Source organism: Agromyces sp. NPDC057679 (assembly GCF_042799635.1).
Lineage (GTDB): Bacteria > Actinomycetota > Actinomycetes > Actinomycetales > Microbacteriaceae > Agromyces.
Genome location: NZ_JBHVIK010000003.1, coordinates 112,264 through 168,804, shown reverse-complemented (window position 1 = coordinate 168,804; position 56,541 = coordinate 112,264). Strand labels below are relative to the sequence as shown.

Annotated in this window: 52 protein-coding genes and 1 tRNA gene (2 of these 53 cut by a window edge); 17 read left to right on the top strand and 36 right to left on the bottom strand. The window is 71.3% G+C overall.

What is annotated here, in order from left to right; genetic code table 11:
- The 3 genes in view from ACFVAJ_RS13670 to ACFVAJ_RS13660 are tightly spaced (at most 29 nt apart) and all read left to right on the top strand, a layout consistent with a single transcriptional unit that may run on beyond the window.
- Positions 1 to 890, top strand: the 3' portion of a protein-coding gene (locus tag ACFVAJ_RS13670; protein WP_376944958.1) for a dicarboxylate/amino acid:cation symporter. 550 nt of this gene lie to the left of the window's left edge; only the last 890 of its 1,440 coding nucleotides appear in the window; its start codon lies beyond the left edge, outside the window; it ends in the stop codon at positions 888 to 890.
- Between the two features lie 23 nt (positions 891 to 913).
- On the top strand, positions 914 to 1,798 hold the full coding sequence (locus ACFVAJ_RS13665; protein ID WP_376944956.1) for a fibronectin type III domain-containing protein: 885 nt from the start codon (positions 914 to 916) through the stop codon (positions 1,796 to 1,798).
- A 29-nt stretch (positions 1,799 to 1,827) separates the two neighbouring features.
- Positions 1,828 to 3,705 carry a hypothetical protein gene (locus ACFVAJ_RS13660; protein ID WP_376944954.1) on the top strand — a complete coding sequence of 626 codons (1,878 nt, stop codon included), beginning with the start codon at positions 1,828 to 1,830 and terminating at the stop codon, positions 3,703 to 3,705.
- 91 nt (positions 3,706 to 3,796) lie between these two features.
- Here the strand turns inward: ACFVAJ_RS13660 and ACFVAJ_RS13655 are convergent, their stop codons facing one another.
- The 11 genes from ACFVAJ_RS13655 to dusB form a co-directional block, all read right to left on the bottom strand.
- On the bottom strand, positions 3,797 to 3,964 hold the full coding sequence (locus ACFVAJ_RS13655; protein WP_376944952.1) for a hypothetical protein: 168 nt from the start codon (positions 3,962 to 3,964) through the stop codon (positions 3,797 to 3,799).
- A gap of 57 nt (positions 3,965 to 4,021) precedes the next feature.
- Positions 4,022 to 4,094 (bottom strand) — tRNA-Asn (locus ACFVAJ_RS13650).
- 113 nt (positions 4,095 to 4,207) lie between these two features.
- Positions 4,208 to 5,170, bottom strand: coding sequence for a D-isomer specific 2-hydroxyacid dehydrogenase family protein (locus tag ACFVAJ_RS13645; RefSeq protein WP_376944950.1), 963 nt, complete (start codon positions 5,168 to 5,170; stop codon positions 4,208 to 4,210).
- Positions 5,167 to 6,021: an ABC transporter ATP-binding protein gene (locus ACFVAJ_RS13640; RefSeq protein WP_376944948.1), complete on the bottom strand. Its 855-nt coding sequence runs from the start codon at positions 6,019 to 6,021 to the stop codon at positions 5,167 to 5,169. Before ACFVAJ_RS13640 ends, ACFVAJ_RS13645 begins: the two co-directional genes overlap by 4 nt.
- Positions 6,021 to 7,709: an ABC transporter ATP-binding protein gene (locus ACFVAJ_RS13635; protein ID WP_376944946.1), complete on the bottom strand. Its 1,689-nt coding sequence runs from the start codon at positions 7,707 to 7,709 to the stop codon at positions 6,021 to 6,023. Before ACFVAJ_RS13635 ends, ACFVAJ_RS13640 begins: the two co-directional genes overlap by 1 nt.
- Entirely contained in the window at positions 7,706 to 8,791 is a 1,086-nt protein-coding gene (locus ACFVAJ_RS13630) for an ABC transporter permease (RefSeq protein ID WP_376944944.1), read from the bottom strand. Before ACFVAJ_RS13630 ends, ACFVAJ_RS13635 begins: the two co-directional genes overlap by 4 nt.
- A gap of 1 nt (position 8,792) precedes the next feature.
- Positions 8,793 to 9,881: an ABC transporter permease gene (locus ACFVAJ_RS13625; RefSeq protein WP_376944942.1), complete on the bottom strand. Its 1,089-nt coding sequence runs from the start codon at positions 9,879 to 9,881 to the stop codon at positions 8,793 to 8,795.
- A gap of 99 nt (positions 9,882 to 9,980) precedes the next feature.
- Positions 9,981 to 11,609: an ABC transporter substrate-binding protein gene (locus ACFVAJ_RS13620; RefSeq protein ID WP_376944940.1), complete on the bottom strand. Its 1,629-nt coding sequence runs from the start codon at positions 11,607 to 11,609 to the stop codon at positions 9,981 to 9,983.
- Positions 11,610 to 11,797: 188 nt separating this feature from the next.
- Entirely contained in the window at positions 11,798 to 13,678 is a 1,881-nt protein-coding gene (gene dnaG, locus ACFVAJ_RS13615; RefSeq protein WP_376944938.1) for a DNA primase, read from the bottom strand.
- Positions 13,679 to 13,742: 64 nt separating this feature from the next.
- Positions 13,743 to 14,999, bottom strand: a complete 1,257-nt coding sequence (locus ACFVAJ_RS13610; protein WP_376944936.1) for a deoxyguanosinetriphosphate triphosphohydrolase — start codon at positions 14,997 to 14,999, stop codon at positions 13,743 to 13,745.
- A gap of 4 nt (positions 15,000 to 15,003) precedes the next feature.
- Entirely contained in the window at positions 15,004 to 16,176 is a 1,173-nt protein-coding gene (dusB, locus tag ACFVAJ_RS13605; RefSeq protein ID WP_376944934.1) for a tRNA dihydrouridine synthase DusB, read from the bottom strand.
- Between the two features lie 93 nt (positions 16,177 to 16,269).
- Between dusB and ACFVAJ_RS13600 the strand changes: the two genes are divergently transcribed.
- The 6 genes from ACFVAJ_RS13600 to ACFVAJ_RS13575 are packed head-to-tail and all read left to right on the top strand — an operon-like array spanning position 16,270 to position 20,589.
- On the top strand, positions 16,270 to 16,746 hold the full coding sequence (locus ACFVAJ_RS13600; protein ID WP_376944932.1) for an aminoacyl-tRNA deacylase: 477 nt from the start codon (positions 16,270 to 16,272) through the stop codon (positions 16,744 to 16,746).
- Between the two features lie 57 nt (positions 16,747 to 16,803).
- The gene (locus ACFVAJ_RS13595; RefSeq protein WP_376944931.1) at positions 16,804 to 17,469 is read left to right on the top strand and encodes a DsbA family protein; all 666 of its coding nucleotides are present in this window, start codon (positions 16,804 to 16,806) and stop codon (positions 17,467 to 17,469) included.
- On the top strand, positions 17,466 to 17,639 hold the full coding sequence (locus tag ACFVAJ_RS13590) for a hypothetical protein (protein WP_376944929.1): 174 nt from the start codon (positions 17,466 to 17,468) through the stop codon (positions 17,637 to 17,639). The genes ACFVAJ_RS13595 and ACFVAJ_RS13590 overlap by 4 nt, the downstream gene beginning before the upstream one ends.
- A gap of 30 nt (positions 17,640 to 17,669) precedes the next feature.
- Entirely contained in the window at positions 17,670 to 18,209 is a 540-nt protein-coding gene (locus ACFVAJ_RS13585) for an AAA family ATPase (protein WP_376944927.1), read from the top strand.
- A 43-nt stretch (positions 18,210 to 18,252) separates the two neighbouring features.
- Positions 18,253 to 18,825, top strand: a complete 573-nt coding sequence (locus ACFVAJ_RS13580) for a PadR family transcriptional regulator (protein ID WP_376945832.1) — start codon at positions 18,253 to 18,255, stop codon at positions 18,823 to 18,825.
- Between the two features lie 51 nt (positions 18,826 to 18,876).
- Positions 18,877 to 20,589, top strand: a complete 1,713-nt coding sequence (locus ACFVAJ_RS13575; protein WP_376944925.1) for an ABC1 kinase family protein — start codon at positions 18,877 to 18,879, stop codon at positions 20,587 to 20,589.
- Here the strand turns inward: ACFVAJ_RS13575 and ACFVAJ_RS13570 are convergent.
- Genes ACFVAJ_RS13570 through recO form a run of 3 tightly spaced genes read right to left on the bottom strand, consistent with a single transcriptional unit; the run spans position 20,586 to position 22,980 of the window.
- Positions 20,586 to 21,356 carry a Pr6Pr family membrane protein gene (locus ACFVAJ_RS13570; RefSeq protein ID WP_376944923.1) on the bottom strand — a complete coding sequence of 257 codons (771 nt, stop codon included), beginning with the start codon at positions 21,354 to 21,356 and terminating at the stop codon, positions 20,586 to 20,588. The two genes, ACFVAJ_RS13575 and ACFVAJ_RS13570, sit on opposite strands and share 4 nt — an antisense overlap.
- Positions 21,357 to 21,412: 56 nt before the next feature.
- Positions 21,413 to 22,219, bottom strand: coding sequence for an isoprenyl transferase (locus ACFVAJ_RS13565; RefSeq protein ID WP_376944921.1), 807 nt, complete (start codon positions 22,217 to 22,219; stop codon positions 21,413 to 21,415).
- 8 nt (positions 22,220 to 22,227) lie between these two features.
- Complete coding sequence (recO, locus tag ACFVAJ_RS13560; RefSeq protein WP_376944919.1) at positions 22,228 to 22,980, bottom strand: DNA repair protein RecO; 753 nt, start codon at positions 22,978 to 22,980, stop codon at positions 22,228 to 22,230.
- Positions 22,981 to 23,032: 52 nt separating this feature from the next.
- Here recO and ACFVAJ_RS13555 point away from each other — a divergent pair, with 52 nt between their 5' ends.
- Positions 23,033 to 23,719 carry a trimeric intracellular cation channel family protein gene (locus ACFVAJ_RS13555; RefSeq protein WP_376944917.1) on the top strand — a complete coding sequence of 229 codons (687 nt, stop codon included), beginning with the start codon at positions 23,033 to 23,035 and terminating at the stop codon, positions 23,717 to 23,719.
- Positions 23,720 to 23,797: 78 nt separating this feature from the next.
- Here the strand turns inward: ACFVAJ_RS13555 and leuA are convergent, their stop codons facing one another.
- The 3 genes from leuA to ACFVAJ_RS13540 form a co-directional block, all read right to left on the bottom strand.
- Positions 23,798 to 25,570, bottom strand: coding sequence for a 2-isopropylmalate synthase (gene leuA, locus ACFVAJ_RS13550; RefSeq protein ID WP_376944915.1), 1,773 nt, complete (start codon positions 25,568 to 25,570; stop codon positions 23,798 to 23,800).
- 249 nt (positions 25,571 to 25,819) lie between these two features.
- On the bottom strand, positions 25,820 to 27,217 hold the full coding sequence (locus ACFVAJ_RS13545) for an FtsX-like permease family protein (protein WP_376944913.1): 1,398 nt from the start codon (positions 27,215 to 27,217) through the stop codon (positions 25,820 to 25,822).
- Entirely contained in the window at positions 27,217 to 27,978 is a 762-nt protein-coding gene (locus tag ACFVAJ_RS13540; RefSeq protein WP_376944911.1) for an ABC transporter ATP-binding protein, read from the bottom strand. The genes ACFVAJ_RS13545 and ACFVAJ_RS13540 overlap by 1 nt, the downstream gene beginning before the upstream one ends.
- 103 nt (positions 27,979 to 28,081) lie before the next feature.
- Between ACFVAJ_RS13540 and ACFVAJ_RS13535 the strand changes: the two genes are divergently transcribed.
- A complete protein-coding gene (locus tag ACFVAJ_RS13535; protein ID WP_376944909.1) occupies positions 28,082 to 29,104 on the top strand; it encodes a serine hydrolase domain-containing protein in 1,023 nt (340 codons plus the stop codon).
- Positions 29,105 to 29,140: 36 nt separating this feature from the next.
- Here ACFVAJ_RS13535 and ACFVAJ_RS13530 read toward each other — a convergent pair whose 3' ends face one another.
- From ACFVAJ_RS13530 to hrcA, 10 genes are all read right to left on the bottom strand, one after another.
- Entirely contained in the window at positions 29,141 to 29,809 is a 669-nt protein-coding gene (locus ACFVAJ_RS13530) for a response regulator (RefSeq protein WP_376944907.1), read from the bottom strand.
- A complete protein-coding gene (locus ACFVAJ_RS13525; protein WP_376944905.1) occupies positions 29,806 to 30,996 on the bottom strand; it encodes a histidine kinase in 1,191 nt (396 codons plus the stop codon). The genes ACFVAJ_RS13530 and ACFVAJ_RS13525 overlap by 4 nt, the downstream gene beginning before the upstream one ends.
- 139 nt (positions 30,997 to 31,135) lie before the next feature.
- The gene (gene era, locus ACFVAJ_RS13520) at positions 31,136 to 32,059 is read right to left on the bottom strand and encodes a GTPase Era (RefSeq protein ID WP_376944903.1); all 924 of its coding nucleotides are present in this window, start codon (positions 32,057 to 32,059) and stop codon (positions 31,136 to 31,138) included.
- A complete protein-coding gene (locus ACFVAJ_RS13515) occupies positions 32,022 to 33,338 on the bottom strand; it encodes a hemolysin family protein (protein WP_376944901.1) in 1,317 nt (438 codons plus the stop codon). The genes era and ACFVAJ_RS13515 overlap by 38 nt, the downstream gene beginning before the upstream one ends.
- A gap of 2 nt (positions 33,339 to 33,340) precedes the next feature.
- Positions 33,341 to 33,802: an rRNA maturation RNase YbeY gene (gene ybeY, locus ACFVAJ_RS13510; RefSeq protein WP_376944899.1), complete on the bottom strand. Its 462-nt coding sequence runs from the start codon at positions 33,800 to 33,802 to the stop codon at positions 33,341 to 33,343.
- On the bottom strand, positions 33,799 to 34,899 hold the full coding sequence (locus ACFVAJ_RS13505) for a PhoH family protein (RefSeq protein ID WP_376944897.1): 1,101 nt from the start codon (positions 34,897 to 34,899) through the stop codon (positions 33,799 to 33,801). The genes ybeY and ACFVAJ_RS13505 overlap by 4 nt, the downstream gene beginning before the upstream one ends.
- Positions 34,886 to 35,248 carry an HIT domain-containing protein gene (locus tag ACFVAJ_RS13500; RefSeq protein ID WP_376944895.1) on the bottom strand — a complete coding sequence of 121 codons (363 nt, stop codon included), beginning with the start codon at positions 35,246 to 35,248 and terminating at the stop codon, positions 34,886 to 34,888. The genes ACFVAJ_RS13505 and ACFVAJ_RS13500 overlap by 14 nt, the downstream gene beginning before the upstream one ends.
- Before the next feature lie 24 nt (positions 35,249 to 35,272).
- Positions 35,273 to 36,007, bottom strand: a complete 735-nt coding sequence (locus ACFVAJ_RS13495) for a 16S rRNA (uracil(1498)-N(3))-methyltransferase (RefSeq protein ID WP_376944893.1) — start codon at positions 36,005 to 36,007, stop codon at positions 35,273 to 35,275.
- A gap of 13 nt (positions 36,008 to 36,020) precedes the next feature.
- On the bottom strand, positions 36,021 to 37,118 hold the full coding sequence (gene dnaJ, locus ACFVAJ_RS13490; protein ID WP_376944891.1) for a molecular chaperone DnaJ: 1,098 nt from the start codon (positions 37,116 to 37,118) through the stop codon (positions 36,021 to 36,023).
- Positions 37,119 to 37,169: 51 nt separating this feature from the next.
- Positions 37,170 to 38,192: a heat-inducible transcriptional repressor HrcA gene (gene hrcA / locus ACFVAJ_RS13485; protein ID WP_376944889.1), complete on the bottom strand. Its 1,023-nt coding sequence runs from the start codon at positions 38,190 to 38,192 to the stop codon at positions 37,170 to 37,172.
- A gap of 180 nt (positions 38,193 to 38,372) precedes the next feature.
- Here hrcA and ACFVAJ_RS13480 point away from each other — a divergent pair, with 180 nt between their 5' ends.
- Entirely contained in the window at positions 38,373 to 38,789 is a 417-nt protein-coding gene (locus tag ACFVAJ_RS13480; RefSeq protein WP_376944887.1) for a DUF4870 domain-containing protein, read from the top strand.
- Between the two features lie 110 nt (positions 38,790 to 38,899).
- On the top strand, positions 38,900 to 39,280 hold the full coding sequence (locus ACFVAJ_RS13475) for a DUF4870 domain-containing protein (protein ID WP_376944885.1): 381 nt from the start codon (positions 38,900 to 38,902) through the stop codon (positions 39,278 to 39,280).
- On the opposite strand, the gene hemW is transcribed toward ACFVAJ_RS13475, so the two are convergent.
- The 3 genes from hemW to lepA are packed head-to-tail and all read right to left on the bottom strand — an operon-like array spanning position 39,277 to position 43,021.
- Complete coding sequence (gene hemW, locus ACFVAJ_RS13470) at positions 39,277 to 40,503, bottom strand: radical SAM family heme chaperone HemW (RefSeq protein ID WP_376944883.1); 1,227 nt, start codon at positions 40,501 to 40,503, stop codon at positions 39,277 to 39,279. The genes ACFVAJ_RS13475 and hemW overlap by 4 nt on opposite strands.
- A 2-nt stretch (positions 40,504 to 40,505) precedes the next feature.
- Positions 40,506 to 41,156 carry a DUF1990 family protein gene (locus ACFVAJ_RS13465; protein WP_376944881.1) on the bottom strand — a complete coding sequence of 217 codons (651 nt, stop codon included), beginning with the start codon at positions 41,154 to 41,156 and terminating at the stop codon, positions 40,506 to 40,508.
- 8 nt (positions 41,157 to 41,164) lie between these two features.
- The gene (gene lepA, locus ACFVAJ_RS13460) at positions 41,165 to 43,021 is read right to left on the bottom strand and encodes a translation elongation factor 4 (protein ID WP_022890162.1); all 1,857 of its coding nucleotides are present in this window, start codon (positions 43,019 to 43,021) and stop codon (positions 41,165 to 41,167) included.
- 80 nt (positions 43,022 to 43,101) lie between these two features.
- Here lepA and ACFVAJ_RS13455 point away from each other — a divergent pair, with 80 nt between their 5' ends.
- The 4 genes from ACFVAJ_RS13455 to rpsT all read left to right on the top strand — a co-directional run bounded on the left by ACFVAJ_RS13455 (position 43,102) and on the right by rpsT (position 46,161).
- Complete coding sequence (locus ACFVAJ_RS13455; protein WP_376944879.1) at positions 43,102 to 44,331, top strand: sensor histidine kinase; 1,230 nt, start codon at positions 43,102 to 43,104, stop codon at positions 44,329 to 44,331.
- Positions 44,328 to 44,951: a response regulator gene (locus ACFVAJ_RS13450; protein WP_376944877.1), complete on the top strand. Its 624-nt coding sequence runs from the start codon at positions 44,328 to 44,330 to the stop codon at positions 44,949 to 44,951. Before ACFVAJ_RS13455 ends, ACFVAJ_RS13450 begins: the two co-directional genes overlap by 4 nt.
- 3 nt (positions 44,952 to 44,954) lie before the next feature.
- A complete protein-coding gene (locus ACFVAJ_RS13445; RefSeq protein WP_376944875.1) occupies positions 44,955 to 45,779 on the top strand; it encodes an alpha/beta fold hydrolase in 825 nt (274 codons plus the stop codon).
- 121 nt (positions 45,780 to 45,900) lie between these two features.
- Positions 45,901 to 46,161 (top strand): 30S ribosomal protein S20, encoded by a 261-nt coding sequence (gene rpsT, locus ACFVAJ_RS13440; RefSeq protein WP_022890158.1) that lies wholly within the window; start codon positions 45,901 to 45,903, stop codon positions 46,159 to 46,161.
- Positions 46,162 to 46,395: 234 nt separating this feature from the next.
- Here the strand turns inward: rpsT and holA are convergent, their stop codons facing one another.
- The 6 genes from holA to pabB form a co-directional block, all read right to left on the bottom strand.
- Entirely contained in the window at positions 46,396 to 47,421 is a 1,026-nt protein-coding gene (gene holA / locus ACFVAJ_RS13435) for a DNA polymerase III subunit delta (protein WP_376944873.1), read from the bottom strand.
- Between the two features lie 27 nt (positions 47,422 to 47,448).
- A complete protein-coding gene (locus ACFVAJ_RS13430) occupies positions 47,449 to 49,896 on the bottom strand; it encodes a ComEC/Rec2 family competence protein (RefSeq protein WP_376944871.1) in 2,448 nt (815 codons plus the stop codon).
- On the bottom strand, positions 49,897 to 50,574 hold the full coding sequence (locus ACFVAJ_RS13425) for a helix-hairpin-helix domain-containing protein (protein ID WP_376944869.1): 678 nt from the start codon (positions 50,572 to 50,574) through the stop codon (positions 49,897 to 49,899).
- Positions 50,575 to 50,697: 123 nt separating this feature from the next.
- Entirely contained in the window at positions 50,698 to 52,305 is a 1,608-nt protein-coding gene (locus tag ACFVAJ_RS13420) for a glycosyltransferase (protein WP_376944867.1), read from the bottom strand.
- A 103-nt stretch (positions 52,306 to 52,408) separates the two neighbouring features.
- The gene (gene leuS, locus ACFVAJ_RS13415; RefSeq protein ID WP_376944865.1) at positions 52,409 to 54,982 is read right to left on the bottom strand and encodes a leucine--tRNA ligase; all 2,574 of its coding nucleotides are present in this window, start codon (positions 54,980 to 54,982) and stop codon (positions 52,409 to 52,411) included.
- Positions 54,983 to 55,072: 90 nt separating this feature from the next.
- Positions 55,073 to 56,541, bottom strand: partial view of an aminodeoxychorismate synthase component I gene (gene pabB, locus ACFVAJ_RS13410; protein ID WP_376944863.1) — the 3' portion only. The gene runs 1 nt beyond the window's last position; only the last 1,469 of its 1,470 coding nucleotides appear in the window; only part of the start codon is in view: it crosses the right edge, with 2 bases visible at positions 56,540 to 56,541; the stop codon is at positions 55,073 to 55,075.

Here is a 56,541-nt window from a genome sequence, read left to right as displayed (position 1 = left end):
TGGTCGCCGACCGCAAGCCCGAGAAGGTGCGCGCGTTCAAGGAGGTCGTCGATGCCACGAAGCGCGTGTTCTTCAAGGCCGTGGGCTTCATCATCGTGCTGACCCCCTACGCGGTGCTCGCCCTCGTCGCCTCGACGACGTCGACCGCGGTCGCGAGGCTCGAGACGGCGCTCTCGCTGCTCGGCGTGCTGATCATCGCCCTCGTCGCCTGCTTCGTCGACGCGTACCTCGTGAACGGCGTGCTCGTGAAGCTGTTCGCCGACCTGTCACCGCTGCGCTTCTTCAGGCTCATCACGCCGCCGCAGTACACCGCGTTCACGACCCAGTCGAGCATCGGCACCCTGCCGCTCACCATCTCGACGCTCGTGCGAAAGGTCGGCGTGAGCGAGGAGGTCGCCGGCTTCACCGCACCGATCGGCACCACGATCGGCATGCCGGGGTGCGCCGGAATCTGGCCCACGCTCGTCGCGGTGTTCACGGTCAACGCGCTCGGGATCGACTACACGGTGCTCGACTACGTCGTGCTCGTGGTGCTCGGCCTGCTCGTGAGCCTCGGCACGGCCGGCGTTCCGGGAACCGCCATCATCACCGCGACCGCAGTGCTTACCGCCGTCGGCCTGCCGATCGAGGTGCTCGTGCTGCTGATTCCGATCAGCGCCGTCGCGGGCACGGCGAGCACCATGGCGAACGTGACGGCCGCCGCGACGAGCGCCACGATCGTCGCCCGTCGCGCCGGGCTCCTCGACGTCGAGATCTTCGCGGGACGCCGGCAGGTGTCCGACGACGACACCGACCAGCCCGGACGCCCCTCCGCCGGTGCGGACTCGACCGCCGATCCCGCCCCGGACGCCGACACCTCCGCCACCGCCCACCTCACGCCGGTCCTGTGACCGGTCCGACCGAAGGACTGACCATGACCACCTCCGTGCGTTCCAGACTGCGCACCCTCGCCGCGACCATCGCCCTCGCGATCACGGTGCCCACCTTCCTGCTCCTCTGGAGCGAACCGGCGCACGCGTCGGGCGACGTCTGCGACCTCTGCTCGATCAACTTCGACCTCGGCGCCTGCGAGGATCTCGGCGGCTACCCGTACGACAGCACCCAGGAGGACCCGCCTGCGGCGATCAGCGGCGGCGCGCCCGCCCCCGCGCCGGTACCCGCCGCCCCGGCGCCCGCCGCTCCGGCGCCCGCCGCTCCGGCGCCCGCGGCACCCGCGCCGAGCGCGGGCACTTCGGGAGGCAGCGCCGCTTCGGGCACGTCCAGCTCCTCGAGCACGACGACGGATGCCGCGGCCACCGTCGACCAGCCCGCGGCCGCCGTCCGGACGGCGCCCCAGGCACCCACCGCGCCGAAGCTCGTCACCACGGGCGCGTCTCTGACGATCACGTGGGCGGCGCCGGCCGATGGCGGATCGCCGATCACCGGCTACAAGCTCTCGCTGAACGCGGGCACCCCGATCAAGGTCGCGGCCGGAACCACGACCTATACGTTCCCCAAGCTCGGCGCAGGCTCCTACACCGCCACGGTCGTCGCGACGAACGCGCTCGGCGACGGCGCGGCATCCGCCGTCTCCGCCGCCGTGAAAGTGGCGGGTCCGACGCCGGCCCCCACGGTCGATGCCGCCGAGCGCACGGCGGTCGCGACCGACTCGGGCGCACCGAGCTGGCTCGCCGGCGCCGGCATCCTCCTCGCCCTCGTCGCCGTCGGCGCGCTCGCACTGCTCGGCCAACGTCTGCTCCGTCGGCGCAGGACCGGCGCGGCGCCGACGGACCACGCCTCGACGGACGTCACCCCCTGACCCCCAGCACCCTCCACGAAAGGAACCCCATGACCGACCAGCGACACCCGCCGGGACGCCGCAACCGCGCGGTGGCGATCACCGCCGCGCTCGCCCTCGGGGGCGCAGCCCTCCTCGGCACCGCCGTCTCGGCCGCGCCCGCGGCCGCCGCACCGAGCGGAGCGACGATCGACACCGTCGACTACGTGGCCGACACCTACGGCATCGACGACAGCGTGATCGAGACCGTCACGTTCGAGCGATTCGAGTGGCTGCTCGGCCAGCAGGGCCGCTTCGCGTTCCTCATCGGCGGCGCCCACGACGACCGCACCGAGGCGACGATCGCCGCGATCGATGCGGAGGCGAAGAAGGCGGGCGTCGAGCAGGTGTTCACCTTCGACCCGAAGCTCGACGGCGAGAGCCTCGATCTCCGCACCACGACGAACCCAGATGTCGCACCGCTGTGGTCGCGGCTCGTGACGAATGCCCTCTCGAAGGACACCCAGACGCCGTTCGACGGCACCGACGACCCGTATTTCTTCGTCTACGACGCGTCGCACACCGAGGGCGGCGTCGAGGACCGCATCGTGAGCGCCCTGACCGCGCCGGTCACGACCGCGCAGCTCGCGGCGCCCGCTGCACTCGAGGCCTATCGGGCCGAGGTCGCGGCCCTCTTCGCCTCGGCGGGCGAGCTCACGACGAGCAGCCAGTTCGCCTTCACCTCGAGCGCGGTGAACGCCAAGCACCTCAAGGACTACAAGGGCGCCGACGCCTACGGCGGAGCGACCATCCTCTCCGACGAGGACTCCGACTGGCGCGTGGAGACGGTCACCTATCCCGAGCTGGTGCACCTGCTCGAGAGCGACGGCGACTTCGTGCTCTTCTTCGGCGGCACCTGGTGCCACAACACCCGCGCCGTGCTCAAGCACGTGAACGCTGAGGCGGTCGCGAACGACGTCGAGAAGGTGTACTTCTTCGACCTCCGCCTCGACGGCGCCTCGTCGAACGACCTGCACATCCGCGACACCGGCTCCGAGTTCGCCGACTTCTACGGCGACCTCGTCACGACCTACCTGCCGAATCTCGTCACCCAGTACGTGCCCGGCGTCTCCGGCCAGGTCGAGTTCTACCCCGGCGGCGACCGCAGCCAGCCGCTCGCGACCGCGAAGAAGCTGCAGGTTCCCTACGTGCTCGAGTACGAGCGCGGCCGCGTCGTCGACGGCAAGGCCGCACCCGTCGTGCGCCAGTGGATCCACGACAACGGCGACGGCACGTACAAGGAGTACATGACCGAGTGGTGGTACGTCATCGACAAGCCCGGCCGCTACGAGTCCCGCCCCGACCCCGCAGGCCTGGCCGCCCAGCTCGCCTTCGCCGACGAGGCGATCGCCGCACTCGACACGTTCTTCGGCGACATCGGCGAGGGCACCACGGTCGAGCCGACCACGCCCCCGACGACGCCGCCGGCGACGCCGCCGGCGACCACGCCGCCGGCCACTGGCGAGAAGCCGTCGGAGGTGTTCGGCTCCGTCGCCGTGACGGGCGACCTCCGCCCCGGCGGCAGGATCACCGTCACGGGCAGCGGCCTCGCCGAGGGCACGAGCGGCTTCACGGTCGAGATCCGCTCCACGCCGCAGACGCTCGGATCCGTGAGCACCGACGCCGACGGAGCATTCACCTTCAACGGCACCATCCCGGCGTCGATCCCGGCGGGTGCGCACACCATCGCCGTGACGATCGACGGGGTGACCGTGGCCTCCGCGTCGATCACGGTGTCGGCCGACACGACGTCGAGCGCCTCCTCGGCCGGCCTCGCCGACACGGGCGCAGGCTTCGCCGGACCGCTCACGTGGACGGCGATCGCCCTCCTCATCTCGGCGGCGGCCGTGATCACCATCGCCCGCGTACGGGCACGATCGGCCGCGTAGCGGCAGGCAGGCGTCCGAGCGCACCGGAACGGGTGCGGATGCAGGTGCATCCGCACCCGTTCCGCGTCCCACGACCCGGCGACGACGAGCATCACGGCGCGGTCGGCCAGGTGTCGGCGACCATCATGGCCGGGATCGAGACGGACACGAGGACGACGGTCAGCAGTGTCGAGCTGACGTCGAACCGCCACATGAGTCCGTTCAGGATGCCGTCGACGACGCCCGGCTTGTAGAAGTTGAGACGGCACGGAAGCGCCACACGCAGTCCGATGCAACGCAGAAGCCCCGCATTCCGATGAAATGCGGGGCTTGTTCGCTCCCCCACTTGGACTCGAACCAAGAACCTATCGGTTAACAGCCGATTGCTCTGCCAATTGAGCTATGGAGGATCACGCGCATTCGGACCTCACGGCGCCTCTTGCGTGCAGAGATACTGTAGCAAAGGGATGCCCCGACTCCCAATTCGAGGCGGCCTCGCATCTGTGCGCCGTCTGAACAGGCGTCAGTAGCCCGCGTCGAGATCGATCCGACCGACGAACTCGGCCTCGCCGAGGAAGGCTCGGACGTTGTGCTCGACCCGTGCCGCGAGCAGCGCGGGCGTCGTCGCCATCGCGTCGGCGACGTGCGGTGTGATGACGCAATCGGGCGAGCTCCACAGCGGATGCCCCGCCGGAAGCGGTTCGGGATCGGTGACGTCGAGCCCCGCACCGCCGAGCCACCCCGACTCGAGCGCGGCGACCAGGGCCGCCGTGTCGATGATCGGGCCACGACCCACGTTGACGACGACCGCACCGGGCGCAAGGGCGCCGAGCACCTCGGCTCCAACGGCCCCACGCGTCTCGTCCGTCAGCGCGGCCGCGACGATGAGCACGTCGGCGCCCTTCACGACCTCGGCGAGACGATCGAGCGTCACCGTGCGGGCGGCGCCCGGGAGCTCGCCGGCACTCCGGCGCACCACCGAGGCGCGCACCCCGAACGGCGCGAGCAGGCGCAGCAGCTCGACCGCGATGCCGCCGGCACCGACGATGACGACCTCGGCGCCGTGCAGGCTGCGGCTCGAGTGGTCGCGCCGCCACTCGCCGGCGCGCACCCGTCGCGGAATCCGGCGGAGCAGCGCGAGCGTCAACGTCAGGGCGTGCTCGGCGACCGGACCGGCGTACACGCCCTTGCCGCTCGTCCACACGCGCCCGTCGCCGCGGAACCGCGGCAGGACCTCGGCGAACGGGTCGATGCCCGCCCACGGCAGCTGCACCCACTCGACCCCGGGTGCTCGCTCCAGCGCCTCGACGAGGGCGGCACCGCCCGACGAGCCGCTCCACACGATGCCGCGCGTTCGGGCGTCGAGCGGGGCGACCGCTCCCCCGGCCCGCTCCACCGCGGCCACGAGCTCGGGCTCGGCCTCGGGCACGACCGCGATCGTGCCGCGGGCGTCGACCGTGCCGCGCGCGGCCGAGGCATCCGTCATGCCAGTGGCTCGGCCAGGTCGTCGATGACCGCGTGCCCGCCGTCGAGCGCCCCCGCGAGGGCCTGGACGTACGGGTGATGCGGGTCGTGGAAGACCTCCTCGATGGTGCCGATCGCAGCGAGCTCGCCGCGATCGAGCACCGCGATGCGGTCGGCGACGCTGCGCAGCACCGGCAGGTCGTGGGTGATCATCACCGCCGAGAACGCGTGCCGCTCGCCGAGCTCGGCGATCAACTGCGCCACCGCATCGCGCACCGTGAGGTCGATGCCCGCCGTCGGCTCATCGGCGATGAGCACCGAGGGGCCGAGCACGAGGGCACGCGCGAGCGCGACACGCTGGCGCTGCCCGCCGCTCAGCTCGTACGGGTACTTCTCGAGCATGCCGAGCGGCAGTCGCACCCCGTCGAGCATGGTGGCGACCCGGGTCGCGAGCGCCTTGGCGTTGTACCGGCGGTCGCGCTCGAGGATGGGCTCGCCGATGATCTCGGCGACGCTGTGATCGGGCGGCAGCGTCGACGCGGCATCTTGAGGCAGGTAGCCGACGTGGAACCGGTACTCGGCGACCTTGCGCTTCGGCAGACCGCGCAGCGGCTGGCCGAGCACGGTCGCCTGACCGCCGGTGATCACCGGGCGCGCCTCGTTCGAGCGCGTCTCGAAGGCCACGCCCGAGAGCACCTTCGCGAGCGTCGACTTGCCGCTGCCCGCACTGCCGAGCACGCCGAGCACCTCGCCCGGCGCGACCTGCAGCGTCAGGCCGTGCAGGGCCACGTGCGCCGGGCTGGCACCGCGCGGCGGATACTCGAGCGACAGGTCGCTCAGGACGATCGGGTACCCGTGTGCCGCGCCGCGCATCAGTTCGCCTCCCGGAGTCGGCGGAGTTCCTCTCGGCGTTCGGCCTGCGCGACCGGGTCGGGCACCGGCAGCGAAGCGAGCAGGCGCTGCGTGTACGGGTCGCGCGGCGCGCCGAGCACCTCGGCGCCCGTGCCCTCCTCGACGAGGCGCCCGTGGTACAGCACCGCGATGCGGTCGGCCAGCAGGTCGACGACGGCGAGGTCGTGGCTGATGAACAGCGACGCGAAGCCGAACTCGCGCTGCAGCTCGGCGAAGAGCTCGAGCACGCGCGCCTGCACCGAGACGTCGAGCGCGCTCGTCGGCTCGTCGGCGATGAGCAGCTCGGGCTCGAGCGCGAGCGAGCGCGCGAGGCTCGCGCGCTGGCGCTGGCCGCCCGAGAGCTCGTGCGGGTAGCGGTCGCCGTACGCCTTCGGCAGCTGCACCGCCTCGAGCAGCTCGTCGACGCGGGGGCGCGCCGCGACGGCGTCACCGGCACGGCCGTGGATGATGAGCGGCTCGGCGACGCACTCGGCGATCGTCAGCAGCGGGTTGAAGCTCGACGCCGGGTCCTGGAAGACGAACCCGATGCGGCTGCGCAACGGGCGGAACTCACGCTCCGAGAAGCCGTTCATCTCGTGCCCGAGCACCCTGAGCGAGCCGCCCGTGACCTTGGTGAGGCCGGCGATCGACCGACCGATCGTGGTCTTGCCCGAACCCGACTCGCCGACGAGCCCCAGGACCTCGCCGGGCCGGATCACGAGGTCGACGCCGTCGACCGCGCGGAAGCCGGGCCTGCCGAAGCGCCCCGGGTAGACGATCTCGAGCCCCTGCGCGGCGACGACCGGTGCCTGCTCGGCCCAGCCCGCGGGGCGGGCCGCCGCACGCTCGGCGGTCTTCGCCGAGCCGGTGCCGACGTAGGGCACTGCGGCGAGCAGGGCCTTCGTGTACTCGGCCTTCGGTGCCGAGAACAGGGTCTTCGCATCCGCCACTTCGACGACCTTGCCCTGGTACATCACCGCGACCCGGTCGGCGAGATCGGCGACGACACCCATGTTGTGGGTGATGAGCACGATGCCCATGCCGAACTCGTCGCGGCAGCGGCGCAGCAGGTCGAGGATCTCGGCCTGGACCGTGACGTCGAGCGCCGTCGTCGGCTCGTCGGCGACGATGAGCCCCGGGTCGAGCACGAGCGCCATCGCGATCACGATGCGCTGCTTCTGACCGCCCGAGAACTCGTGCGGGTAGTGGTCGATGCGCACCTCGGGCTCGGGGATGCCGACGCGACGCAGCACGTCGATCGCCTTCGCGCGGGCCTCCTTCTTCGAGAGATCGGAGTGCGCGCGCAGGCCCTCGATGATCTGCCACCCGACGGTGTAGACCGGGTTGAGCGCGGTCGACGGCTCCTGGAAGACCATGGCGACGTCAGTGCCGCGGATGGCCCGGAGCGTGCGCTTCGGGATCGAGACCACGTCGTGCTGGGCCGTTCCCGCCTTGTTCGACAGGATCACCGCCCCGCTCGCCGTCGCCGTCTCGGGGAGGAGGCCGAGGATCGTCTTCGCGGTCACGGTCTTGCCGCTGCCCGACTCGCCGACGATCGCGAGCACCTCGCCGCGTTCGACCGACAGCGAGACGCCGTCGACCGCCTTCACCGCACCGGCGTCGGTCGAGAACGAGACGCCGAGCCCTTCGATGCTCACCACCGTGCTCATGGCTTGACCTCGATCCCGTGTTCGTCGAATGTCGCTTCGTCTTCCAGTCCGGCGAGGCCCCCGGGGCCGGCCGTCAGCGTGCCGCCGGGCACGACCGAGGTCTCCGCGACGACGCCCGACGACTGGGCGACCCGGCGGCGACCGCGCAGGCGCGGGTCGGCGAGGTCGTTGAGGCTCTCGCCGACGAGCGTGATTCCGAGCACCACGAGCACGATCGCGAGACCGGGGTAGAGCGAGGTCCACCAGATCCCGCTCGTGACGTCGGAGAGCGCCTTGTTGAGGTCGTAGCCCCACTCGGCCGCGGCGGTCGGCTCGATGCCGAATCCGAGGAAGCCGAGGCCGGCGAGCGTGAGGATCGCCTCCGACGAGTTCAGCGTGAAGATGAGCGGCAGCGTGCGGGTCGCATTGCGCAGCACGTGGCGGAACATGATGCGGCTGTTCGACGCGCCGAGCACCTTGGCCGACTCGACGAAGGCCTCGGCCTTGATGCGCACCGTCTCTGCACGGATCACCCGGAAGTACTGCGGGATGAAGACGACGGTGATCGAGAGCGCCGCCGCGAGCACGCCGCCCCACAGGTTCGACTGGCCGCCCGAGATCGCGATCGCCATGACCATCGCGAGCAGCAGCGAGGGGAACGCGTAGATCGCGTCGCACACGACGACGAGCACCCGGTCGAGCCAACCGCCGAAGTACCCCGACAGGAGGCCGAGCAGCACGCCGGCGAAGATCGACAGGATCACCGCGATGATGATCACGAGGATCGCGGTCTGCGCGCCCCAGATCGTGCGGGAGAGCACGTCGTACCCGCCGACCGTGGTGCCGAACGGATGCTCCGCCGACGGCGGCTGCTGGCTGCCGAACGGGCCGTCGGCGTTGCGCAGCTGTGCGAATCCGTACGGCGCGAGGAGCGGCGCGAAGACCGCGGTCAGGATGAAGATCGCGGTGATGATCAGGCCCGCGACGAGCATGCCGCGCTGGAGGCCCACACTCTGGCGGAGCTGGTGCACGACGGGGATGCGGTCGCGGAGCCGGCGCTTCTGCGCGGGCGCCGCGACGGCGTTCGATGCGGTGGTCGACATGTCAGTACCTCACCCTCGGGTCGATGAGCGCCGCGATGATGTCGACGATGAAGTTCGTGAGGGCCACGATGACGGCGAGCAGGGCGACGATGCCCTGCACGGCGACGAAGTCGCGCGCCTGGATGTACTCGACCAGCTGGAAGCCGAGGCCCTTCCACTCGAAGGTCGTCTCGGTGAGCACGGCGCCGCCGAGGAGGACCGCGATCTGCAGGCCGATGACCGTGATGATCGGGATGAGCGCCGGGCGGTAGGCGTGCTTGCGCAGCAGCCGCGACTCGGCGACGCCGCGCGAGCGGGCCGCGTCGACGTAGTCGGTGCCGAGCGTGCCGATGACGTTCGTGCGCACGAGGCGGAGGAAGACGCCGGCGGTGAGCAGGCCGAGCGCGATCGCCGGGAGCACCGCGTGGGCGAGCACGTCGCCGAGCACTGCGGGGTCGCCGGTCATGATCGCGTCGATCGTGTAGAAGCCCGTCTTGTTCGGCAGGAACTCCATCTCGATCGTCGCCCCGGTCGAGGCGCGGCCCGCGACCGGCAGCCACTTCAGCCAGACCGCGAAGACGAGCTTCAGCAGGAGGCCGGCGAAGAACACCGGCGTCGCATAGCAGAGGATCGCGAAGACGCGGAGGAGCGCGTCCTGACCCTTGTCGCGGAAGTAGGCCGCGATGAGCCCGAAGGGGATGCCGACGGCGAACGCGACGAGGAGCGAATAGAAGGCGAGCTCGAAGGTGGCGCTGCCGTAGGTGAACAGCACCTCGGTGACCGGCCGGTTGTCGCTGATGGTCATGCCGAAGTCGCCGGTGAAGACGCCGCCCATGTACTCGAGGTACTGGACGATGAGCGGTCGGTCGAAGCCCGCGGCGTGGATGCGCTCCGCGAGCTGGTCGGGCGGCAACTGGCCGCCCAGCGCTGCGGTGATCGGGTCACCGGTCGTGCGCATGATGAGGAACACCACGCTCACCAGGATGAACACCGTGGGGATGATGAGGAGTGCGCGGATGATGATGTAGCGGCCGAGGCTGCCGCCCGAGGATCTCTTGGATCGCTTCCGGACGGGATCAGCGCCGGTGGCGGCCGTCGTCGTTGAGGTCAATGTTCGCCAATCAGGGGTGTGGCTCGAATGCGGGTGGCCCGCTCACGAAGAGCGGGCCACCCGTTCCGGTATCAAAGCGACTCTAGTCGCTCAGTTCGCTCAGCCCTTGGTGAGCGAGGCGAATCGGAACTTGAACGAACCGTCGAGGACCGCGCCGTCGATGTCGGTGCCGGTGACGGCCACCTGGGCGCCCTGGAGGTACGGCACGGTCGACAGGTCGGCCGCCACCTTCTCCTGGATCTCCTCGATGATGGCGGTGCGCGCGGCGACGTCGGTCGTCACGGCCTGCTCGAGGATGAGGTCGTTGACCTCGGGGTTGTCGTAGTGGTTGCTGAGGAAGTTCTCCTTGAGGAAGAACGGCGTCAGGTAGTTGTCGGCGTCCGAGTAGTCGGGGAACCAACCGAGCTGGTAGGCCGGGTAGACGTCGGCGACGCGGTCCTCGGAGTACTGCACCCACTCGGTGGTCTGCAGGTTCACCGTGAACAGGCCGTCGGCCTCGAGCTGGTCCTTGATGAGCGCGTACTCGTCGGCCGACGAGGGGCCGTAGTGGTCGTTCGAGTACTGGAGGTTCAGCTCGACCGGCGTGGTGACGCCGGCAGCCTCGAGCGCCGCCTTGGCCTTCTCGGCGTCGGGCGCACCGGCGCCGTCGCCGTAGAGCTCCTTCAGGGGCTCGACCGCGCCGGCCAGGCCCGCGGGGATGTAGGAGTACAGCGGCGTGTAGGTGCCCTTGTAGACCTGCTCGCCGAGCTCCTCGCGGTCGATGAGGCCGGCGACGGCCTGACGGACGGCGAGAGCCTTGGCCGGGTCGGCCTCGGGGGTCTTCGCGCCGTAGGGCTGCGTGTCGAAGTTGAAGACGATGTAGCGGATCTCGCCGCCGGGGCCGTCGACGACCTTGACCTTGTCGTTGCCCTTCAGGTCGTCGATGTCGGTCGCAGACAGGCTGCGGTACGCGACGTCGATGTTGCCCTCCTGGACGTCGAGCTTCATGTTCGACGACTCGGCGTAGTACTTCAGGTTGACCGTGTCGGTCGACGCCTCGGCGAGCAGGCCCTTGTACTCGGGGTTCTTCTTGAACGAGATCAGGTTGTTGAAGTCGTAGCTCGCGATCTGGTACGGGCCGCCGAAGGCCTTCGCCTCGACGATGTCGTCGTCGGAAGTGAGGGCGTCGGGCGAGAACACCTCGTCGTCGACGATGGCGCCCGGGAAGCTCGTGAGGATGAGCGGGAAGACCTGGTCGTTCTCGGCCTTGAGGTGGAACACGACGGTGGTGTCGTCGGGGGCGTCGACGCTCTCGAGGTTGTAGAGCAGGCTCGACGCGCCGTTCGGGTCGGCGATCTTCAGCTGACGGTCGAACGAGAACTTCACGTCGGACGAGGTGAGGTCGTTGCCGTTCGCCCACTTGAGCCCGGCGGGCAGCGTGACCGTGTACTCGGTCGGCGCGGTGAACTCGGCGGACTCGGCGAGGTCGGGCACGACGTCGGTGCTCTCGTAGTCGGTGTTCAGCAGGTACGGGAAGACCTGCGTCTGCACCGCGAGCGAACCGTTGTCGTACGAACCGGCCGGGTCGAGCGTCGTGACCTTGTCGGTCGTGCCGACCGTGATCGAACCGCCCGAAGCGTTGTCGCCGTCGCCACCGCCGGCCGAGCAGCCGGCGAGCACGAGCGCGGCCGCCGAGAGTCCGGCTGCCGCGATGAGCGCGCGGCGGCCGTTCTTGGTTGCGGATGTCATATCCGTCTACCTCTTCCTGTCAGGACTGAAGCGCACCGCGGCTTCCACGGCGCGTTCTCGTATCACTCAGAGGTAGCACAACGATCCGAAGTGATGCAGGGAGGTGCCGTCGAACGTCGGAATGTTTACCGATCTGCAACCTTGCGCGCAACGGATCGTCGCACGGCGTCGCACGGCGACGGATTCCGTCAGTCGGCGCGAAGCGCCCGGCGCTCCTGCTCGAGCTCGACGAGGGCGCGCTGCAACGCCGAGAAGGTCGCCTGGTCGCCGGTCGACAGCCGCTGCAACCGACCGAGCAGCTCGGACTTCTGGCGCAGCAGCTCGCGGTCGATGAGCGAGCTCACCACCCCGCGCGCCCACGCCTCGAGCTCGGTGTCGTTGCGCTGCGGCACGGGCAGCACCGCGAGCTGCTGCACGACCCCGGCGAACGGCGCGGGCACCTCGGCGACGACCCGATCGACGCGCAGCCTCGGATCGGTCGACCCGAGCACCGCAGCGACGCCGTCGCGCACGACGGCGAGCGTCGCGTCGCCGAATCGCGAGTCGACCGCGTGCCGGAGGAGTTCGTCGCCGACGCGGTCGGGGAACTGCAGCATGGCCTGCAGGGCATCGCGCTCGAGCCTCGTCGACGGGTCGTTCGGCAGGGTCGCGATCGAGAACGGACGCTCGGTCGCCTCCCCCGCGTTCGAGGCGGGCGGTGCGGATGCCTCGCCCCGCGGCTGCGGCGCCGTCCCCGGTGCGCGACCGCGGCTTCCCCCGCCGGCGCCGCGCACCGCGCGGGTCACCTCGGCGAGCTCCATGCCGAGCATGCGGGCGAGCTCGCGCGTGTAGCCGGGCCGCAGCGAGGCATCGCGGATCTCGGCGACGATGGGCGCCGCGGCGCGGAGCGCGCCGACCCGGCCTTCGACGGTCTCGAGGTCGTAGCGGTTCAGCGTGTGCCGGATCACGAACTCGAACATCGGCACCTTCGTCTCGACGAGGGTGCGCACCGCGCCGTCGCCGCGAGCCAGCCGGAGGTCGCAGGGGTCGAGGCCGTCGGGCGCCACCGCGACGAAGGTCTGGGCCGCGAAGCGCTGCTCTTCGGCGAAGGCTCGCATCGCGGCCTGCTGGCCGGCGGCGTCGCCGTCGAAGGTGAACACGACCTCGCCAACCCCTGAGGAGTCGCCGAGCACGCGCCGCAGCACCTTGATGTGGTCGACGCCGAACGCCGTGCCGCAGGTCGCGATCGCCGTCGTCACGCCGGCGAGGTGGCAGGCCATGACATCGGTGTACCCCTCGACCACGACCACGCGATGCGTCTTCGAGATGTCGCGCTTGGCGAGGTCGAGCCCGTAGAGCACCTGCGACTTGTGGTAGACCGCCGTCTCGGGGGTGTTCAGGTACTTGGGGCCCTTGTCGTCGTCGAGCAGGCGCCGGGCGCCGAAGCCGACGGTCTGGCCCGTGACATCCCTGATGGGCCAGACGAGGCGGCCGCGGAACCGGTCGTAGACCCCGCGGTCGCCCTGCGAGACGAGCCCGGCGGCGCTCAGCTCTTCGGCGGAGTAGCCCTTCGCCTTCAGGTGATTCGTCAGCGCGTCCCAGCTCTTCGGCGCGAAGCCGACGCCGAACCGGCGGGCCGCCTCGGCGTCGAAGCCGCGCTCGCCGAGGAACCGGCGGCCGATCTCGGCCTCGGGCGCGCCGAGCTTCTCGACGAAGAACTCGGCGGCGGCCTGGTTCGCCGCGAGCAGCCGCGCGCGGTTGCCGTGGTCGGGCGCCTGCCCGCCGTCTTCGTAGTGCAGCTCGAAGCCGATGCGGCCGGCGAGCCGCTCGACCGCCTCGGTGAACGAGACGTGGTCCATGCGCTGCATGAAGGTGTAGACGTCACCCGACTCGCCGCAGCCGAAGCAGTGGTAGTAGCCGACGCCGGGCCGGACGTTGAAGCTCGGGCTGCGCTCGTCGTGGAAGGGGCACAGGCCCTTCAGCGAACCGACTCCGGCCGACTTCAGGCTGACGTGGTCGCCGATGATGTCGGCGATGTTCGTGCGGGCCTTCACCTCGTCGACATCGCTCTGTCGAATTCGGCCCGCCATGCTCACATCCTAATCTCGGTCGACGGTTCACTGGGCGGGTCTGCGGCGGCCGCGGCCGCGCCGGTCAGCGCTGCACGAGCCGTTCGTACCAGCTGAGCGCCGACTGGTCGGTGAGGCTCGCGACCTGGTCGACGACGACCCGCTTGCGCGCGGCGTCGTCTGGCGCGGCCGCCCAGTCTTCCGCGAAGCCCGCGTCGAGGTGCTCGTCGCCGCTCGCGTACAGCACGTCGGCGAGCGAGCCCAGCACCTGCCGCTGCTGGAGGTAGATCGGCTGGCGCGTGTTGCGCGACATCACGAAGGCCGCGACGATGCCCTTCAGCACCGCGATCTCGGCCTGGATCTCGCGAGGCACGACGACGTCGGCGTCGAAGCGGATGAGGCTCGCGAGCGGGAACGCCGAACGCGTCGCCTCGGTCGCCGAGTGCGCGAAACGCCCGATGAGCTGGCTCGTCAGGTTCTTCAGCCGCGCCTGGTCGCGTCGGCTGCCCGTCCACTCGTCGAGCCACCCGTCGAGCGAGTCGAGCCGGTCGAACGCCGCGATGAGCTCGTCGTGCGGGATCGCACCGCCCACCCACTCGTGCATCGAGGCGACGAGCTCGTCGTGGTCGACGCGGGCGCCGAGCGCCGCGACGTCGATGTAGCCGCCGACGATCGCGTCCTCGAAGTCGTGCACCGAGTAGGCGATGTCGTCGGAGAGGTCCATCACCTGCGCCTCGATGCAGAGCCGACGCTCGGGTGCGCCCGCGCGCAGCCACTCGAACACCGCGACGTCGTCGTGGTAGAAGCCGAACTTCTGCCGCCCCGACGGGTCGGCGACCCCCGTCGCCTCGGGCCACGGGTACTTGCAGCTCGCGTCGAGGCTCGCGCGCGTCAGGTTCAGGCCGTAGCTGCGGCCGTCGTCGCCGAACACCTTCGGCTCGAGCCGGGTGAGCAGGCGCAGGGTCTGCGCGTTGCCCTCGAACCCGCCGATGTCGGCAGCCCAGTCGTTGAGCGCCTTCTCGCCGTTGTGGCCGAACGGCGGGTGGCCGAGGTCGTGGGCGAGGCACGCGGTGTCGACGACGTCGGGGTCGAGCGCGAGGTTCTCGGCGAGTTCGCGCCCGATCTGGGCGACCTCGAGCGAGTGGGTGAGCCGGTTGCGCGCGAAGTCGAGGCCCGAGGTCGGGCTCAGCACCTGCGTCTTCGCCGCGAGGCGTCGGAGCGCGCTCGAGTGCAGCAGGCGCGCCCGGTCGCGCGCGAAGTCGCTGCGCCGCGAGGAGTGCTCTTCGGGCAGCATCCGTTCGGTGTCGACGGCCTCGTAGCCGCCGAAGAGTCGATCTGCCACCCGGCTACCCGCCGCTCGTGTCGAGCTCGGCGTCGACGAGCGTCACCCGGTCGTGGCCGACCAGCTCTTGCGAGTCGAGCCAGCCCTCGGGCAGCGTCGGGTTCTTCGGTGTGCCGGCGCGGCCGCGCGGGCCCTCGGCCCCCTCACCCGGGTACGGCATCGACCAGTCGAGCGTACCGAGGAGGTCGTCGAGCATCGCGAGCGACTCGACGGTAGCGAGACGGGCGCGCAGGTCGCCGCCGACCGGATACCCCTTGAAGTACCAGGCGACGTGCTTGCGGATGTCGCGGCAGCCGCGCTCCTCGCTGTCGAAGAACTCGGTGAGCAGCTCGGCATGGCGCCGGAAGGTCTGCGCGACCTGCCCGAGCGACGGCTGGAACAGCGCGCCGTCGTCACCCGCGAGCTCGCCGCGGAATCCCGCCGCGAGATCGCCGAAGAGCCAGGGGCGGCCGAGGCATCCGCGGCCGACGACGACGCCGTCGCAGCCCGTCTCGTCGACCATGCGCAGCGCGTCGGCGGCCGACCAGATGTCGCCGTTGCCGAGCACCGGCACGCTCGTGACCGTCTCCTTCAGCTTCGTGATCGCCGACCAGTCGGCCTGGCCCGAGTAGAACTCGGCGGCGGTGCGGGCGTGCAGGGCGACCGCCGAGACGCCGGCACCCTCGGCGATGCGCCCGGCCTCGAGGTAGGTGAGGTGGTCGGCGTCGATGCCCTTGCGCATCTTCACCGTCAGCGGGATGTCGCCCGCGGCCCGCACCGCCCCCTCGACGATGTCGCGGAAGAGGCCCGTCTTCCACGGGAGCGCAGAACCGCCGCCCTTGCGGGTGACCTTCGGCACGGGGCATCCGAAGTTCAGGTCGATGTGGTCGGCCCGGTCTTCGGCGACGAGCATCGTGACCGCCTCGGCGACGGTCTTCGGGTCGACGCCGTAGAGCTGGATCGACCGCGGCGTCTCGGACTCGTGGTGCGTGATCAGGCGCATCGACTCGGGCGTGCGTTCGACGAGCGCGCGCGAAGTGATCATCTCGGAGACGTAGAGGCCCGCGCCGAACTCGCGGCAGAGCCGGCGGAACGCCGTGTTCGTGATGCCGGCCATGGGCGCGAGCACGACGGGAACGTCGAGCTCGATGCCGCCGATCGCGAGCGGGCCTGCGGGAAGCGTGGTGGTTGAGGACATCACCGTCGATTCTCCCAGAGATCGGGGCCCACTCGCCCGATGCCGCCGTGCGAGCCTAGGATTCACTGCAGGTCGACCATTGGGGAGGACGAGATGGCGGAACTCACGGGTGCCGAGCGGGTGCAGGCGGATGCCGCGGCGCGCGGCCTCGACGTCGAGATCATCGAGCGGCCCGCCGCGCGCAGCCTCGAGGAGGCGGCCGAGCTCATGGGAATCTCCCCCGGCGACATCGTGAAGTCGCTCGTGGTCAAGCGCAGCGACGACACCTACCTCTTCGCCCTCGTGCCCGGCGGCCGCAAGATCAGCTGGTCGAAGCTGCGCGCCCTCGTCGGGGTCAACAAGCTGCAGCTGCCCGACGCCTCGCTCGCGCTCGCCGCGACCGGCTACGAGCGCGGCACGATCACCCCGCTCGGCTCGACGACGCCGTGGCCGGTGTTCGTCGACGAGTCGATCGCCGGTCGCCGCGTCTCGATGGGCGCCGGCGAGCACGGCCGCAGCCTCTTCGTCGACGCCGACGCGCTCATCTCGGCCCTCGACGCGACGGTCGCCGACCTCAGCGATCCCGAGTAGCGGAGGCGCTCGGCCGTTTCGGGAATGCCGCGCGCACCCGACGCGTTCGCATCCATCGTGACTTCCCCCATCAAAATCGACATCTGGTCCGACATCGCCTGCCCGTGGTGCTACATCGGCAAGCGCCACTTCGAGGAGGGCCTCGCGTCGCTCGGCGACGACGCGCCCGACGTCGAGATCGAGTACCACTCCTTCGAGCTCGCCCCCGACACGCCCGTCGACTTCGAGGGCAGCGAGATCGACTTCCTCGCGAAGCACAAGGGCCTGCCTGCCGAGCGCGTGCAGCAGATGCTGCAGCACGTCACCGGCGTCGCCGCGAACGCCGGGCTCGACTACGACTTCGACGCCCTCCAGCACACGAAGACGCTGAAGGCGCACGAGCTCCTCCACTTCGCGAAGGCGCAGGGCCGTCAGCTCGAACTCTCGGAGCGTCTCTTCAAGGCCTACTTCACCGAGGGCCGCCACGTCGGCCGCATCGACGAGCTCGTCGAGCTCGCCGTCGACGCGGGTCTCGACGCCGGCGCCGCCCGCGAGGCGCTCGAGTCGGATCGCTACGCCGCCGATGTGCAGGCCGACATCGCGCAGGCCGGGGCGTACGGCATCAACGGCGTGCCGTTCTTCGTGTTCGAGGGCAAGTACGGCGTGTCCGGCGCGCAGCCCGCCGAGGTCTTCGGCCAGGTGCTCACCCAGGTCGCGGGCGAGCGCGACGGCGAGGCCGCGTGAACCCCGAGATCGGGGCGGATGCCACGGGCGCCGCCCCGCTCGTCGCCGCCCCCGCGAACGGCGCCCCCGGCGAGGCATCCGCGTCACCCTTCACCATGCTGCCCGGCGCCGCCGGTGCCATGGTCTGCGAGGGCGACGTCTGCTTCGTCCCCGGGCTCTCGGGCGAGTAACCGGGCGGCGTCCGAGCCTAGAGTGGTCGGATGCCCGATCTCCCGCGCCGCATCCTCGTCGCCGGCGCGAGCGGCGCTGGCAAGACGACGCTCGCGCGGCGGATCGCCCAGGCATCCGGCCTGCCCTTCCAGGAGATCGACGCGCTGTTCCACGGCCCGGAGTGGACGCCGCGACCGAGCTTCGTCGACGATGTCGACGCGTTCACCTCGCAGCCCGGATGGGTGATCGAGTGGCAGTACGGCGCGGTGCAGCCGCTGCTCGCGGAGCGCGCGCAGCTGCTCGTCTTCCTCGACTATCCGCGGCGACGGGTGATGCGGCAGGTGATCGTGCGCACGCTACGCCGCCGGCTCCGACGCGAGGAGCTCTGGAACGGCAACCGGGAGGCGCCGTTCCGCACGATCCTCACCGACCCCGAGCACATCGTGCGCTGGGCGTGGCGAACGCACGGCACGCGGGCGGCTCTCGTCGACGAGGCCGGCGCCAGGAACCCCGGTCTCGCGGTCGTGCGGCTCAGGCACCCGCGCGAGGCCGAATCCTGGCTGCGGGAGACCTTCCCTTTCGCGAGATAGCGATATATCGTTGAGTATCGTTCGCATCTCGCGGGAGGTCATCATGAACGGCAATCGCCCGAACGGCGGATTCGGCGGCGCAGGCTTCGGCGGAACGGGACCCGGCAACCCGGGCGCCGCGATCTGGGAGGCGATGGAACAGTTGCGCTCCTCGTTCGACCAGCGGCCCGGCATGCGACGCATGGCGCGCGGCGACGTGCGCGCGGCGGTGCTCGCGCTCCTCGCCGAGCAGCCGATGCACGGCTACCAGATCATCCAGGAGATCGACGAGCGCAGCGGCGGCTCGTGGAAGCCGAGCGCAGGCTCGGTCTACCCGACGCTGCAGCTCCTCGCCGACGAGGGGCTGATCGTCGCCGACGAACTGCAGGGTCGCAAGACGTACTCGCTGACCGAGGCCGGCCGCGACGAGGCCGCCGCCGCCGCCGACAAGCCCGCACCGTGGGCATCGCCCTCGGCGCAGGGCGGCGCGCACCGCGCCCTCTCGAAGGCCGGCGTCGAACTCGCCGCCGCCGCAGCGCAACTCGGTCGCAGCGGCTCGCCCGAGCAGATCCAGCAGGCCGTCACCGTGCTCGACGAGGCGCGGCGCCGGCTGTACTCGATCCTCGCCGAGGGCTGATCGGGTGCCGCTGCGCGTGCCGCATCCGTCGCGACGCGAGAGGATGGCGGCATGACCGACGGTGCCCACCGCGCGCGCTCACGCCGCATCCTCGGATTCGCGGCGCGCCAGCTCGTGCAGCTCTGGTGGTACGAACTCGTGCTGCCGAAACTCGGTCTGGGCGGCATCGCCGATCGTTCGCGTGAGCGACGGATGCGATCGCTCGCATCGAAGTTCCGCAGCCTCGCGGTCGACCTCGGCGGCCTCATGATCAAGGTCGGGCAGTTCCTCTCCGCGCGCCTCGACGTGCTGCCGCCCGAGATCACCACAGAGCTCGCTGGCCTGCAGGACGAGGTCCCGGCCGTGCCGTTCCCCGAGATCCGCGCGCTCGCCGAGGCCGAGCTCGGGGCTCCGCTCGATCGGGTGTACGACCGATTCGACGAGGCCCCGGTCGCGGCGGCCTCTCTCGGGCAGGCGCACCGCGCCCGGCTCTCCGCAGGCGACGCCGCCGCCACCGGGCTCGCCGAGGTCGTCGTGAAGGTGCAGCGCCCCGGCATCGAGCAGATCGTCGCCGTCGACCTCGCGGCGCTCCGCCGGGTGGCGGGATGGCTGCGACGCGTGCGCATCGTCGCCGACCACGTCGACGCGCCCGCCCTCGTCGAGGAGTTCGCGCAGACGAGCCACGAGGAGATCGACTACGTGCACGAGGCCCAGAACGCCGAGCGCTTCGCGGAGTCGTTCGCCGACGAGCGGCGCGTGTACGCCCCCGCGGTCGTGTGGGAGCGGACGACCCGACGGGTGCTGACGCTCGAAGACGTCACCGCGATCAAGATCAACGACACCGACGCGCTCGAGGCCGCCGGCATCTCCCCCACCGACGTCGCACGAGTCTTCGCCGAGGTCATGTTCGACCAGGTGTTCACCCACGCGTTCGTGCACGCCGACCCGCACCCCGGAAACATCTTCGTCACGCCGCTCGTGGGCGACCCTGCGAGCGGCACGCCGGCACGAGACATCCCGTGGCGCCTCACCTTCGTCGACTTCGGCATGATGGCCGAGGTCCCCTCCGAGCTGCGGGCCGGGCTCCGCTCGCTCGTCATCGCCGTCGCGTCGCGCGACGGCCACGGGATGATCGAGGCCGCGCACGAGATCGGCGTGCTCATGCCCTCGGCCGACACCGGCGAGCTCGAGCGGGCGCTCACACAGCTGTTCGAGCGCTTCGGCGGCATGGGCTTCGCCCAGCTGAAGGAGGTGGACCCGCGCGAGTTCCGCGACTTCGGCGTCGAGTTCGGCGATGTCATGCGCTCACTTCCCCTGCAACTCCCCGAACACCTGCTGCTCCTCATCCGGGCGATGGCGCTCACCTCGGGCATGTGCAGCTCGCTCGACCCCGAGTTCAACGTGTGGGACGCGGTCGAGCCGTACGCCACGCAACTCCTGAATGAGGAGCGCGGCGACCTCGCCCAAGATCTCCTCGGGCAGGCGATGACGAGCGCAGGGCTCCTCTGGGGCATGCCGAAGCGCGTCGACGCCCTCATCACCAAGGCGGATCAGGGCCGGATGTCGTTCGACACCTCGCGCCTCGAACGACGCCTCGATCGGCTCGAGGGCGTCGCGCGCCGGATCCTCTCGGGCGTCCTGTTCGCCGCACTCCTCATCGGCGGCGCGCTGCTGCTCGCCCCGAACCCGGCACTCGGCACCACGCTGATGATCGCCTCAGCCCTGCCGCTGCTGCACGCGCTGTTCGCCGGCGTCGTCGGGCGGATGCGCCGCGGACGCCGCTAGCGGCTCGAGCGCGCTGTCGCCCCTGCGGGATCGGTGTCGGCGTTGCGCGGCCATCGGCGCGACACCCAGACGACGAGCACCGCGACGACGGCGAAGGCGAGCGCGATCACGACCACCCAGAACGCGACGCCGAGGTAGCCGTTCTCCTGGCGCGCCGGATTGAGGAAGGGATACGGGTACCACGTCTCGACCGACCGGACCTGGTCGAACACGAACGGCCCGCGCACGAGGGTGTAGGCGACCCATGCGATCGGGAACGCGAGGATGACCCAGACTCGCCGCCAGTCGAGCCGCGGGCGCCCCGGGGCGACCAGCCAGTCGACGACGAGGAACAGCGGCGCGATCACGTGCAACACCTCGTTGGTCCACGGGTGCGAATCCTCACCGGCCCCTGTCACCGGGAGACCGCGCAGCAGCAGGTTGTAGACGAGGCCCGTGATGGCCATGTACGTGACGGCGCACGCGCGCAGGATCGCGAACCACATCGGGTCGGGCAGGCGCCGCGCGAACGCGAGCGCAGCGCCGATGAGCAGCACGACCGCCGCGAGCAGGTTCGACTCGATGGTGAAGTAGCTGAAGAAGTTGACGTTGAGGGTGGCGAGGTCGGCGTAGCCCTCCTCCCGCCACGAGCCCGATGAGCCCTGGTACGTCACGACCGTCGCGGCGATGATCGCCGCCGCCATCACGATGCGGAGCACCGCCCACACGATCGAGAAGCCGGTGCGGGGCGGAGCGGAGAGTCGCTGGGGCGCGGTGTCGACGGTCACCCGACCAGCCTAAGGTCGTCCCCCGCGGCGGCGGGAGTCCCTCGCGGAGCTTCGCCTCAGCCGGCCGTCGGCGCGTCGATCGCCCCGCCGAACCGGCGATTGCGACGGGCGTAGATCTCGATCGCCTCCCACAGCTGGGTGCGCGAGAAGTCGGGCCAGAGCGTGTCGAGGAAGACCATCTCGGCGTACGCCGACTGCCAGAGGAGGAAGTTCGAGGTGCGCTGCTCGCCCGAGGAGCGCACGAACAGGTCGACGTCGGGCAGTTCGGGCACGTAGAGCCGCTTCGCGATGAGCTTCTCGCTCACCGCCGAGGGCCGCAGCCGGCCGGCCGCGACATCGTCGGCGATGGACCGCACGGCGTCGGTGATCTCGTTGCGTCCGCCGTAGTTGACGCACATCGTGAGGGTCAGCACGTCGTTGCCCGCGGTGAGCTTCTCGGCGAACTGCAGCTCGTTGATGACCGAGGCCCAGAGACGGGGGCGACGGCCGGCCCAGCGGATGCGCACGCCCCACTCGTTCAGCTGATCGCGCCGGCGGTGCAGCACATCGCGGTTGTAGCCCATGAGGAAGCGCACCTCCTCGGGCGACCGCTTCCAGTTCTCGGTCGAGAAGGCGTACACCGAGAGGTGCTTCACTCCGGCCTGGATCGCGCCGGCGACGACGTCGAGGAGCGCCGCCTCCCCCGCCTTGTGCCCTTCGATGCGGGTGAGTCCGCGCTGGTTGGCCCAGCGCCCGTTGCCGTCCATCACGATCGCGACGTGCTCGGGCACCGCCCCCTTCGGGAACGCGGGCGGGTGGATTCCCGTCCAGTCGAGCGGCTTGTAGGGCACCGCGTCGCGATGGGTGAAGGGCTTCGGGGTCACAGGGTTCCTCAGAGGGCGGGGTGCGGGGCGGATGCCTCGCGGCTGACGTGCGGCAGCGAACGGAGGCCCCGTTCGAGATGCCACTGGGTGTAGGCGGCGACGATGCCGCTCGCCTGGTTGCGGTCGCATTCGGGTGCGGCCTCGGCGTAGTCCCAATCGCCCGAGAGCAGCGCGCCGAGCAGCGCCACCGTCGTGCGCTCGATGCGCGGGGTGCCGGGCGGCGCGCACTCGTCGTCGCAGACGACGCCGCCGAGTTGCACGACCACCGCCGTGTGCTCGCCGGGACGACCGCAGCGGGCGCAGTCGCCGAAGCTCGGCGCCCACCCCGCGAGGGCGAGGGCGCGCAGCAGATACGAGTCGAGGGTGAGGCTCGCCCCGTGCTCGCCGCGGGCGAGCGAGCGGAGGGCGCCGACGAGCAGCAGGTACTGCTGCAGCGACCCCTCGGACTCGGTGAGCTTGTCGGCGGCCTCGACCATGGCGTTCGCCGCGGTGTACGCCGCATAATCCTGCGTGATCTGCGCGCCGTACGAGCCGAGCGACTCGGCCTGGTTCACGACGTCGAGGCTGCGGCCCTCGTAGAGCTGCAGGTCGGCGACCATGAACGGCTCGAGGCGGGCGCCGAACTTCGACCCCGTGCGTCGCACCCCCTTCGCGACGGCGCGCACCTTGCCGTGCTCGCGCGTGAGCAGCGTGAGGATGCGGTCGGCCTCGCCCAGCTTGTGGGTGCGCAGCACGACGGCTTCATCTCGATACACGGGCACACGTCGATTCTCCCATCACTGCGGCGCGTGGCATCCGTGATTCACTGTGATCGTGGAAACCGCAGAGTTCACGATCCCCCTCTGGCTCGACCTGACCGCCGTCGGCCTCGGCGGCGTGCAGGGCGCACTGTTCGCCTCCGGATTCCGCGGCGAACGCCGCCTCGATCTCCTCGGCGTCGCGATCGTCGGCATCGTGATGGGCTTCGGCGGCGGTGCGATCCGCGACCTGCTCCTGAACCAGCCGATCGGCGCGCTCCAGAGCAACTGGTACCTCGTGACCGCGGTCGCGGCATCCCTCGTCGGCATGCTGCTCGCGGCTCCACTGCAGCGCCTCAACGGGGTGATCGTCGGACTCGACGCGCTCGTCATCGGCATGTTCGGCGCCTTCGGCACGACGAAGGCCCTCGACCTCGGCCTGCCCGTGCTTCCTGCGGTGTTCGTCGGCGTCGCGGCCGCCGTCGGCGGCGGCATCCTGCGCGACATGCTGATGAGCCTGCCGGTCGCGATCATGCACGTCGGCTCGCTCTACGCGGTCGCCGCCGCAGCCGGATGCCTCGTGCTCGTCGGTCTCGACGCCTTCGGCGTGCCGCTGCTCATCGCGGGCATGGTCTGCATCGTCGTGACGAGCCTCATCCGCTGGCTCGCGGTGATCTTCGACCTCTCGCTGCCCGAGCAGCGCATGCTCTACCGTCGCAAGGTCGCGACGGAGACCGGCGTGCTGCCGGTCATCCGCCGCTGACCTCGCGACGCGTTCAGGCGCCTGCGGTCGCGAGTGCTGCCGCCGTCTGGTCAGGGCGTCGCTGACCCTGCGCGGCGCTCAGGCGCCGGCGGTCGCCAGCTCGGGCTCGGGAGTGCGGACCCGCAGTGCGCGGTTGACCGCCGAGACGACCGCCTTCAGCGACGCGGTCGAGATGTCGGCGTCGATGCCGACGCCCCAGAGCACCGTGCCCTCGACCTCGAGCTCGACGTACGCGGCCGCCTGCGAGTCGCCGCTCGCCGAGAGCGTGTGCTCGACGTAGTCGCGCAGCTTCACCTCGACGCCCTCGGCCCCGAGCACGTTGAGGAACGCCGAGATCGGGCCGTTGCCGCTCGCATCGGCCTCGACGCGCTCGACGCCGTCGCGGAGACCCACCCGCACGTTGACGACCCCGTCGAGGGCGCTCTCGGTGCGGAGGCTCAGGAGCTCGAAGCGGCCCCACTTCTCGTCGGGGCGGTCCTGCGGCGCCGGCAGGTACTCGTCGATGAAGACGCGCCAGATCTCGTCGCTCGAGACCTCGCCGCCCTCGGCGTCGGTCTTCTGCTGCACGACGCCCGAGAACTCGATCTGCAGGCGTCGCGGCAGGTCGAGCGCGTGGTCGGTCTTCAGCAGGTAGGCCACGCCGCCCTTGCCCGACTGCGAGTTCACGCGGATGACGGCCTCGTAGCTGCGGCCCAGGTCGCGCGGGTCGACCGGCAGGTACGGCACCGCCCACTCGAGCTCGTCGACGGAGACGCCGCGGCGCTCGGCCTCGGCGGCCATCGCCTCGAAGCCCTTCTTGATCGCGTCCTGGTGCGACCCCGAGAACGCCGTGTAGACGAGGTCGCCCGCCCACGGGTGCCGCTCGGGAACCGGCAGCTGGTTGCAGTACTCGACGGTGCGCTTGACCTCGTCGATGTCGGAGAAGTCGATCTGCGGGTCGATGCCCTGCGTGAAGAGGTTCACGCCGAGCGCGACGAGGTCGACGTTGCCGGTGCGCTCGCCGTTGCCGAAGAGGCAGCCCTCGATGCGGTCGGCACCCGCCAGGTAGCCGAGCTCCGCGGCGGCGACGGCCGTGCCGCGGTCGTTGTGGGGGTGCAGCGAGAGGAGGACGTTCTCGCGATGCGCGAGGTGGCGGCTCATCCACTCGATCGAGTCGGCGTAGACGTTCGGCGTCGCCATCTCGACGGTCGCGGGCAGGTTGATGATGACCTTGCGCTCGGGCGTGGGCTCGAGGATCTCGAGCACCTGGTTGCAGACGTCGACGGCGAACTCGAGCTCGGTGCCGGTGTAGCTCTCGGGCGAGTACTCGTAGTAGACGGTGGTGCCCGGGATCGTCGCCTCCTGCTCGCGGCACTTGCGCGCGCCGTGCAGGGCGATGTCGATGATGCCCTGCTTGTCAGTGCGGAAGACGACTTCGCGCTGCAGGATGCTCGTCGAGTTGTAGAGGTGCACGATCGCCTGTTTCGCACCGGCGATCGCCTCGTAGGTGCGCTCGATCAGGTGGTCGCGCGCCTGCGTGAGGACCTGGATCGTGACGTCGGCGGGGATCGCGTTCTCGTCGATGAGGCTGCGCACGAAGTCGAAGTCGGTCTGGCTCGCGCTCGGGAACCCGACCTCGATCTCCTTGTAGCCCATCTTCACGAGGAGGTCGAACATGATGCGCTTGCGCTCGGGGCTCATCGGGTCGATGAGGGCCTGGTTGCCGTCGCGCAGGTCGACGGCGCACCAGCGCGGCGCCTGCTCGATGCGCTTGGACGGCCACGTGCGGTCGGGCAGTTCGACCGAGATCTGCTCGTGGAAGGGGCGGTACCGGTGAACGGGCATCGCCGAGGGCTGCTGGGTGTTCTGCATGAGGTGCTCTTCTCGCTTGTTCGGATGTATTCAGCCGACGACGAACTCCGCAGCGAGGGAGGCCTTCGAACTAGGACTCGCTGCGGCAGCTAAGGAGAAGCAGGCCGTGAAGCACGGCACAAGGCTAACATCCGAGCGCGGCGGCCGCATGCATGTGACGCGCCGGCGGCACGGGCGGGCAGACGGAAGCGGGCGGCGGCCTCCCCCGAGGCCGCCGCCCGCCCTTCCCTCCCGTCCCCCGCGGTCCCCCTAGTCGACCGCGAGGGCGACCACCGGCGAGACGCGCATCGCGCGCCGCGCCGGGGCGATGGATGCGACGAGCGTCAGCACGCCCGCCGCGACGACGAGTGCGCCGATCATGACCCACGGCACGCCCGGCAGGACGAACACCGGCTCGCCCTGGGCACCGCCCAGGAGCGCCTGCGCGCCGGCCCAGCCATAGCCGAAGCCGAGCACGAGGCCCGTGAGCGTCGCGGCGACGGTGAGCGCGGCGCTCTCGACCACGATCATGCGGCGCAGCTGCCCGCGATCGAAGCCGAGCGCACGCAGCAGGCCGAGCTCGCGGGTGCGCTGCATGACGCTGAGCGAGAGCGTGTTCACCATTCCGATGGCGGCGATGAGGGCGCTGAAGCCGATGAGCACCGTGAACACGGCGATCGTCGCATCGAGCATGGTCTCGATGCCGGCGTAGACCTCGGGCTGCGCCTCCTGAGCTGCGAGCAGCATCGCGCGGTACGACTCCATCGTCACCGAGAAGGTCGTGACGAGGGTGACGCCGATGACGAGGCCGATGGTCATGCGCGAGCTCCGCTCGGGGTTGCGCACGGCGTTCTCGGCGGCGAGCCGCGCGGCCGGCGAACGGCCGAAGAGGCGGCCGACGAGTCGCAGCACGGGCGGCATCACGACATCGGCGCCGAGCACGACGCCGGTGAACGAGAGGATGCCTCCGGCGAGGCCGATGAGGACGCCCATCGGGTCGGTGAGGCCGACCACGACGCCGGCGGCGAGCAGGCCGATGCCGATGACGACCAGCACGATCGCCGCGATGTTGCGGCCCCGGCGGCGACCGAGCTCCTCGCGGTCCTGCGCGTTCGAGTTCGAGATCGCCTCGATCGGGCGCACCCGGAGCACACGGCGCGACCCGACCCACGAGGCCAGCCAGGTCGTGAGCACGACCGCGACGGCGGGCAGCACCACCGCGGGGTTGAGGTAGTCGTACTCGGTCGGCGGCAGCATCCGGTTCGCGACGGCGAACTGCTCGACCCCGTAGGCCGCGCCGGTGCCGGCGAACACGCCGATCACCGCGCCGGCGACGCCGACGACGAGCCCCTCCTTCGCGATCTGCGCACGCTGCGCGCGGGCACTCGACCCGATGAGGCGCAGCAGCGCGATGGTGCGGGTGCGGCCGGCGACGACCGTGGCGACCGTGTTCGAGGTGACGATCGCACTCACGTACACGGCGATCACGACGAAGACCGTCGCGAGGAAACCGAGCATGAGGGCCACCGTGTCGCTCTCGCCGGTGACGTCGTCGGCGCGGATCGCGGCGGCGAGGAGCCCCGTCACGTGCAGCAGCAGCACCCCGAAGGTGCCGGCGAGGACGGCGACGAGCAGCGTCGGCCACTGGTCCTTCAGACGGGTGCGCATCAGGCCGCCAGCTCCATCGACAGCATGAACGCCGAGATCTCCTCGGGCGTCGAACGGCCCGAGTCGCGCACGATCTTCCCGTCGGCGAGGAACAGGATGCGATCGGCGTGGCTCGCCGCGACCGGGTCGTGCGTGACCATCGCGATCGACTGCCCGTAGCGAGCGCTCGCGACGGCGAGGAGCCCCAGCACCTCGCGGCCCGTGCGGGAGTCGAGGTTGCCGGTCGGCTCGTCGGCGAACACCAGGTCGGGGCGGGTCGCGAGGGCCCGCGCGATGGCGACGCGCTGCTGCTGCCCTCCCGAGAGCTCGTGCGGGCGGTGCGTGAGGCGGCCGCCGAGGCCGAGCGTGTCGAAGAGCTCGTCGATCCACGCCTGCTCGTCGAGGGTGGGCCGGCGGCCGTCGAGCTCGAACGGCAGCATCACATTGCCGCGCACGTCGAGGGTCGGCACCAGGTTGAACGACTGGAAGATGAACCCGATGCGGCGCCGGCGCAGCACCGTGAGCGCCGCATCGCCGAGCTCGGTGATGTCGGTGTCGCCGAGCCAGACCCGGCCGGACGTCGGCGAATCGAGGCCGGCCATGATGTGCATGAGCGTCGACTTGCCCGAGCCCGACGGCCCCATGATCGCGGTGAACTCACCGCGGCGGAGCCCGAGCGACACGTCGTCGAGTGCGGTCACGGCGCCGGCACCGTGGCCGTAGCGCTTCGCGAGGCCCGCGACGCGGGCGATGAGACCGAGGTCTGAGGGTTGGATCTGCATGTCTCCGACGCTACGGAGTCACCCACGCTCGGGTCATCCGACCAGGGATCGGTTCGCGGTCATCCTCTGGGATGACGTCGACGGCACGGCGTAGGCTCCACGCATGGTCTCCGACGGCGTCGCGGAACTCGGCATCGAGGGCTCGGCGCTCGACGCCGCGGTGGGCGAGCGATCGTTCACCGGCGTCGTGACGGTCGACGTCGGCGGTCGTCGCCGCTTCGAGCGCGTCGAAGGCGACGCGCACCGCGCCTTGCGCGTGCCGAACACCGCCCGCACCCGCTTCGCGATCGCGAGCGGCGGCAAGACCTTCACCGCCCTGGCCGTGCTCCGGCTCGTCGAGGAGGGCGTGCTGTCGCTGAGCACGCGCGTCCGCGGCATCCTGGGCGCCGACCTGCCGCTCATCGACGCCGAGGTGACCGTCGAGCAGTTGCTCACGCACACGTCCGGCGTCGGCGACTACCTCGACGAAGCGGCGGACTGGGAGCCGGCCGACTACGTGCTCCCCGTTCCCGTGCACCTCCTCGCCGGCACCGAGGCGTTCGTGCCGGTCGTCGACGGCTACCCGCAGTCGTCCCCGCCCGGCCAACGCTTCGCCTACTGCAACGGGGGCTACATCGTGCTCGCGCTGATCGCCGAGCGTGCGAGCGGCGTCGAGTTCCACGACCTCGTCGAGGCAGAGGTCTGCGCGCGGGCGGGGCTGCGGCGGACCTCGTTCCTCAGGTCGGACGACCTTCCCGGCGACGCCGCAGTCGGCTATCTGTACGACGAGGGCGACCGCACGAACGTGCTGCACCTCCCGGTGCGCGGGAACGGCGACGGCGGCATCTACACCACGGCCGACGACCTCCACACCTTCTGGCGCGCGCTGCTCGACGGCCGCATCGTGCGCGAAGAGACCGTCGAGGAGATGATCCGTCCACGTTTCGACCTGCCCGGCGAGCGCCTGCGGTCGGGTATGGGCGTCTTCCTCGGCGCGACCGGCCCCCGGCTCATCATGGAGGGCCACGACGCGGGCGTCTCGTTCCGATCGGTGCACGACCCGCGCTCCGAGACCACGGTCAGCGTGCTGGGCAACAGCTCCGACGGGGCGTGGCCGGTCATCGCCCTGCTGATGGAGGCGATGTAGGCGGATCGCCGCCCGCTCATCGCCGCCGCGACAGCGCTACCCGTTCGACGACAGCTCGTGCTCGTAGGCGAACACCACGAGCTGCACCCGGTCGCGCAGGCCGAGCTTTGCGAGGATCCGGCTGATGTGCGTCTTCACCGTCGCCTCGCTGAGGTACTCGGATGCGGCGATCTCGCTGTTCGAGAGCCCGCGCGCGGCCAGGGCGAAGATCTCGCGCTCGCGCGGGGTCAGCTCGAACCACGCCGCCGGCGCGGGACGCCCCGCCGGCGCCGTCCCGACGTGCGCGAACAGTGCGCGCGTCGCCGAGGCGGCGATCACCTGGTTGCCCTGATGCACCGTCCGGATCGCCGCGAGCAGGAACTCGGGGTCGGCGTCCTTCAGCACGAACCCGCTCGCACCGGCGCGGATCGCGCGTGCGGCGTTCTCATCGAGGTCGAAGGTCGTCAGCACGAGCACCCGCGGTGCCGGCCTGCCGTCGCGGTCGGCGTCCGCGAGGATCCGCTCGGTCGCGGAGATGCCGTCGGCGAGCGGCATCCGCACGTCCATCAGGATGACGTCGGGTCGCTCGGTGGCGGCGAGGGCGACCGCCGCGACGCCGTCGCCGGCCTCGCCCACGACGTCGAGGTCGGGCTGCGACTCGATGAGCATGCGCACGCCGGCGCGGAACAGGGCCTGGTCGTCGACGAGCGCGACTCGGATGCTCATGCGGTCCTTCCGGGTTGGGCGGGGATGCGGGCGGTCAGGCGGAACAGGCCGTCGTCGCCGGCTGCGGCGTGCAGGCTGCCGCCGGTGAGCTGCGCGCGCTCGCGCATGCCGGGGATCCCGTGGCGGAACGCGTGCGAGTCGGTCGCTGCGGCATCCGGCCGTTGGGAGTTGACGAGCCGCAGCTCGACCCCCGCCTGATCCCAGTCGAGTTCGAGGACGACGGGCTTCGTCGTGTCACCGTGACGCAGCGCGTTCGTGAGCCCTTCCTGCACGATGCGGTACACCGCGATCTGGTGGCCCGTGCCGAGTTCGGGGCGCGAGCCCGACTCGGAGAATCGCACGTCGAGCCCGGCGGCGCGCACCTGCTCGAGCAGGGCGCCCAGGTCGTCGAGCACGGGCTGCGGGGAGGCGCTCTCGTGATGACGGAGCTCGGCGAGCAGCAGCCGCACGTCGCCGAGCGCGCCGCGCGCGACCCCGGCGATCGTGCCGAGCGCGTCGACCGCCGACTCGGGCCGGGTGCGGGCCGCGAAGCGCGCGCCGTCGGCCTGCGCGATCACGACCGCGAGCGAGTGGGCGACGACGTCGTGCATGTCGCGCGCGATGCGATTTCGCTCCTGCTCGACGACGTACCGGTACTGGGCGAGCTCGCGTTCGCGGTTCGCGACCTCCTCACGGCGCGCCACCTCGCGGTTGTCGCGAACGGCGCGCACCAGGAGCCCGGCCGTCCACGCGAGCACGAGCACCGCGATCGAGGCGACGAAGAGCATCCCCGTGAGCACCAGCATGCTGATCGGGTCGCCGCCGATCGCCGCCGCTCCGCCGAGCAACGGCTTCACGACCGCGAGGTACCCGGTCGCGAGGAGCGCGCCGACGCCGGCCGACCCGAGCCCCAGCCACTTCACGACCCGGCCGCCGTGCGCCGCGGTCGAGTAGAGCACCCCGAGCACGGCGGCGTCGTAGAGCTGCAGGTCGCGCAGCAGCAGCATCTGCGTCAATGCCGAGGCCCACGCGACCGCGAGCGACCACCGCACGTCGTAGCGACGGATGACGAGGGCGGCCGTGAAGCCGGAGAGGATCACCAGATCGGCGACGCCGCCGAGCAGGGCGAACGGCAGGCACATGAGTGCGAACACGCCGGCGAGCACGATGTCGGTCGTGAACTTCGCGCGGCTGATCCTGGTGGGCACCGATCCACCGTACGCGCTCGAACGACGAGGAGACGCCGTTCACGGGCGGAATCATCCTCGAGTCGTACGAACGGCGCTCACCGATTCCGCCCGGAGACCCAGCCGGCCGAGTGGAATCAGGCCAGAGTCGCGCTCCCGCTCAGAAACCCAGCCGGCCGAGTTGCTTCGGGTCGCGCTGCCACTCCTTCGCGACCTTGATGTGCAGGGCGAGGTGCACCTTGCGCCCGAGCAGCCCTTCGATCTGCGCACGCGCGGTCGTGCCGACCTCGCGGAGGCGCGAACCGCCCTTGCCGATGATGATGCCCTTCTGGCTGTCGCGCTCGACGTAGAGGTTCGCGTAGATCTCGAGCAGGTCTTTGTCCTCGCGCTCGACCATGTCGTCGACGACCACGGCGATCGAGTGCGGCAACTCGTCGGAGACGCCCTCGAGGGCGGCCTCGCGGATGAACTCGGCGATGCGGTCGGACAGGTCTTCGTCGGTGAGTGCGTCGGCCGGGTACAGCGGCTGCTCGGATTCGGGCAGGAGCGCGAGCAGCTCGGAGACGAGCACGTCGAGCTGCTCGCCGCGCGGCGCCGACACGGGGATGATGGCCGCCCATTCGCGAAGCGCGGAGACCGCCAGCAGCTGCTCGGCGACCTTGGACTTCGACGTGGCATCCGTCTTGGTGACGATCGCGACCTTCTTCGCGCGCGGATACTGCTCGAGCTGCTCGTTGATGAAGCGATCGCCCGGGCCGATCGGCTCGTTCGCGGGCACGCAGAAGGCGATCACGTCGACATCGCCGAGCGTCGACTGCACGAGCGTGTTGAGGCGCTCGCCGAGCAGGGTGCGCGGGCGGTGCAGGCCCGGGGTGTCGACGAGGATGATCTGGCCGTGCTCGCGGTGCACGATGCCGCGGATGGCCCGGCGGGTCGTCTGCGGCTTCGAGCTCGTGATGGCGACCTTCTCACCGACGAGCGCGTTCGTGAGCGTCGACTTGCCGACGTTCGGGCGCCCGACGAAGGACACGAATCCGGCACGGTAGTCAGTCACGATGGTTCCTCTCGACGGAGTCACCCGCATCGAACGCGGTGCGCGCGTCGATGAGGGCCTGATCTGCCTCGACGAGAATCGTCGAGATGCGCTTGCGACGGCCTTCGGTGCGTTCGGCTTCGAGGCGCAGGCCCGACACCATCGCATGCTCGCCCGGTTTGGGCAGGCGCCCGAGCTCCTTCGCGAGCAGTCCCCCGGCGGAGTCCACATCCTCGTCCTCGAGGTCGAGCCCGAACAGTTCGCCGAGCTCGTCGACGGGGAGGCGCGCATTGACGCGGTACCGACCCGCGCCCAGGTCTTCGACCTGCGCGGCCTCGCGGTCGTACTCGTCGGAGATGTCGCCGACGAGCTCTTCGATGAGGTCTTCGAGGGTCACGAGCCCCGCGATGCCGCCGTACTCGTCGACGACCATCGCGAGGTGGTTCGACTCGAGCTGCATCTGCCGGAGGAGCGCGTCGGCCTTCATCGAGTCGGGCACGAACACCGCCGGCCGCACGAGCTCGCCGACGGTGAGCCCCTCGGCGTCGAGCGGACGCTCGAACCCGAGCCGTGCGAGGTCGCGGAGGTAGAGGATGCCGGCGACGTCGTCGGCGTCGTGCTCGATCACCGGGATCCGCGAGTAGCCGGCCTTCAGGAACACCGACATCGCGTGCGGCAGGTGCGCGGTGGCGTCGATCGTCACCATGTCGGTGCGCGGCACCATGACCTCGCGCACGACGGTGTCGTTGAACTCGAAGATCGAGTGGATCAGTTCGCGGTCGCCCTCTTCGAGCACCTCGAACTCGGCGGCCTCGTCGACCATGCTGAGCAGCTGCTCCTCGCTCGAGACGCCGGCGAAGCGCAGACTGCCGGGCGTGACCCGGTTGCCGAGCGAGACGAGCGCGCCCGCGAGCGGCCCGATGAGCACCCGGAGGAAGTGCACGAGCGGGGCGGTGAGGCGCAGCACCATCGGGGCGTGCTCGCGCCCGACGCTCCTGGGGCTCGCCCCCACGAGCACGAACGACGCCGCCGTCATGATGAGCGCCGAGCACAGCAGCACGAGCCAGATGTCGTCGATGAAGAAGGTGAACGCGAGCGTCACGAGCACCGCCGCGGTGGTCTCCGCGATGATGCGCACGAAGTTGACGGTGTTCACGTGGGCGCCGGTGTCGTCGGCGATCGCGAGGATCGACCGGCGCGCACGGGCGCCGACGGCGAGGTCGTTCAGGTCGGCGCGGGAGCTCACGCCGACCGCCGCGTCGACGGCGGCCATGAGGCCGCCGAATGCGACGAGGAGGAAGGCGGCGCCGAGGAAGAGCCAGGGCAGCATGGTCAGCGGCGGCGCTCCTGCACGGAGAAGCCCACGAGGATGTCGCGCTGGAGGCCGAACATCTCCTTCTCCTCGTCGGGCTCCGCGTGGTCGAAGCCGAGGAGGTGCAGGATGCCGTGCGTCGTGAGCAGGAGCAGTTCGTCGACGAGCCCGTGCCCCGCGGTGCGGGCCTGCGACTCGGCGACCTGCGGGCAGAGCACGATGTCGCCGAGGAGCCCCGGCGGGGTCGGCGCCTCCTCGGTGCCGGGCCGGAGCTCGTCCATCGGGAAGCTCAGGACGTCGGTCGGGCCGGGCTCGTCCATCCACTGCACATGGAGCTGCTCCATGGCGCCCTCGTCGACGAGCACGATGGCGAGTTCGGCGTCGCGGTGCACGTGCATCGCGTCGAGCGCGTAGACCGCGAGCCGCTGGATCGCGGCCTCGTCGACCTCGATCGCGGATTCGTTGTTGATCTCGATGCTCAAGACGTGCCCCTTCTCGGCAGGTGGTCGCGGGGACCCGCATGTCCGCGCCGTTCGGCGCGGTTCGCGAACTCGCGGGCCTCGGCGCGTTCGTAGCGCTGGGCCTGCTGCCGCTGGTCGAACTCGGTGTAGGCGTCGACGATGCGGCCGACGAGGGTGTGACGCACGACGTCGTCGCTCGTCAGGCGGGCGAAGTGGATGTCGTCGATGCGATCGAGGATGCGGGTGACGAGCCGGAGCCCGGAGGCGCCGCCCGGCAGGTCGACCTGGGTGACGTCGCCGGTGACGACCATCTTCGAGCCGAATCCGAGCCGGGTGAGGAACATCTTCATCTGCTCGGGCGTCGTGTTCTGCGCTTCGTCGAGCACGACGAACGAGTCGTTGAGGGTGCGGCCGCGCATGTAGGCGAGCGGCGCGACCTCGACCGTTCCCGAGGCGAGCAGCTTCGGCACGAGCTCGGGGTCCATCATCTCGTTGAGCGCGTCGTAGAGGGGGCGCAGGTACGGGTCGATCTTGTCGGTCAGGGTGCCGGGCAGGAAGCCCAGCCGCTCCCCCGCTTCGACGGCGGGGCGGGTCAGGATGATCCGGCTGACCTCCTTGCGCTGGAGCGCCTGCACGGCCTTCGCCATCGCGAGGTAGGTCTTGCCGGTGCCCGCGGGGCCGATGCCGAACACGATCGTGTTCTCGTCGATGGCGTCGACGTAGGCGCGCTGGCCCTCGGTCTTCGGCCGGATGGTCTTGCCCCGGCTCGAGACGATGACCTGGCCGAGCAGTTCTGACGGCTTCGCGTCGGGGTCTGCGTCGAGCATGCGAGCGGAGCTCCTCACTTCGGTCGGGGTCGGGTCCTGGTCGTGGCGCACGAGCTCGAGCAGCTCTTCGATGAGCCGGCGCACCTTTCGGCGCTGCTCGAGTTCGCCGCGGATCGAGATCTCGTTGCCGCGGACGTGCACCTCGACCCCCGGGTACTCGCGCTGCACGGTGGTGAGCAGTCGATCCTGCGGGCCGAGCAGCCGCACCATCGCCACGCCGTCGATGCTGAGGCGCTCCTCGTCGGCGCCCGCCACGGGCGCGTCGGCGTCGGTCGATTCAGGCTCCGGCAAGCGTGTCCTCCTCGAGGCCGCCGGCGAGGACGTGCGCGTGCACGTGGAAGACGGTCTGGCCCGCGGATGCCCCGGTGTTGAACACGAGGCGGAACTCGCCGTCGCCGAACTCGGCGGCGACGCCCTGCGCGACCGCGACGAGTTCGGCGAGCAGCGCGGGGTCGCCGGCCGCGAGGCCCACGACGTCGCGGTAGTCGGCCGTCTTCGTCGTGACGACCACATGCACCGGCGCCTTCGGCGCGATGTCGTGGAAGGCGATGACCCGGTCGGTCTCGGCGACGATGCGGGCGGGGATCTCGCGCGCGACGATGCGTTCGAAGACGGTCGGTTCAGCGGGCGAGTCGGTCATCTTCCCATCGTAGCGAGCGATCGGCTACCACCGCCCGAGCGCGGCGTTGAGCACGGCGATCGCCGCCGGCCCCGCCGTGGAGGTGCGCAGCACCGAGGCCCCGAGACGCACGGGCTCGGCACCGGCCGCCGTGAGCTTCGCGAGCTCGTCGGGCGAGATGCCGCCCTCGGGGCCGACGACGAGCGCGAGGTCGCGGCCGTCGGGGCGCAGCTCGGAGAGCGGCGTCGCCGCGGTCGGCTCGAGCAGGAGCATCCGCACGCCGTCGAGGCGCGCGGGAAGCTGCGCCGTCGTCGCGACCGGCGCGACCTCGGGCAGCCACGCGCGGATCGACTGCTTGACGGCCTCGCGGACGATGCTGGCCCAGCGGGCGCGGCCCTTCTCGGCCTTCGGCCCCTCCCAGCGGGAGACGGAACGCGCCGCCGCCCACGGGATGACGGCGTCGACGCCGAGTTCGGTCGCGGCCTGGACGGCGAGTTCGTCGCGGTCGCCCTTCGCGAGGGCCTGCACGAGCGTGATCGTGATCTCGGGGCGTTCCTCGACGAGCACCTCGTCGGCGAGCAGCGTGAGCTCGCGCGACTCGGTCGCGACGACCTCACCGCGCACCACCACTCCGCGGCCGTCGCCGATCGAGATGCGCTCGCCCGGTCGGACCCGCGCGACGGTGACCGCGTGGCGGGCCTCGTCGCCCGCGAGCCGGAGCTCGGTGCCCGGCGCGAGCGCCGCGAGGTCGAGGCGCTCGTCGAGGTAGAGGCTGCTCATCGTGCGGCCCTGCTCAGCCCAGGAACCGGTCGCGCAGGCGTGCGAAGAGCCCCTGCTGGAAGTGGGTGAGCTCGGGAGCCGGCGACTTCTTCGAGGCGGCGAACTGCGAGATCAGGTCGCGCTCCTTCGAGGAGAGCTTCGTCGGGGTCACCACCTGGACGCCGACCTTGAGGTCGCCGCGGCCGTTGCCCCGGAGGCGCGTCACGCCGCGGTCGCGCACGGTGACGACCTCGCCGCTCTGCACGCCCGCCTTGAGCTCGACCTCGACGTCGCCGTCGAGCGCGTGGATCGTGGCGGTCGTGCCGAGGATCGCGTCGGTCATCGCGACCTCGAGGGTCGCGAGCAGGTCGTCGCCGTTGCGGCTGAACACGTCGTGGTTCTTGACCTTGATCTCGAGGTAGAGGTCGCCGTTCGCGCCGCCGGCGGGGCCGGCCTCGCCCGAACCGGGCATCTGCAGCCGCACGCCCGTGTCGACGCCCGCGGGGATGTCGACGGGGACGGTGCGACGGGCGCGCACGCGGCCCTGGCCCTGGCAGGTGACGCACGGCGTCGCGATGATCGTGCCGTAGCCGCGGCAGGTGCCGCACGGGCTCGAGGTCATCACGTTGCCGAGGAGCGAGCGCACCTGACGCTGGATCTGGCCGCTGCCGCGGCAGATGTCGCAGGTGACCGGCGAGGTGCCCGGCTGGCAGCACGACCCCTGGCAGGTCTCGCAGCGCACGGCCGTGTCGACCTCGATGTCGCGGTGGGTGCCGAAGATCACCTCGTCGAGGCCGACCTCGACGCGGATCAGGGCGTCCTGACCCCGCTCGCGCCGCGACCGCGGCCCCCGGCTCTGCTGCCCGGCGCCGAAGAAGGTCTCGAAGATGTCGCCGAATCCGCCGAAGCCCTGGCCGCCGAAGCCGCCCTGGTCGCCGAGGTCGTACTGCTGGCGCTGCTTCGGGTCGGAGAGCACGTCGTACGCGTGCGTCACCTCCTTGAACCGCTCTGATGCCTCGGCACCGGGGTTCACGTCGGGGTGGAGTTCGCGAGCCAGTCGGCGGTACGCCTTCTTGATCTCGTCGGGCGTCGCTTCGCGCGAGACGCCGAGGACCTCGTAGTGGTCGGCCACGGAGGGCTTGTCCTTTCGGTTGCGGATGCCGGTCTTGCGACGGGCGGAAGGTCAGCTCTCGCCGAGCGTGCGGGAGAGGTAGCGGGCGACCGCACGGACGGCGGCCATGCTGTTGGAGTAGTCCATGCGGGTGGGACCGACGACGCCGAGGCGCGAGATGTCGCGGCCCGGGATCTCGAACGCGCTCGAGACGATCGAGGTCTCGCCGAGTCCGAAGGAGGCGTTCTCGCGCCCGATGCGCACGGCGACGGCGTGCTCGTCGCCGGACATCTCGCCGAAGAGCTTCAGGAGCACGACCTGCTCCTCGATCGCCTCGATCACGCCGAGGATCGAGCCGGCGAAGTCCTGCTCGGTGCGCACGAGGTTCGCCGCGCCCGCGACGACGAGCCGGTCGCTGCGCTGCACCCGCGCCTGCTCGGCGAGGGTCGCGGCGAGCGTGTGCAGCACCGCCGCGTGGCGCGGGTCGACGGCATCGATCTCGCCCGACAGCAGCGCCGTGGCATCCGCCATGGTGGTGCCGGCGACGAGTTCGTTCAGCCGGAGCCGCAGCTCGGCGAGCGTCGACTCGTCGACGGGCTGCTCGAGCTCGGCGAGCCGCTGCTCGACCTGGCCCGAATCGGCGATGAGGATGCAGAGCACGCGGTTCGGCGAGAGCGAGACGAGTTCGACGTGGCGCACCCGCGCGCTCGCGAAGCTCGGGTACTGCACGACCGCGAGCTGCTTCGTGAGCTGCGAGATGAGGCGCACGGTGCGGGCGAGGAGCTCGTCGAGGTCGCTCGACTCGCCGAGGAAGGTCTCGATGGCCTGCCGCTGCGCGGAGCTCAAGGGGCGCACCTCGGTCAGCTGGTCGACGAAGACGCGGTACCCCTTGTCGGTGGGGATGCGACCCGAGGAGGTGTGCGGAGCCGCGATCAGCTCCTCCTCTTCGAGGAGCGCCATGTCGTTGCGGATCGTGGCCGCCGAGACGCCGAACGCGTGCCGCTCGACGATCGTCTTCGACCCGACGGGCTCGCGCGACGCCACGTAGTCCTGCACGATCGCCCGAAGCACGGCGAGACTGCGTTCTGAGGCCATGCCCCGCTCCCTCCGACGACTTAGCACTCGTTCTGTCTGACTGCTAATCATATCGCGACATCCGACGACGAGGCCGTTGCCCGCGGCGGTTCGCGGCGCTACCGTATGGATGTCCCGCGAGTCCTCACGACCGCGAACCCCTCCCGAAACCCGAGACCACCGAAGCCCGAAAGGCGCGTCATGACCGAGCCCAACGCTCAGCAGCCCGATCCGAACAGTCAGCCCCAGCCCGCAGCCGCCGGCCCCCTCACCCAGGAGCAGGACCTGCAGTGGGCGTCCTTCGCGCACCTCGGCGGCATCATCGGGTTCCTGCCCTCGCTCATCATCTGGCTCGTCTTCAAGGACCGCGGCCAGTTCACGAACACCGAGGCCAAGGAGGCGCTGAACTTCCAGATCACCGCCACGATCGCGTACGTCGCGATCCTCATCGTGAACTCGATCCTCACCGCGATCACGTTCGGCTTCTGGGCGCTGATCGGCTGGATCCTCCCGCTCGCCCTCTGGGTCGTCGTCATCGTCTTCTCGATCCAGGGCTTCCTCAAGGCGAAGGACGGCAACCACTACCGGTACCCCTTCGCGATCCGCCTCATCAAGTAGGCAGCACCTTTCGAGCGCGCCGTCGGGGCTCTTCCCGCGGCGCGCTCTGCTGTGCCAGCATGACGGTTGACGAAGTCTCGCCTTCGGGCGACCCGAGCAAGGAGAACCCCATGTCCGACGCCACCCCGCCTCCCCCGCCGGCGAACCCCTACCAGCAGAGCCAGCCGCTGAGCCCCTCCGACGAGAAGCTCTGGGCGACGCTGATCCACATCGGCGGGGCGATCTTCAACTTCCTGCCGGCGCTCATCGGCTACCTCGTCCTGAAGGACAAGGGCCCCTTCATCCGCGGGCACTCCGCGACGGCCCTGAACTTCCAGCTGACGATCCTCATCGCCTACATCGCGAGCGGCCTGCTGATGTTCGTGTTCATCGGCTTCCTGCTCTACCCGGCCGTGTGGGTCATCAACATCGTGTTCTGCATCATCGCCGCGATCGCCGCGAACAAGGGCGAGCCGTACACGTACCCGCTCGCGATCAAGTTCGTCAGCTAAGCGTCGAGCAACTGCCGAACGACCGCGTCGGCCAACAGCCGCCCTCTCCTGGTGAGCGTCAGCACACCCGAGAGGGCGGCTTTCGCGTCGACGAGGCCGTCGGCGATGAGCGCGGCGACCGCGTGCCGACCCCCGGTGTGCAGCGTCGAGATCTCCAGGCCCTCGCGGATGCGCGTCGAGAGCAGCACCCGCTCGGTCTCGCGGGTCGGCGCGTCGAGCACCTCGCGACCGACGGCGGGCGACACGCCCGCGGCGATGCGGTCGGCGTACGCCGAGGGGTGCTTCGCGTTCCACCAGCGCACGCCGCCGACATGGCTGTGCGCGCCGGGGCCGACGCCCCACCAGTCGTCGCCCCGCCAGTAGCCGAGGTTGTGTCGCGAGCGCTGCGCAGGGCTCGACGCCCAGTTGCTCACCTCGTACCACTCGTACCCGGCGGCTTCGAGGCGTTCGTCGACGAGTTCGTACATGTCGGCCTCGAGGTCGTCGTCGGGGGTCGCGAGCTCGCCGCGGCGGATCTGACGTGCGAGCTTCGTGCCGTCCTCGACGATGAGCGCGTAGGCGCTCAGGTGGTCGGGGCGCTGCGCGATCGCGTGCTCGACGCTGCGTCGCCAGTCGTCGAGCGACTCCCCCGGCGTGCCGTAGATGAGGTCGAGGCTGACGTCGAGGCCCGCGTCGCGCGCCCACCCGACGACGAGCGGCACGCGCTCGGGGTCGTGCGTGCGATCGAGCGCGGCGAGCACGTGCGGCACGGCCGACTGCATGCCGAACGAGACGCGGGTGAAGCCGCCCTCCGCCAGCCGCGCGAGGTCGTCGGGTCCGACCGAGTCGGGGTTCGCCTCGGTCGTGACCTCGGCGCCCGGTGCGAGCCCGAACTCGTCGCGTACGGCGCCGAGCATGGCGACGAGGTCGCCGGCGGGCAGCAGGGTCGGCGTCCCGCCGCCGAAGAAGACCGTCTGCGCGGGTCGGGCGGGCAGCCCGGATGCCTCGAGCATGCCCCGTGACATCCGGATCTCGCCGATCGCCTGCCCGGCGTAGTCGCTCTGCTTCGCCCCGCGCAGTTCGTCGGAGGTGTACGTGTTGAAGTCGCAGTAGCCGCACCGCACCCGGCAGAACGGCACGTGCACGTAGACGCCGAACGCCCGCACGTCGGCGCCGAGTGCGGCCGAGGCGGGCAGCAGGCCGTCGGCCGGTGCGGGTTCGCCGAGCGGCAGCGCGGCGCCCACGGCTACGCGCCGCTCGCGGGGTGGAGCGCCCGGAGCTCGTCGCGGGTGAGCTCGCGCCGATGACGACGCGTGAACGGTGCGCGCACGCTGCGTGCGCCGCCGGCGGTGGCGAGGATCGATCGGATCGTCAGCCACACGGTGTCGTCGTCGCGGTGCTCGAGGATGAACGACTCCTCGCCCGTCTCGGCGCCGTTCGACGTCGTGCCGTACGCGAACCCGATGCGGTTCGGCTCGTCGATCACGTAGACGACGAGCACGGGGGTCTTCGCCGCGCCGAAGCGGCGACGCCGCACGAGCGTCGCGGTCATGCCCGCGGCGATGTAGGCCGTGCCGTCGGCGCCGAAACGGTCTTCGGTACGCGGCGCGGGCTGGTCGGAGAGGGGCGCGCCCTCGGGGTCGAACACGATGCCCGGGTACTGGGCACCGGTACCCGCGGAGACATCGGCGACCGTGAACCCGGCGCCGCGCTGCACCCCCCAGGTCATGAGCGCCTCGGCGGAGCGTTCGAACCGCTCGCGGCCCGAGCCGAGCCGCACCGAATCCTCGGCCGGCCGGAGGCCCGTCGGCGGGTAGCGCAGGAAATCGGGGTCGAGGGTCGCGCCGATCGCGCCGTAGGTGACGGACTGGTCGGTGAACGTGCTTCTGCGGGTCATCGGGAGCTCTACTTCTTCGCGTCCTTCTTCTCGACGTCGCCGCTGAGGGCTGCGATGAACGCCTCCTGCGGAACCTCGACGCGGCCCACCATCTTCATGCGCTTCTTGCCCTCCTTCTGCTTCTCGAGCAGCTTGCGCTTGCGGCTGATGTCACCGCCGTAGCACTTGGCGAGCACGTCCTTGCGCATCGCGCGGATCGACTCGCGGGCGATGATCCGGGCGCCGATCGCGGCCTGGATCGGCACCTCGAACTGCTGGCGCGGGATGAGCTCGCGCAGGCGCCCCGTCATGAGCACGCCGTAGGCGTAGGCCTTGTCGCGGTGCACGATCGCGCTGAACGCGTCGACCTGCTCGCCCTGCAGCAGGATGTCGACCTTCACGAGGTCGGCGGCCTGGTCGCCCGTGGGCTCGTAGTCGAGGCTCGCGTACCCCGCGGTCTTCGACTTCAGCTGGTCGAAGAAGTCGAACACGATCTCGCCGAGGGGCATGTTGTAGCGGATCTCGACGCGGTCCTCGCCGAGGTACTCCATGCCGAGCAGCGTGCCGCGGCGCGACTGGCAGAGCTCCATGATGGTGCCCACGTAGTCCTTCGGGGCGAGGATCGCGGCCTTGACGACCGGCTCGCGCACCTCGGTGATCTTCGCGCCCGTCGGGAACTCGCTCGGGTTCGTCACCGTGACGGTCTTGCGGTCTTCGGTGGTGACCTCGTAGACCACGCTCGGCGCCGTCGCGATGAGGTCGAGTCCGAACTCGCGCTGGAGGCGCTCGGTCACGATCTCGAGGTGCAGGAGCCCGAGGAAGCCGCAGCGGAAGCCGAAGCCGAGCGCCACCGAGGTCTCGGGCTCGTACACGAGCGACGCGTCGGAGAGCTTCAGCTTGTCGAGCGCCTCGCGGAGCTCGGGGTAGTCGCTGCCGTCGATCGGGTAGAGGCCCGAGAACACCATCGGCAGCGGCTCGGTGTAGCCGGCGAGCGCCTCGGTGGCGGGCTTCACGGCCGTGGTGACGGTGTCGCCGACCTTCGACTGGCGCACGTCCTTCACGCCGGTGATGAGGTAGCCGACCTCGCCGACGCCGAGGCCCTTCGACGGCTGCGGCTCGGGCGCGCTCACGCCGATCTCGAGGATCTCGTGGGTCGCCTTCGTCGACATCATCTGGATGCGCTCGCGCGGCTTCAGCTGCCCGTCGATCATTCGCACGTAGGTGACGACGCCGCGGTAGCTGTCGTAGACGGAGTCGAAGATCATGGCGCGCGGCGGCGCATCGGCGTCGCCGACCGGGGCGGGAATGCGCTCGACGACGCGGTCGAGCAGCTCCTCGACGCCGACGCCCGTCTTGCCAGAGACCTTCAGCACGTCGTCGGGCGATCCGCCGATGAGGTCGGCGAGCTCCTTCGCGTACTTCTCGGGATCGGCGGCCGGCAGGTCGATCTTGTTCAGCACCGGGATGATCTCGAGGTCGTTCTCGAGGGCCAGGTAGAGGTTGGCGAGGGTCTGCGCCTCGATGCCCTGCGCGGCGTCGACGAGCAGGATCGCGCCCTCGCACGCGGCGAGCGAGCGCGAGACCTCGTAGGAGAAGTCGACGTGGCCGGGCGTGTCGATCATGTTGAGCGCGTACGCGCGGTCGCCCTGCTGCCAGGGCATGCGCACCGCCTGGCTCTTGATCGTGATGCCCCGCTCACGCTCGATGTCCATGCGATCGAGGTACTGGGCGCGCATGTCGCGGTCGCTGACGATGCCCGTGATCTGGAGCATGCGGTCGGCGAGCGTCGACTTGCCGTGGTCGATATGCGCGATGATGCAGAAATTGCGGATCGACGCAGGGTCGGTGGCGGCGGGCACCGGCGGGTTCACAGCTCTCGGAGACATCCAGACGATTCTCCCATGACTTCGCTTCAGACTTTCGACGGATGCCTCGTGCAGGGCCCCGAGACTACGCTCGAAGCACCATGATGACGGCTGCAACCGCCCTTCCGGGCGACGAGACCGTGGCGCGATCGGCGCTGCGGCCGGTGTTCGTCGCGCTCCGGCTCGGGCTCCACCTCCTGGTGGTCGGGCTCACCCTCTTCGTGATCGTGCGGGCACTGCTCGCCGACGACTCCGCCGAGGTCCCCATCACGATCCTCGCCGTCGCCTTCCTCGCCTGCTACGGCGCGGGCATCGCGACCGCGCATCGGCACCTGCCGACGTTCGCGCGCGTGCTGTGGCTCGCGTCGCTTCTGGCGCTCTGGGTCGGCATGTCGGCGCTGACGCCCGATGCGGCGTTCCTCGCCTTCCCGCTCTTCTTCCTCGAGCTGCACGTGCTCGCCGCTCCGATCTCGGTGCCGCTCGTCGTCATCACCTTCGGACTCTCGGTCTGGGGAACGGCCACGCACCTCGGCTTCGAGGTGGGCTCGATCCTCGGGCCGCTGATCAGCGCGGGCGTCGCGATCGTCATCGGGCTCGGCTACCGCGCCATGTCGCAGGAGACGCAGGAGCGCCAGTCGCTCATCCTCGACCTCATCGCGACGCGCGAGGAGCTCGCAGCGGCGAGCCGCGAGGCCGGCACCCTGGCCGAGCGCGAGCGACTCGCCCGCGAGATCCACGACACCGTCGCGCAGGGACTCTCGAGCATCCAGATGCTGCTGCACGCGGCCGAGCGCGACGTCGACGACGAGCGGGTCGCCGAGAAGCTCCGGCTCGCCCGCGAGACCGCCGCTGAGAACCTCGGCGAGGCGCGGCGCTTCATCCGCGAGCTCACCCCGCCCTCGCTCGACGAGCAGACCCTCCCCGCGGCCCTCCGCCGCCTCACCGAGGCCGTGAACGAGCAGGCGAGCCAGGCCGGCGCCGACACCCGCGTCGAGTTCGCGACGAGCGGCGACCCCGTCCTCCTGCCGATGACCGTCGACGCCGCGCTCCTCCGCATCGCGCAGGGCTCGCTCGCGAACGTGCTGCGCCACGCCGACGCCCGAGCCTGCTCGCTCACGCTGAGCTACCTCGGCGACGAGATCGCGCTCGACATCGTCGACGACGGCCGAGGCTTCGACGCCGAGGCGGTGGCGCGCCGCGCCGATCCGGCCGAGTTCGGGCTCCGCGCCATCCGCCGCAGGGCCGAGGAGCTCGGCGGCACCGCCGACGTCGAGACCGCACCCGGCGAAGGCACCGCCCTCTCCGTCCGCATCCCGGTGGTGCCCGCATGATCCGGCTCCTCCTCGCCGACGACCATCCCGTCGTCCGTGCCGGCATCAGGGCGATGCTCGAATCCGAGGCCGACCTCGAGGTCGTCGGCGAGGCCGCCACCGCCGAGGACGCGGTGCGGCTCGCGCGGGGCGACTCGGTCGACCTCGTGCTCATGGACCTCCAGTTCCCCGGCGCCGTGCAGGGCGCCGAGGCGACCCGCCGCATCCGCGCGGTGCCCGGCGCACCGCGGGTGCTCGTGCTGACGAACTACGACACCGACGCCGACATCCTCGGCGCGATCGAGGCGGGCGCGAGCGGGTACCTGCTGAAGGATGCCCCGCCCGACACGCTGCTCGCCGCGGTGCGCGCGGCCGCGGTCGGCGAGCAGGCGCTCGCACCCGGGCTCTCGTCGCGGCTCGACGCCTCGCAGGCCGCGGGCGAACGACTCACCGTGCGCGAGTCCGAGGTGCTCTCGCTCGTCGCCGAGGGACGCACGAATCGGGAGATCGGCAAGACCCTCTTCCTCAGCGAGGCCACCGTGAAGTCGCACCTCGTGCACATCTTCACCAAGCTCGGCGTGGGCTCGCGCACGGCGGCCGTCGCGCGGGCCCGCGAGCTCGGGGCGATCAGGGCGGGCTGAGCGATGCCTCGCGCACGCATCGTGCTCGTCCACGGCATCCGCACCTCGGCGACGATGTGGCGGCGGCAGCTCGAGGCGCTCTCGGCGCACGACCTCGAGGTCGTCGCGATCGACCTGCCCGGTCACGGCACGCGCATCGGCGGCGACTTCTCGATCGACGAGACGATGACGATCATCGATGCGGCGTTGAACCCGGCCGACGCCGGTGCCCGTGCCGATGCCGACGACCCCGCCGATGCCGACGCCCGGGCCGATGCCGACGTGCCGCGGCTGCTCGTCGGGCTGAGCCTCGGCGGCTACCTCGCGATCGAGTTCGCGGGGAGGCATCCCGACCGCCTCGACGGACTCGTGGCGGCCGCGTGCGGAACGCTCCCCCGCGGCTCGGCGCTCGCCGCGTACCAGTCGCTCGCCGCCGCGATCGCCCGCACGCCCGACCGTGGACGCGCGCTCAACGACGCCATGGCGGCGCTCTTCCTGAACAGCGACGCGGCGCGCGACGTCGTCGCCGGCGGCGTCGCCCTCGACGTGATGGGCCCGGCGCTCGCCGCCGTCGGACGCCTCGATCCCCAGGCGGCGCTCGCGAAGGTGCAGGTGCCGATCTGGTTCGTCAACGGGCGGTACGACCATTTCCGGCTGCAGGAGCGCACGCTGCTGCGCGCTGCGCACGACGCGCGACTCGTGATCGTGCCCGGGGCCACGCACCTGGTGAGCCTCACCCGGCCCGACGACTTCACCGCCGCCGTGCTCGGCGCGGTCGCCGAGCTCGACCGTCGTGCCGCCGTTCGCCGTCGCCACGACGCTCGCCGCATTGGTGCCGCTCGCGCGTAGCTGGTATCGTTGTCTGTTGGCTTGCCGTGTGGGTCCCACCCCGCACGATCGCCGGGCACGAGCCCCTCTACCTCGTGACGGCACATCCTGTACCCACACGAGAACGAAAGACGAACCACACGTGGCAAACATCAAGTCGCAGATCAAGCGCATCAAGACCAACCGCAAGGCCGAAGAGCGCAACAAGGCCGTGAAGAGCGAGGTCAAGACCGTCGTCCGCGCCGCTCGCGAGGCCATCGCCTCGGGCGACAAGGAGAAGGCCACCGCCGCCGTGCGCGTTGCCGGCCGCAAGCTCGACAAGGCCGTCTCGAAGGGCGTCATCCACAAGAACCAGGCCGCGAACCGCAAGTCGGCGATCGCGAAGCAGGCTGCCGCGCTCTGAGTCGCGCAGCACTGCAGGTCGGCTGAAGGCCCCGCTCCGGCGGGGCCTTCGTCGTTCCCGGGCGGGTGCCGCGTGGTGCTGCAAGCACCCGCCGGCCCTTCACCCAGAGCGCCACCCGCGCACTCTGTGCGCCGGTTCACGTGACGCGGACGGCATTGAACTCACGCAGCGCGCGGGACTCGGACGGCGCAGGGCGTGCCCGCATGGCACTCCGCGGGCGCGAGCCCGCGCCGCTCAGCGGCGGCCGCGGGCCGCGATGACGCCGACGAGGCGCTCGAGCGCGAAGACGGGGTCGCGCTCGGCGCCCTTGACCGCCGCGTCGGTCTGCGCGAGCGTCTCGATGGCGACGCCGAGGCCCGCGTCCGTCCACCCGGCGAGGTCGCGGCGGGCCCGGTCGACCTGCCACGGCGCCATGCCGAGCGAGGAGGCCAGCTGGCCGCCGCTGCCGCGCGAACCCGAGACCTTCGCCATCGTGCGGAGCTTCATCGCGAAGGCCGCGACCATCGGCACCGGGTCGGCGCCGCTGTCGAGCGCGTGGCGCAGCGCGATGAGCGCCTCACCGTGACGGCCCGCGATGGCTGCGTCGGCCACCGCGAAGGAGTTCGTCTCGACGCGGCCGCCGTAGTACTTGGCGACGATCGCCTCGGTGATGTCGCCCGGTGCGTCGGAGAGCAGCTGGCGGCTCGCCGCGGCGAGTTCGCGCAGGTCGTCGCTGAACGCCCCGACGAGTGCACGGAGCGCGCCGGGCGCGATCTTGCGCCCCGCCGCACGGAACTCGGCGACGACGAAATCCTGCTTCTCGGCGTCCTTCTTGAGCTCGGCGCAGACGATCTCGATGCCGCCCCCGCCTCCGGCCCGGATGGCATCGAGGAGCTTCTTGCCGCGCACGCCGCTGCGGTGCCGCAGCACGAGCGTCGTGGCGTCGGCGGGCTGCTCGAGGTACTCGAGCGCGTCGAGCAGGAAGTCGTCGCTCGACTTCTCGACGCCGCTCACCCGGATGAGTCGGGGTTCTCCGAACAGCGACGGGCTCGCGAGGGTGAGGAGTTCGCCCCGACGGTAGCCGTCGGCCTCGAGGTCGCTGACCTCGAGCGCCGGGTCTTCGGAGCGGAGGAAGTCGCGCAGCATGCCGATCGCCCGCTCGGCGAGCACGTCTTCGGCGCCCGAGACGAGCACGATCGGCGCCGGCCGCACGGCGTGCCACGCCAGCTGCGGAATCGCGACCTTCGTTCGCGCCGAAGCGCCCGCTCCGCGTGCTGCCACCCGTGCCTCCCTGTTCCGTCTTCAAGTCTAGGGTCGGCCACCGACGCCCGAGTTCGGGCGCCGCTCCCCAGACCCGGCAGACGCCATTGCGTCCGCGCTTCGGCGCTCGCTCCACACGCGCATGCCGCCCTCCGCGGGTGAGAGCGTGATCGTGCCCGAAAGGTCGGTGCGCAGCGTCGCCGTACCGACGCGGTCGAGCAGCTCGAGCAGCCGTGAGGTCGGGTGTCCGTAGCCGTTGTCGGCGCCGACGCCGATGAGCCCGACGGGCGCGGCGAGCCGTTCGTACAGCGCGTCGCGCTGGTCGGCGGAGCCGTGGTGCGCCACCTTCACGAGGTCGACGCGCCCGAGCCCCGAGTCGGTGAGCATGCGTCGCTGCGCATCCTCGCCGAGATCGCCGAGGAACACCCCGTGATAGCTCGGCGACACGACCTCGAGCACGACGCTCGCGTCGTTGCCGGGTGGCGTGTCGGGCAGCGGCCAGAGCGTGCGCCATCGCGTGCGGCCGAGGATGCCGCGGGCACCGGCCGTCACCTCGATCGCCTCCGCGCCATCGGCGACGAGCGGGTCGAGCGCCCGAGAGGAGCGTTCGCCGTCGAGAGGTCCGTGCAGCACGGTCGACACCATCCCCTCGACCGCGGCGACTCCGCCGACGTGGTCGGCGTCCCAGTGGGTGAGCACCAGCAGGTCGATGCGGTCGACGCCGAGCAGCTCGAGGCATCGGGTCAGCGCCGCCGGGTCGGGCCCCGCGTCGACGAGCGCGGTCGCCTCGCCTGATCGCAGGAGCACGGCATCGCCCTGACCGACGTCGCAGGCGGCGACCTCCCAGTCGCCGGGCCGCGAGACGCGCGCGATGACGTTGCCACCGACGACGACACCGAGCTGCACGGCAACGGCGATGACCAGCAGGGCCACGATGGTCATGCGTGCCCGTCGCCCGAGCGGTCGGCCCAGTGCGAGTCTGAGCGCGAGCGCGGTGCAGCCCGCGAGCAGCAGCGCGCCCGGGGCATCCGGAAGCCAGGGCAGGCGCCCGCCAGGGAGCGCCGCCATCGTGTGCGCCACGACCGCGATCCACTGCGCGGGCAACCACGCGAGCTGCAGGGCGGCGAACCCGACCGAGGGCAGCACCGGCAGCAGCAGGCAGCCGATGAGCCCGGCGACCGTGCCGACGGGCGCCGCCGGCGCGGCGAGCAGGTTCGCGGGCACCCCGTAGACCGCGATCGCCGGGTCGAGCAGCACGAGCACCGGCTGGCACGCGAGCTGGGCGGCGAGCGGCACCCCGAGCATCACGGCGAGCGGCACCGGCATCACGCGCGCGAGCGCCCGTGAGAGCGGTGCAGCGAGCAGGAGGAGCCCGGCGGTCGCGCACACCGAGAGCGCGAAGCCGTAGTCGCGCGCGTACCAGGGATCGATGACGAGCAGCACGACGACGGCCAGCGCGAGGGCGGCGACTCCGCCGCCGGGCCGCCCGGCCGCGAACGCGATGAGCACCACGACGGCCATCACGGCGGCCCGCACGACGCTCGACTCGGGCGTCACCAGCACGACGAACGCGGCCAGCGCGACGAGCGCCACGATCACCCGGATGCCTCGGCGCAGCCCCAGCGCCGCGGCGAGGGCGAAGGCTGCGGCCGTGATGATCGCGCAGTTCGCCCCCGACACGGCGGTGAGGTGGCTGAGCGAACTCGCCTTCATCGCCGCGTCGAGCGGTTCGCCCACGGCGCTCGTGTCGCCGATCGCAAGCCCGGGCACGAGCGCGCCGCCGTCGCCGCCCAGGCGTGCGGCCGCGTGGGCGAAGCCGGTGCGGAGGCCGGCACTCCAGGCCAGCCAGGCGGGCGGCGCGGCGACCTCGACGTCGGACTGCGCGCGGAGTCGGAACGCGGAGGCCTCGACCGACGGTTCGGGCGACGCCCGCGCGGTGAACGCGAGCGTCGCCCCGAGCTGCAGCGTCGCCGGTACCGCATCGACGACCCCGCTCACGGGGACGGGAGCGACGGAGACCCCGTCCACACGCAGGAGACGCCCCTCGATCCGCATCGACGAGCGCGCCGGCTCCGTCGCCGCGTCATCCCCGCGCTCGTCGCCGGCTTCGGAAGGCGCGGCCCACGGCATCACGGAGATCATCGCCCGCGGCGCCGCGGTGAGCTCGACGACGACCTCGACCGTCGATCGGGCATCCGCCGCGCGCGCGAGCGGTGAGGCGTGCCGGGCGGCGAGGGAGAATCCGGCCGAACTCGCGACGAGCGCCGCCGCGACGGCCGCGATCGAAGCGGTGGCGGCCACGCTCGCGAGCGGCGAAGCTCCGCTGTGGCGACCGGGTCGGCGGGCGAGCAGCGCGGTGACGAGCAGCAGGGCAGCGACCGCCCAGAGCGCGGCCGTCGCGATCGACGGATCGACCCCGACGTCGGGTGCAGCCACCGTCGCCCACGCCGCCGCCCAGGCAGCCGCGACCGGCGCGACCAGCCTCGCGTCGCGCATTCAGGGCGCCACCAGCTCGGCGAGCCCCGAGTAGACGGCGTCGCCGATGCCCGCGACATCGAGCAGCTGCTCGGTGCTCGTGAACGGGCCGTTGGCCTCGCGCCAGTCGATGATCCGCTGCGCGAGCGCCGGGCCGATGCGCGGCAGCGTGTCGAGCTCGGCGACGTCCGCCGTGTTGAGGTGCACTTTTCCGTCGGCCGGGGCGCCCGCGCCCGCGCCCGTCGCGGCGGCCGGCACCGGGGCCGCACCAACGACCGGCACGACGAGCTGCTCGCCGTCGGCGACCGCGCGCGCGAGGTTCACCCCGGCGGGGTCGGCCTCGGCCGTCAGCCCGCCCGCCGCGGCGATCGCGTCGACCACCCTCGCACCCTCGCCGAGCTCGACGAGTCCGGGTTCGGTGACGGCGCCGAGCACGTGCACCAGCACCACGGGCGGGGCCGCCCCCGCCTCGACTGCGACGCCCGAGCCATCCCCTGCACCGTCGCCCGTGGAGCCCGAGAAGGAGACGCTCGGCTGCGCTCCCCCGCCCGAACTCGTGAACGACAGCATCGCCGCGACGGCCACCGCCGCGATGAAGAGCGCGACGGCCGCGCCGACGCCGAGGCGCACGCGCGCCGACGCCCGTCGTGCCGAAGGATCGAGCGCGGCGAGCGGATCGGGGGTGTCGGGGCGCGGCATGCCCGCACTCTACGAACGCCCGACGAGCGTCAATCGGCCCACCGCATGAGCTCCCTCGAATCGGCGCCGCTCACGGCCTGTCGAGGAGGAGTCCGCTGCGAGCGGGCGACGAAGCCGGCCCCATCAGCGAGGTCGTCGAGAACGCGGCGCCGACCGCGCGAACCGGCCGACCGCCGCCTGCGCTCGCACCGCCATCCGCCGCAGCCGAGGACCGAACGGCACCCGGTGCAGGGCAGCTCGGAGCCGCGGAACGCGGTGCGAGCGGCGCAGATCGCGACGCGCCCGCGCCCACGACAGCTCCCGCGCCCAGGTCGCGACGACCCGGCGCTCGTCGAACGCTCGCGCGCTGCGCACGGCTGCCCGTCGCATCGCGGCGACCTTCCGCGGCGGCATGCGCTGCAGCGAGCCGATCGCGGCCGCGAGCGCTTCGAGGTCGCCGCTCGGCACGAGCAGTCCGTTCCTTCCGTGGCGGATGAGATCCGCCGGCCCGTAGCGGATGTCGTAGGCGATCGGGATGCAGCCCGCCGCCATCGCCTCCACGAGGACGAGCGGGAAGCCCTCCGAGCGCGAGGTCAGCACCAGGAACGACCTCGTCGCGAGCTGCCGACGCGCATCGGGTGCGAAGCCGTGCAGCTGCACGCCGGGTGCCTCGGATGCCCGGCGTGCGAGCGCCTCGCGCTCCTCGCCGTCGCCGTAGACGTCGAGCGTGAGCGGCGCAGCGGCATCACGCTGCGCCGCCGCCACCGCCGCGATCGCGTCCGACACCCGCTTGCGCGGGGTCAGCGAGGCGAGGACGACGCCGGCGCCGACCGGTCGCGGCGGCGAACCACGCCGCCGCCTGCGCGTCTCCGCGTCAGCATCGCGCGGCGGGCGGGCATTGGGGATGACCGTGAGGTGCTCGTGCGGGCCGACGAGTTCGGCGACCTCGGCCGCCTGACGCTGCGAGAGCAGCGCGACGAGGTCGAAGTCGTCGAGGTGCGCGAACACCTCCCGCCGCGAGGCACGCACCGGGTGCTCGGCGCCCCGCCCGGCGCGGTGCGAGGCATGCACCACATGAGCGGTGATGACGTGCGATCGCCGATAGCCCAGCATGAACGGGGCGATCGTCTTGCTGTCGACGATCATGCAGCTCGGCTCCGACGCCGTGAGCGCATCGAGCCAGGCGGTGTACATCGGCCAGGCACGGCGCCACGACCGGACCGGCGCGCCCGAGGCGTCGCAGAGCACCAGCGAGCGCCCGCCCGGCTCGCCACGACGCCGGGTGTCGCGTCGATCGCTGAGCACGAGGCTGCCGTCATCGCGCAGGTGGTCGATCTGCAGCAGACGACCGCCGTCGTCACGACGCACCCGGGCGATCACCCGTCCGTCGTCGCGGCGAAGCATCTCGTCCGCCTCGCCCTCGGCGAGGGGCGTGAACGTCTCGCGGTCGAGGCGCAGGCTGCCGCCCGGCAGCGGGTTCGATCGCAGCCACTCGACGAGGTTCACGATGCGCACGCCTGTGGCGATCGCACCGCGATCGCGGAGCCGGGCCTCGAGCGACGGAGTGTCAGCGCACGCGTCGAACGTCAGCACCTGCACCTCGACCCCGCCGAGCCGGGCGAACGCCGAGGAGCGCGCGAGCAGCGCCGCCGTCATCCCGCCGTAGTCGTCCGGAATCGACCAGGTCACCGCGAAGTGGCGGCCACGGGGCATCCTGACTCGATCGGTCGCGCCCCCATCACGATCGAACATGCTTCGACGCTATTGCGACAGCCTTTGCACAAACTGTGTGCAGAACGGCGCGGCGGCCGACCCGAAGGGGTCGACCGCCGCGCCGTCGTCGGACGCGCCGCCGCTAGCCGCGCGTCGCGATGTTCACGAGCCGCGGCGCGCGCACGATGACGTTCACGATCTCGCGATCGCCGACCGAGCGGATCACCGCCTCGGAGGTGCGGGCGAGCTGCTCGAGCTCGTCGGCCGAGATCTTCGGCGAGATCTCGAGGCGGTCGCGCACCTTGCCGTCGACCTGCACGACGGCGGTGACCTGCTCTTCGATGAGGAGCGCCGGGTCGGCCTTGCGCCACGGCACGAGCGCGATCGTCGGCTCGTAGCCGAGGCGCTGCCACATGTCTTCGGCGGTGTACGGCGCGAACAGATCGAGCACCATCGCGGTGACCTCGGCCGCTTCGCGCACGGCGGCGTCGGATGCCCCGGGCCCCGAGTCGATCGCCTTGCGGGTCGCGTTCACGAGCTCCATGAGGCGCGCCACGATGACGTTGAACTTGTACGCCTCGGCCAGCCCCGGAGCATCCGCGAGCAGTCGGTGGGTGACCCGGCGCAGCGCCCGGTCACCGGTCGACCAGTCGACGTCGGGCGACGAGGTCACCTCGCCGGCGATGCGCCAGGCGCGCGCGAGGAACTTGGCGGAGCCGACGGGCGACAGGTCGGCCCAGTCGATGTCGTCCTCGGGCGGGCCGGCGAAGGCGAGCGTCACGCGCAGCGCGTCGGTGCCGTGCGCGGCGAGCTCGGAGGCGAACTCGACGAGGTTGCCCTTCGACTTCGACATCTTCGAGCCGTCCATGAGCACCATGCCCTGGTTGAGCAGCGAGGTGAACGGCTCGGTGAAGCCGAGGTAGCCGAGGTCGAACAGCACCTTCGTGATGAAGCGCGAGTAGAGCAGGTGCAGGATCGCGTGCTCGACGCCGCCGACGTACTGGTCGACGGGAGCCCACTTCTCGGCCTCGGCCGGGTCGAAGGCCTTGGTGTCGTCGTTCGCGTTCAGGTACCGCAGGTAGTACCACGAGCTGTCGACGAAGGTGTCCATCGTGTCGGAGTCGCGCTTCGCCGCGCCGCCGCAGTTCGGGCAGGCCACGTTCACCCAGTCCTCGGCCGCGCCGAGCGGGCTCGAGCCCTTCGGCTTCAGGTCGAGACCGGCCGCGTCGGGCAGGCGCACCGGCAGCTCGCTCTCGGGCACGGGCACCTCGCCGCAGTCCGCGCAGTGGACGATCGGGATGGGCGTGCCCCAGAAGCGCTGCCGCGAGATCAGCCAGTCGCGCAGGCGGTAGTTCTTCGCGGCGCGACCGGTGCCGCGCTCGTCGAGGATCTCGATCGCGCGACGGATCGCGTTCGACTTCGAGAGGCCGTCGAGCGGGCCCGAGTTGATGAGGCGGCCTTCGCCGGTCAGCGCGACGCCGGTGCCGGCCGGGTCGAGCGGCTCGTGGTCTTCGGGGAGGTACGGCACGCCGTTCTCGTCGACGGGGATGACCGGGATGACGCCCGTGACGGGCGCATTCGTGTCGACGACGACGCGCACCGGCAGCTCGAAGGTGCGGGCGAAGTCGAGGTCGCGCTGGTCGTGCGCGGGCACGGCCATGATCGCGCCGTGGCCGTAGTCGGCCAGCACGTAGTCGCTCGCCCAGATCGGCAGCCGCTCACCGTTCAGCGGGTTGATCGCGTAGCGCTCGAGGAACACGCCGGTCTTCGGGCGGTCGGTGGCGAGGCGCTCGATGTCGGTCTCGGCGCGCACCGAGTCGAGGTAGTCCTGGAAGTGCATGCGCACCTCGGGCGAGGCGCCGCCCGCGAGCTCGGCGGCGAGGTCGGAGTCGACCGCGACGACCATGAACGTCGCGCCGTAGAGCGTGTCGGGGCGGGTCGTGAACACCGGCACCTTGCCCTCGCGGCCCTCGATCTCGAACTCGACGTCGGCACCGGCCGAGCGGCCGATCCAGTTGCGCTGCATCGAGACGACCTTCGAGGGCCAGCTGCCCTCGAGCTGGTTGAGGTCGTCGAGCAGGCGGTCGGCGTAGTCCGTGACGCGGAAGTACCACTGCGTCAGCGCCTTCTTCGTGACGACGGCGCCGCAGCGCTCGCAGTGACCGTCGACGACCTGCTCGTTCGCGAGCACCGTCTGGTCGTTCGGGCACCAGTTGACCTGGCCCGCCTTGCGGTAGGCGATGCCCTTCTCGTAGAGCTTCAGGAACAGCCACTGGTTCCACTTGTAGTACTCGGGGTCACTCGTGTGGAGCTCCCGCGACCAGTCGAAGCTCGGCGCGTACTGGCGGAACGAGGCCTTCTGCTGGGCGATGTTCGCGTAGGTCCACTCGCGCGGGTCGGCGCCGCGCTTGATCGCGGCGTTCTCGGCGGGCAGGCCGAACGAGTCCCAGCCGATCGGGTGCAGGACGTCGAAGCCCTGGTGACGCCAGTAGCGCGCCGCGATGTCGCCGAAGCCGAACGCCTCGGCGTGCCCCATGTGCAGGTCGCCGGAGGGGTACGGGAACATGTCGAGGACGTACTTGCGGGGCCGCGTGTCGCCCGACGTCCCGGCGCGGAACGGCTGGAGCTCGTCCCACACGGGAAGCCACTTCGCCTGGATGGCGGCGAAGTCGTACGCGCCGGGTTCGGCGTGTGCAGGGTCGTGATCGTGTGCCACGTGACTCTCAATCGTGTGTCGCTCGGCGGGCGCGGCCCGCGGGGTCTGCAGGGCGCGCCGGAGCACGGCGCACTCGGGTATCCAGCCTAGTCACTCGGCGGGGGTGGATGCCGCGCCGAGCACCGCGAGGAGGGCGCGGGCCTTCACCCGGGTCTCCTCGATCTCCTCCGCCGGCACCGAGAGCGCCGTGATGCCGCCGCCCGTGCCGATGCTCGCGCCCGACGGGGCGAGCACGATCGAACGGATCACCATCGCGAGGTCGGCTCCGCCGTCGACGCCGAGGTAGCCGAACGCACCCGAGTAGATTCCGCGCGGCCCCTGCTCGAGCCCGTGCAGGATCGACATCGCGCTGTGCTTGGGCGCCCCGGTCATCGAGCCGGCCGGGAAGGCGGCGCGCACGACGTCGAGCACCGAGCGCGGCGGCGCGATGCGGGCGTGCACCGTCGAGACGAGCTGGTGCACGTGCGCGTACTCCTCGACTTCGAGGAGGCCCTCGACGCCGACGCTGCCGAGCTCGGCGATGCGGCCGAGGTCGTTGCGCATGAGGTCGACGATCATGAGGTTCTCGGCGCGCTCCTTGTCGCTCGCGAGGAGCTCGGCACGGAGCTCAGCGTCGCGGACGGGGTCGGGGTCGCGCGGCCGGGTGCCCTTCATGGGCTTCGTCGACACGCGGCCCGACGGCTCGACCAGGAGGAACTGCTCGGGCGAGGCGCTGAGCAGCGCGACCTCGCCGAACCGAACGAAGCCGCCGTGGTGGCTCGGACTCGTCGCCCGGAGCGCGAGGTAGGTCGCGGCGGGGTCGGGGTGCACGTCGACGTCGACCCGGTTCGTGAGGCAGAGCTGGTAGGCGTCGCCGCGCACGATCGCGGCCTGGCAGGCCTCGATCAGCTCGGCGTAGCGGGCGGCGTCGTGGCGCCACGCGGCCGCGGCGGGCGGCGCGGTCGTCGAGGTCGATCGGTGCGGATGCCCCGTGGCCGTCGTCCCACCGTCGTCGCCGATCATCTCGCCGAGCGCCGTCGCCTCCGCGTCGGCCCACGCGGCCCCGTCGTCCGAGTCGAGCCAGACGAGCCGCAGTTCGCGTGCGGCGTGGTCGAAGACGAGCGCGCGGTCGACGAACAGGAAGGCCGCGTCGGGCGTCTCAGCGCGCGACACCGGCACGCCGTCGGCCGCGGCGCCGAGCTCGTAGCCGAACCAGCCGAACCAGCCGAGCGGGCCGGGTGCCGGCTCCCCCGGCTCGAGCTCGACCGCGGGCATCGCGAGCGCCTCGGCCAGCAGCTCGAGCACCGCGCCCTCGCGCACGGTCGCCGCCGTCGCCCGAGTGTCCGTCACCGGGCGCACCGTCTCGACGCGGCCCGTGCCGAGCGTCGCGCCTTCGCGGGCGTCGAGCACCGCGGTGACGAGCTCGCTCGCCTGATGCGCCCGCCCGAGCACGCTCATCCCGCTCGCATCGTCGCCGCCGTCGAGCCAGACGACGTACTCGGCGTCGGCGTGGCGGAGCCCGAACACCTCTGCGGGGTCGCGCCAGAAGGGCAGCACGCGAGACCGGATTCGACGGGGCA

What these genes read in the sequence shown, in the direction of transcription:
- ACFVAJ_RS13665 (WP_376944956.1), top strand. Translation starts at nt 914, where the DNA reads ATGACCACCTCCGTGCGTTCCAGACTGCGCACCCTCGCCGCGACCATC.
- ACFVAJ_RS13660 (WP_376944954.1), top strand. Translation starts at nt 1,828, where the DNA reads ATGACCGACCAGCGACACCCGCCGGGACGCCGCAACCGCGCGGTGGCG.
- ACFVAJ_RS13645 (WP_376944950.1), bottom strand. Translation starts at nt 5,170, where the DNA reads ATGACGGATGCCTCGGCCGCGCGCGGCACGGTCGACGCCCGCGGCACG.
- ACFVAJ_RS13640 (WP_376944948.1), bottom strand. Translation starts at nt 6,021, where the DNA reads ATGCGCGGCGCGGCACACGGGTACCCGATCGTCCTGAGCGACCTGTCG.
- ACFVAJ_RS13635 (WP_376944946.1), bottom strand. Translation starts at nt 7,709, where the DNA reads ATGAGCACGGTGGTGAGCATCGAAGGGCTCGGCGTCTCGTTCTCGACC.
- ACFVAJ_RS13630 (WP_376944944.1), bottom strand. Translation starts at nt 8,791, where the DNA reads ATGTCGACCACCGCATCGAACGCCGTCGCGGCGCCCGCGCAGAAGCGC.
- ACFVAJ_RS13620 (WP_376944940.1), bottom strand. Translation starts at nt 11,609, where the DNA reads ATGACATCCGCAACCAAGAACGGCCGCCGCGCGCTCATCGCGGCAGCC.
- dnaG (WP_376944938.1), bottom strand. Translation starts at nt 13,678, where the DNA reads ATGGCGGGCCGAATTCGACAGAGCGATGTCGACGAGGTGAAGGCCCGC.
- dusB (WP_376944934.1), bottom strand. Translation starts at nt 16,176, where the DNA reads ATGTCCTCAACCACCACGCTTCCCGCAGGCCCGCTCGCGATCGGCGGC.
- ACFVAJ_RS13600 (WP_376944932.1), top strand. Translation starts at nt 16,270, where the DNA reads ATGGCGGAACTCACGGGTGCCGAGCGGGTGCAGGCGGATGCCGCGGCG.
- ACFVAJ_RS13585 (WP_376944927.1), top strand. Translation starts at nt 17,670, where the DNA reads ATGCCCGATCTCCCGCGCCGCATCCTCGTCGCCGGCGCGAGCGGCGCT.
- ACFVAJ_RS13580 (WP_376945832.1), top strand. Translation starts at nt 18,253, where the DNA reads ATGAACGGCAATCGCCCGAACGGCGGATTCGGCGGCGCAGGCTTCGGC.
- ACFVAJ_RS13575 (WP_376944925.1), top strand. Translation starts at nt 18,877, where the DNA reads ATGACCGACGGTGCCCACCGCGCGCGCTCACGCCGCATCCTCGGATTC.
- leuA (WP_376944915.1), bottom strand. Translation starts at nt 25,570, where the DNA reads ATGCAGAACACCCAGCAGCCCTCGGCGATGCCCGTTCACCGGTACCGC.
- ACFVAJ_RS13545 (WP_376944913.1), bottom strand. Translation starts at nt 27,217, where the DNA reads ATGCGCACCCGTCTGAAGGACCAGTGGCCGACGCTGCTCGTCGCCGTC.
- ACFVAJ_RS13540 (WP_376944911.1), bottom strand. Translation starts at nt 27,978, where the DNA reads ATGCAGATCCAACCCTCAGACCTCGGTCTCATCGCCCGCGTCGCGGGC.
- ACFVAJ_RS13535 (WP_376944909.1), top strand. Translation starts at nt 28,082, where the DNA reads ATGGTCTCCGACGGCGTCGCGGAACTCGGCATCGAGGGCTCGGCGCTC.
- ACFVAJ_RS13530 (WP_376944907.1), bottom strand. Translation starts at nt 29,809, where the DNA reads ATGAGCATCCGAGTCGCGCTCGTCGACGACCAGGCCCTGTTCCGCGCC.
- era (WP_376944903.1), bottom strand. Translation starts at nt 32,059, where the DNA reads ATGCGGGTGACTCCGTCGAGAGGAACCATCGTGACTGACTACCGTGCC.
- ACFVAJ_RS13515 (WP_376944901.1), bottom strand. Translation starts at nt 33,338, where the DNA reads ATGCTGCCCTGGCTCTTCCTCGGCGCCGCCTTCCTCCTCGTCGCATTC.
- ACFVAJ_RS13500 (WP_376944895.1), bottom strand. Translation starts at nt 35,248, where the DNA reads ATGACCGACTCGCCCGCTGAACCGACCGTCTTCGAACGCATCGTCGCG.
- ACFVAJ_RS13495 (WP_376944893.1), bottom strand. Translation starts at nt 36,007, where the DNA reads ATGAGCAGCCTCTACCTCGACGAGCGCCTCGACCTCGCGGCGCTCGCG.
- hrcA (WP_376944889.1), bottom strand. Translation starts at nt 38,192, where the DNA reads ATGGCCTCAGAACGCAGTCTCGCCGTGCTTCGGGCGATCGTGCAGGAC.
- ACFVAJ_RS13480 (WP_376944887.1), top strand. Translation starts at nt 38,373, where the DNA reads ATGACCGAGCCCAACGCTCAGCAGCCCGATCCGAACAGTCAGCCCCAG.
- ACFVAJ_RS13475 (WP_376944885.1), top strand. Translation starts at nt 38,900, where the DNA reads ATGTCCGACGCCACCCCGCCTCCCCCGCCGGCGAACCCCTACCAGCAG.
- ACFVAJ_RS13465 (WP_376944881.1), bottom strand. Translation starts at nt 41,156, where the DNA reads ATGACCCGCAGAAGCACGTTCACCGACCAGTCCGTCACCTACGGCGCG.
- lepA (WP_022890162.1), bottom strand. Translation starts at nt 43,021, where the DNA reads ATGTCTCCGAGAGCTGTGAACCCGCCGGTGCCCGCCGCCACCGACCCT.
- ACFVAJ_RS13455 (WP_376944879.1), top strand. Translation starts at nt 43,102, where the DNA reads ATGATGACGGCTGCAACCGCCCTTCCGGGCGACGAGACCGTGGCGCGA.
- ACFVAJ_RS13450 (WP_376944877.1), top strand. Translation starts at nt 44,328, where the DNA reads ATGATCCGGCTCCTCCTCGCCGACGACCATCCCGTCGTCCGTGCCGGC.
- ACFVAJ_RS13445 (WP_376944875.1), top strand. Translation starts at nt 44,955, where the DNA reads ATGCCTCGCGCACGCATCGTGCTCGTCCACGGCATCCGCACCTCGGCG.
- ACFVAJ_RS13430 (WP_376944871.1), bottom strand. Translation starts at nt 49,896, where the DNA reads ATGCGCGACGCGAGGCTGGTCGCGCCGGTCGCGGCTGCCTGGGCGGCG.
- ACFVAJ_RS13425 (WP_376944869.1), bottom strand. Translation starts at nt 50,574, where the DNA reads ATGCCGCGCCCCGACACCCCCGATCCGCTCGCCGCGCTCGATCCTTCG.
- ACFVAJ_RS13420 (WP_376944867.1), bottom strand. Translation starts at nt 52,305, where the DNA reads ATGTTCGATCGTGATGGGGGCGCGACCGATCGAGTCAGGATGCCCCGT.